At 51.4% G+C, this 57,671-nt stretch carries 55 protein-coding genes (2 of these 55 cut by a window edge); 15 read left to right on the top strand and 40 right to left on the bottom strand.

Translation table 11 applies throughout. From position 1 onward, the window contains the following. From I8J30_RS13315 to I8J30_RS13290, 6 genes are all read right to left on the bottom strand, one after another. Nucleotides 1–1,186, bottom strand: partial view of a stalk domain-containing protein gene (locus I8J30_RS13315; RefSeq protein WP_210655206.1) — the 5' portion only. It extends 206 nt beyond the left edge of the window; only the first 1,186 of its 1,392 coding nucleotides appear in the window; its start codon is at nucleotides 1,184–1,186; its stop codon lies off the left edge, out of view. A gap of 284 nt (nucleotides 1,187–1,470) precedes the next feature. Continuing rightward, nucleotides 1,471–2,319: a hypothetical protein gene (locus I8J30_RS13310; protein ID WP_210655207.1), complete on the bottom strand. Its 849-nt coding sequence runs from the start codon at nucleotides 2,317–2,319 to the stop codon at nucleotides 1,471–1,473. 100 nt (nucleotides 2,320–2,419) lie between these two features. Beyond that, on the bottom strand, nucleotides 2,420–2,854 hold the full coding sequence (locus tag I8J30_RS13305) for a hypothetical protein (protein ID WP_210655209.1): 435 nt from the start codon (nucleotides 2,852–2,854) through the stop codon (nucleotides 2,420–2,422). A gap of 137 nt (nucleotides 2,855–2,991) precedes the next feature. Then, on the bottom strand, nucleotides 2,992–4,533 hold the full coding sequence (locus I8J30_RS13300) for an MDR family MFS transporter (RefSeq protein WP_210655211.1): 1,542 nt from the start codon (nucleotides 4,531–4,533) through the stop codon (nucleotides 2,992–2,994). Between the two features lie 55 nt (nucleotides 4,534–4,588). Further along, nucleotides 4,589–5,215, bottom strand: coding sequence for a PadR family transcriptional regulator (locus I8J30_RS13295; RefSeq protein ID WP_210655213.1), 627 nt, complete (start codon nucleotides 5,213–5,215; stop codon nucleotides 4,589–4,591). Between the two features lie 158 nt (nucleotides 5,216–5,373). After that, nucleotides 5,374–6,219, bottom strand: a complete 846-nt coding sequence (locus tag I8J30_RS13290; RefSeq protein WP_240547749.1) for an amidohydrolase family protein — start codon at nucleotides 6,217–6,219, stop codon at nucleotides 5,374–5,376. A gap of 118 nt (nucleotides 6,220–6,337) precedes the next feature. Between I8J30_RS13290 and I8J30_RS13285 the strand changes: the two genes are divergently transcribed. Then, nucleotides 6,338–7,108, top strand: coding sequence for an endonuclease/exonuclease/phosphatase family protein (locus tag I8J30_RS13285; protein WP_210655215.1), 771 nt, complete (start codon nucleotides 6,338–6,340; stop codon nucleotides 7,106–7,108). Between the two features lie 30 nt (nucleotides 7,109–7,138). On the opposite strand, the gene I8J30_RS13280 is transcribed toward I8J30_RS13285, so the two are convergent. The 4 genes from I8J30_RS13280 to I8J30_RS13265 form a co-directional block, all read right to left on the bottom strand. Beyond that, nucleotides 7,139–8,047 carry a fumarylacetoacetate hydrolase family protein gene (locus I8J30_RS13280; protein ID WP_210655217.1) on the bottom strand — a complete coding sequence of 303 codons (909 nt, stop codon included), beginning with the start codon at nucleotides 8,045–8,047 and terminating at the stop codon, nucleotides 7,139–7,141. Between the two features lie 77 nt (nucleotides 8,048–8,124). Continuing rightward, complete coding sequence (locus I8J30_RS13275) at nucleotides 8,125–8,898, bottom strand: SDR family NAD(P)-dependent oxidoreductase (RefSeq protein ID WP_210655219.1); 774 nt, start codon at nucleotides 8,896–8,898, stop codon at nucleotides 8,125–8,127. A 13-nt stretch (nucleotides 8,899–8,911) separates the two neighbouring features. Next, a complete protein-coding gene (locus I8J30_RS13270) occupies nucleotides 8,912–9,679 on the bottom strand; it encodes an IclR family transcriptional regulator (RefSeq protein WP_338044783.1) in 768 nt (255 codons plus the stop codon). A 547-nt stretch (nucleotides 9,680–10,226) separates the two neighbouring features. Then, the gene (locus I8J30_RS13265) at nucleotides 10,227–10,928 is read right to left on the bottom strand and encodes a copper amine oxidase N-terminal domain-containing protein (RefSeq protein ID WP_210655223.1); all 702 of its coding nucleotides are present in this window, start codon (nucleotides 10,926–10,928) and stop codon (nucleotides 10,227–10,229) included. A 201-nt stretch (nucleotides 10,929–11,129) separates the two neighbouring features. Here I8J30_RS13265 and I8J30_RS13260 point away from each other — a divergent pair, with 201 nt between their 5' ends. Together I8J30_RS13260 and I8J30_RS13255 are read left to right on the top strand one after the other, a co-directional pair. Then, nucleotides 11,130–12,029 carry an AraC family transcriptional regulator gene (locus I8J30_RS13260; RefSeq protein ID WP_210655225.1) on the top strand — a complete coding sequence of 300 codons (900 nt, stop codon included), beginning with the start codon at nucleotides 11,130–11,132 and terminating at the stop codon, nucleotides 12,027–12,029. A 92-nt stretch (nucleotides 12,030–12,121) separates the two neighbouring features. Next, on the top strand, nucleotides 12,122–13,108 hold the full coding sequence (locus tag I8J30_RS13255) for a phytanoyl-CoA dioxygenase family protein (protein WP_210655227.1): 987 nt from the start codon (nucleotides 12,122–12,124) through the stop codon (nucleotides 13,106–13,108). 49 nt (nucleotides 13,109–13,157) lie between these two features. Here the strand turns inward: I8J30_RS13255 and I8J30_RS33985 are convergent, their stop codons facing one another. Continuing rightward, the gene (locus tag I8J30_RS33985) at nucleotides 13,158–13,961 is read right to left on the bottom strand and encodes a VOC family protein (protein ID WP_210655229.1); all 804 of its coding nucleotides are present in this window, start codon (nucleotides 13,959–13,961) and stop codon (nucleotides 13,158–13,160) included. 232 nt (nucleotides 13,962–14,193) lie between these two features. On the opposite strand from I8J30_RS33985, the gene fabV reads away from it, so the two are divergent. After that, nucleotides 14,194–15,384, top strand: coding sequence for an enoyl-ACP reductase FabV (fabV, locus tag I8J30_RS13245; RefSeq protein WP_210655230.1), 1,191 nt, complete (start codon nucleotides 14,194–14,196; stop codon nucleotides 15,382–15,384). A gap of 63 nt (nucleotides 15,385–15,447) precedes the next feature. On the opposite strand, the gene I8J30_RS13240 is transcribed toward fabV, so the two are convergent. The 6 genes from I8J30_RS13240 to I8J30_RS13215 form a co-directional block, all read right to left on the bottom strand. Then, on the bottom strand, nucleotides 15,448–18,027 hold the full coding sequence (locus tag I8J30_RS13240) for a discoidin domain-containing protein (protein ID WP_210655231.1): 2,580 nt from the start codon (nucleotides 18,025–18,027) through the stop codon (nucleotides 15,448–15,450). 156 nt (nucleotides 18,028–18,183) lie between these two features. Further along, nucleotides 18,184–19,299, bottom strand: coding sequence for a Ger(x)C family spore germination protein (locus tag I8J30_RS13235; RefSeq protein WP_210655232.1), 1,116 nt, complete (start codon nucleotides 19,297–19,299; stop codon nucleotides 18,184–18,186). After that, nucleotides 19,296–20,381, bottom strand: coding sequence for a GerAB/ArcD/ProY family transporter (locus tag I8J30_RS13230; RefSeq protein WP_210655233.1), 1,086 nt, complete (start codon nucleotides 20,379–20,381; stop codon nucleotides 19,296–19,298). The genes I8J30_RS13235 and I8J30_RS13230 overlap by 4 nt, the downstream gene beginning before the upstream one ends. A gap of 7 nt (nucleotides 20,382–20,388) precedes the next feature. After that, nucleotides 20,389–21,813 carry a spore germination protein gene (locus I8J30_RS13225; protein WP_240547750.1) on the bottom strand — a complete coding sequence of 475 codons (1,425 nt, stop codon included), beginning with the start codon at nucleotides 21,811–21,813 and terminating at the stop codon, nucleotides 20,389–20,391. Nucleotides 21,814–21,941: 128 nt separating this feature from the next. After that, nucleotides 21,942–22,955 (bottom strand): Gfo/Idh/MocA family protein, encoded by a 1,014-nt coding sequence (locus tag I8J30_RS13220; RefSeq protein ID WP_210655235.1) that lies wholly within the window; start codon nucleotides 22,953–22,955, stop codon nucleotides 21,942–21,944. A gap of 17 nt (nucleotides 22,956–22,972) precedes the next feature. Continuing rightward, nucleotides 22,973–23,866 carry a sugar phosphate isomerase/epimerase family protein gene (locus tag I8J30_RS13215; protein WP_210656051.1) on the bottom strand — a complete coding sequence of 298 codons (894 nt, stop codon included), beginning with the start codon at nucleotides 23,864–23,866 and terminating at the stop codon, nucleotides 22,973–22,975. 187 nt (nucleotides 23,867–24,053) lie between these two features. Here I8J30_RS13215 and I8J30_RS13210 point away from each other — a divergent pair, with 187 nt between their 5' ends. Together I8J30_RS13210 and I8J30_RS13205 are read left to right on the top strand one after the other, a co-directional pair. Next, complete coding sequence (locus I8J30_RS13210) at nucleotides 24,054–24,914, top strand: AraC family transcriptional regulator (RefSeq protein WP_210655236.1); 861 nt, start codon at nucleotides 24,054–24,056, stop codon at nucleotides 24,912–24,914. A 15-nt stretch (nucleotides 24,915–24,929) separates the two neighbouring features. Further along, on the top strand, nucleotides 24,930–25,472 hold the full coding sequence (locus tag I8J30_RS13205) for a GNAT family N-acetyltransferase (RefSeq protein WP_210656052.1): 543 nt from the start codon (nucleotides 24,930–24,932) through the stop codon (nucleotides 25,470–25,472). A gap of 354 nt (nucleotides 25,473–25,826) precedes the next feature. On the opposite strand, the gene I8J30_RS13200 is transcribed toward I8J30_RS13205, so the two are convergent. From I8J30_RS13200 to I8J30_RS13185, 4 genes are all read right to left on the bottom strand, one after another. Continuing rightward, the gene (locus I8J30_RS13200; protein WP_210655238.1) at nucleotides 25,827–26,825 is read right to left on the bottom strand and encodes an aldose 1-epimerase; all 999 of its coding nucleotides are present in this window, start codon (nucleotides 26,823–26,825) and stop codon (nucleotides 25,827–25,829) included. Between the two features lie 173 nt (nucleotides 26,826–26,998). Beyond that, nucleotides 26,999–27,802 carry an alpha/beta hydrolase gene (locus I8J30_RS13195; protein ID WP_210655240.1) on the bottom strand — a complete coding sequence of 268 codons (804 nt, stop codon included), beginning with the start codon at nucleotides 27,800–27,802 and terminating at the stop codon, nucleotides 26,999–27,001. Then, the gene (locus I8J30_RS13190) at nucleotides 27,778–28,710 is read right to left on the bottom strand and encodes an aldo/keto reductase (RefSeq protein ID WP_210655242.1); all 933 of its coding nucleotides are present in this window, start codon (nucleotides 28,708–28,710) and stop codon (nucleotides 27,778–27,780) included. The genes I8J30_RS13195 and I8J30_RS13190 overlap by 25 nt, the downstream gene beginning before the upstream one ends. Before the next feature lie 24 nt (nucleotides 28,711–28,734). Continuing rightward, nucleotides 28,735–29,721: a Gfo/Idh/MocA family protein gene (locus I8J30_RS13185; RefSeq protein WP_240547751.1), complete on the bottom strand. Its 987-nt coding sequence runs from the start codon at nucleotides 29,719–29,721 to the stop codon at nucleotides 28,735–28,737. A gap of 157 nt (nucleotides 29,722–29,878) precedes the next feature. Here I8J30_RS13185 and I8J30_RS13180 point away from each other — a divergent pair, with 157 nt between their 5' ends. Further along, nucleotides 29,879–30,484 (top strand): DedA family protein, encoded by a 606-nt coding sequence (locus I8J30_RS13180; protein WP_210655244.1) that lies wholly within the window; start codon nucleotides 29,879–29,881, stop codon nucleotides 30,482–30,484. 67 nt (nucleotides 30,485–30,551) lie between these two features. Here I8J30_RS13180 and I8J30_RS13175 read toward each other — a convergent pair whose 3' ends face one another. Continuing rightward, nucleotides 30,552–31,337, bottom strand: a complete 786-nt coding sequence (locus tag I8J30_RS13175; protein ID WP_210655246.1) for an arylamine N-acetyltransferase family protein — start codon at nucleotides 31,335–31,337, stop codon at nucleotides 30,552–30,554. 165 nt (nucleotides 31,338–31,502) lie between these two features. On the opposite strand from I8J30_RS13175, the gene I8J30_RS13170 reads away from it, so the two are divergent. The 3 genes from I8J30_RS13170 to I8J30_RS13160 all read left to right on the top strand — a co-directional run bounded on the left by I8J30_RS13170 (nucleotide 31,503) and on the right by I8J30_RS13160 (nucleotide 33,997). Then, a complete protein-coding gene (locus tag I8J30_RS13170; RefSeq protein ID WP_240547752.1) occupies nucleotides 31,503–32,453 on the top strand; it encodes a nucleoside hydrolase in 951 nt (316 codons plus the stop codon). 118 nt (nucleotides 32,454–32,571) lie between these two features. Beyond that, on the top strand, nucleotides 32,572–33,066 hold the full coding sequence (locus I8J30_RS13165; RefSeq protein ID WP_338044787.1) for an effector binding domain-containing protein: 495 nt from the start codon (nucleotides 32,572–32,574) through the stop codon (nucleotides 33,064–33,066). 37 nt (nucleotides 33,067–33,103) lie between these two features. After that, a complete protein-coding gene (locus tag I8J30_RS13160; RefSeq protein WP_210655248.1) occupies nucleotides 33,104–33,997 on the top strand; it encodes an AraC family transcriptional regulator in 894 nt (297 codons plus the stop codon). Nucleotides 33,998–34,418: 421 nt separating this feature from the next. On the opposite strand, the gene I8J30_RS13155 is transcribed toward I8J30_RS13160, so the two are convergent. The 9 genes from I8J30_RS13155 to I8J30_RS13115 all read right to left on the bottom strand — a co-directional run bounded on the left by I8J30_RS13155 (nucleotide 34,419) and on the right by I8J30_RS13115 (nucleotide 46,018). Continuing rightward, nucleotides 34,419–36,179, bottom strand: coding sequence for an ABC transporter substrate-binding protein (locus I8J30_RS13155; protein WP_210655250.1), 1,761 nt, complete (start codon nucleotides 36,177–36,179; stop codon nucleotides 34,419–34,421). Nucleotides 36,180–36,265: 86 nt separating this feature from the next. Next, nucleotides 36,266–37,171, bottom strand: coding sequence for a carbohydrate ABC transporter permease (locus tag I8J30_RS13150; protein WP_210655252.1), 906 nt, complete (start codon nucleotides 37,169–37,171; stop codon nucleotides 36,266–36,268). An 11-nt stretch (nucleotides 37,172–37,182) separates the two neighbouring features. Continuing rightward, on the bottom strand, nucleotides 37,183–38,106 hold the full coding sequence (locus I8J30_RS13145) for an ABC transporter permease (protein ID WP_210655254.1): 924 nt from the start codon (nucleotides 38,104–38,106) through the stop codon (nucleotides 37,183–37,185). Nucleotides 38,107–38,197: 91 nt separating this feature from the next. Next, nucleotides 38,198–39,760, bottom strand: coding sequence for a response regulator transcription factor (locus I8J30_RS13140; protein ID WP_210655256.1), 1,563 nt, complete (start codon nucleotides 39,758–39,760; stop codon nucleotides 38,198–38,200). Next, the gene (locus I8J30_RS13135) at nucleotides 39,753–41,513 is read right to left on the bottom strand and encodes a sensor histidine kinase (protein ID WP_240547753.1); all 1,761 of its coding nucleotides are present in this window, start codon (nucleotides 41,511–41,513) and stop codon (nucleotides 39,753–39,755) included. Before I8J30_RS13135 ends, I8J30_RS13140 begins: the two co-directional genes overlap by 8 nt. 255 nt (nucleotides 41,514–41,768) lie before the next feature. Further along, nucleotides 41,769–42,536 (bottom strand): GTP pyrophosphokinase, encoded by a 768-nt coding sequence (locus tag I8J30_RS33665; RefSeq protein ID WP_276316066.1) that lies wholly within the window; start codon nucleotides 42,534–42,536, stop codon nucleotides 41,769–41,771. Nucleotides 42,537–42,575: 39 nt separating this feature from the next. Beyond that, nucleotides 42,576–44,030, bottom strand: coding sequence for a cardiolipin synthase (gene cls, locus I8J30_RS13125; RefSeq protein WP_420831196.1), 1,455 nt, complete (start codon nucleotides 44,028–44,030; stop codon nucleotides 42,576–42,578). A gap of 724 nt (nucleotides 44,031–44,754) precedes the next feature. Continuing rightward, complete coding sequence (locus I8J30_RS13120) at nucleotides 44,755–45,477, bottom strand: DNA-binding response regulator (RefSeq protein ID WP_210655261.1); 723 nt, start codon at nucleotides 45,475–45,477, stop codon at nucleotides 44,755–44,757. A 268-nt stretch (nucleotides 45,478–45,745) separates the two neighbouring features. Continuing rightward, complete coding sequence (locus I8J30_RS13115) at nucleotides 45,746–46,018, bottom strand: DUF2277 domain-containing protein (RefSeq protein ID WP_210655263.1); 273 nt, start codon at nucleotides 46,016–46,018, stop codon at nucleotides 45,746–45,748. A gap of 146 nt (nucleotides 46,019–46,164) precedes the next feature. On the opposite strand from I8J30_RS13115, the gene I8J30_RS13110 reads away from it, so the two are divergent. Next, nucleotides 46,165–47,064 carry an SDR family oxidoreductase gene (locus I8J30_RS13110; RefSeq protein WP_210655265.1) on the top strand — a complete coding sequence of 300 codons (900 nt, stop codon included), beginning with the start codon at nucleotides 46,165–46,167 and terminating at the stop codon, nucleotides 47,062–47,064. Nucleotides 47,065–47,129: 65 nt separating this feature from the next. Here I8J30_RS13110 and I8J30_RS13105 read toward each other — a convergent pair whose 3' ends face one another. From I8J30_RS13105 to I8J30_RS13090, 4 genes are read right to left on the bottom strand one after another with little or no spacing between them, the layout of a single operon-like run. After that, a complete protein-coding gene (locus I8J30_RS13105) occupies nucleotides 47,130–47,837 on the bottom strand; it encodes a FadR/GntR family transcriptional regulator (RefSeq protein WP_210655267.1) in 708 nt (235 codons plus the stop codon). 18 nt (nucleotides 47,838–47,855) lie between these two features. Beyond that, nucleotides 47,856–48,590, bottom strand: coding sequence for a LutC/YkgG family protein (locus tag I8J30_RS13100; RefSeq protein WP_210655269.1), 735 nt, complete (start codon nucleotides 48,588–48,590; stop codon nucleotides 47,856–47,858). After that, nucleotides 48,580–50,109, bottom strand: a complete 1,530-nt coding sequence (locus tag I8J30_RS13095) for a LutB/LldF family L-lactate oxidation iron-sulfur protein (RefSeq protein ID WP_210655270.1) — start codon at nucleotides 50,107–50,109, stop codon at nucleotides 48,580–48,582. Before I8J30_RS13095 ends, I8J30_RS13100 begins: the two co-directional genes overlap by 11 nt. Further along, nucleotides 50,106–50,834, bottom strand: a complete 729-nt coding sequence (locus I8J30_RS13090) for a (Fe-S)-binding protein (RefSeq protein ID WP_210656061.1) — start codon at nucleotides 50,832–50,834, stop codon at nucleotides 50,106–50,108. The genes I8J30_RS13095 and I8J30_RS13090 overlap by 4 nt, the downstream gene beginning before the upstream one ends. A gap of 172 nt (nucleotides 50,835–51,006) precedes the next feature. On the opposite strand from I8J30_RS13090, the gene I8J30_RS13085 reads away from it, so the two are divergent. From I8J30_RS13085 to I8J30_RS13070, 4 genes are read left to right on the top strand one after another with little or no spacing between them, the layout of a single operon-like run. After that, complete coding sequence (locus I8J30_RS13085) at nucleotides 51,007–51,336, top strand: PadR family transcriptional regulator (RefSeq protein WP_210655272.1); 330 nt, start codon at nucleotides 51,007–51,009, stop codon at nucleotides 51,334–51,336. Then, nucleotides 51,329–51,682: a DUF1048 domain-containing protein gene (locus I8J30_RS13080; RefSeq protein WP_210655274.1), complete on the top strand. Its 354-nt coding sequence runs from the start codon at nucleotides 51,329–51,331 to the stop codon at nucleotides 51,680–51,682. The genes I8J30_RS13085 and I8J30_RS13080 overlap by 8 nt, the downstream gene beginning before the upstream one ends. A gap of 11 nt (nucleotides 51,683–51,693) precedes the next feature. Then, nucleotides 51,694–52,644, top strand: a complete 951-nt coding sequence (locus I8J30_RS13075) for an ATP-binding cassette domain-containing protein (protein ID WP_210655276.1) — start codon at nucleotides 51,694–51,696, stop codon at nucleotides 52,642–52,644. Next, nucleotides 52,641–53,405, top strand: a complete 765-nt coding sequence (locus I8J30_RS13070) for an ABC transporter permease (protein ID WP_210655278.1) — start codon at nucleotides 52,641–52,643, stop codon at nucleotides 53,403–53,405. Before I8J30_RS13075 ends, I8J30_RS13070 begins: the two co-directional genes overlap by 4 nt. 47 nt (nucleotides 53,406–53,452) lie before the next feature. Here the strand turns inward: I8J30_RS13070 and I8J30_RS13065 are convergent, their stop codons facing one another. The 5 genes in view from I8J30_RS13065 to I8J30_RS13045 are tightly spaced (at most 39 nt apart) and all read right to left on the bottom strand, a layout consistent with a single transcriptional unit that may run on beyond the window. After that, nucleotides 53,453–54,223, bottom strand: a complete 771-nt coding sequence (locus tag I8J30_RS13065; RefSeq protein ID WP_210655280.1) for a DeoR/GlpR family DNA-binding transcription regulator — start codon at nucleotides 54,221–54,223, stop codon at nucleotides 53,453–53,455. A gap of 39 nt (nucleotides 54,224–54,262) precedes the next feature. Beyond that, nucleotides 54,263–55,738, bottom strand: a complete 1,476-nt coding sequence (locus I8J30_RS13060; RefSeq protein WP_210655281.1) for a rhamnulokinase — start codon at nucleotides 55,736–55,738, stop codon at nucleotides 54,263–54,265. An 11-nt stretch (nucleotides 55,739–55,749) separates the two neighbouring features. Beyond that, nucleotides 55,750–57,042: an L-rhamnose isomerase gene (rhaA, locus tag I8J30_RS13055; protein WP_210655283.1), complete on the bottom strand. Its 1,293-nt coding sequence runs from the start codon at nucleotides 57,040–57,042 to the stop codon at nucleotides 55,750–55,752. A gap of 20 nt (nucleotides 57,043–57,062) precedes the next feature. Beyond that, complete coding sequence (locus tag I8J30_RS13050) at nucleotides 57,063–57,434, bottom strand: sensory rhodopsin transducer (protein WP_091214085.1); 372 nt, start codon at nucleotides 57,432–57,434, stop codon at nucleotides 57,063–57,065. 17 nt (nucleotides 57,435–57,451) lie between these two features. Continuing rightward, nucleotides 57,452–57,671, bottom strand: the 3' end of a protein-coding gene (locus I8J30_RS13045) for a bifunctional aldolase/short-chain dehydrogenase (protein WP_210655285.1). It continues 1,850 nt past the right edge of the window; only the last 220 of its 2,070 coding nucleotides appear in the window; its start codon lies beyond the right edge, outside the window; its stop codon occupies nucleotides 57,452–57,454.

Below are 57,671 nucleotides of genomic sequence, written 5' to 3'. Positions count from 1 at the left end.
CGACTACGATAGCTTGCAATACATCTTTATCGCCGATCAGCTTCGTTACTGTTTTGTCCAGTGCCACGGCTACGAGCGAAGATGGCTTGTTGTCTTCAACGCTTACGTAGAACGCTTTGCTGCCGTCTGCCGCTCCGCCTACGAACACTTTGTCATCTGTTGTCGTCGTCAGTTTTACAGGCTTGCTGTCTTTCACCGAGAAATCAAAGCTGTACAGCTGCGGCTCCGTACCCGTGTTGTCGATTGCCACATCGTCATCATCAACCGGTTTGTTGGCATCGGCAGTTACGGCGCCCGGCTTGATAACCGTGTAGAAGAACTTCTTGCCGTCAGCGGAAACAGCCAGTCCGGATTTATAATCCACTTTGTCGTCCAAAACTTTCGTAATTACGCCATCGGCAACGTTCAACTTCGCGATGACGGAGCCTTTATCACCTTGGAGGAAGTAGATCGCGGAGCTGTCAGCCGACCAGACAAGCTCTGGTTTAATGGAGTTGTCTGTCGATACCGCTTTGGCAGCCGGAACCTTGCTGGTCAGATCGATGACATTTACGATGCCATCCCCATCTGTGTAAACAGCCAGCTTGCCATTAGGAGCTACAGTCAGGTCGGAAGCCGCTGTGGAAACCAGCAATTGCGTATATGCACCTGTGTGAGCGTTAACGATATAGTCGATACGGCCTTCTTCAGTCAATTGGGATGCCAGCAAACGATCTGCATCTATCCAACGAATGTCATCCGCGTGGACTTTAGCTACTGCATCAATTGCGATCAAGCCGGAAGCATCAGTCGAGGAATCAACACCAAACGCGCTTACAAAATCTTCGAGCGCTACATAATAGCTGCCGTTTACGCTTTGTACCGCTTGCTCTAAACTTATTGCCTCTCCGTCAACCAATGCAGCATTCGAACCTGCATGAAGCTCGATCGCGTGGTTGTTGAAATATGCCGTTACGCCCGATTTAACATTGACCATGAATTGCACGCCTGCCGCCGTTCCCAAATCTCTCAGTGCGTAAAGCACGGTATTGTTTGCTTGGATGGAACGGACATGGAATGCCGTGTCATTGATTGTGATATTTACCGTCGTTGCGTTTGTTACGGATGCGGCGGAGACTGCACTCACTGCCGAAGTACTCAGTGCTGCGGCAAGCGCGGAAATCATTAGCGTTTTTTTCATAGACATTTAGCTCGTATCACCCTTCTGGAATGGTTTATTGTCGTTTTCGTTATGTACAATTCTGATTATAAGTACCCATTGTAAAACGGCAGTTAATGGTGAGGCTGGTATTGTAAAGCAGCGGTTAATGTATTGTGAAGGATTTGTTAAGATGTGCCATTTGGCCTAATTGACCGGTTTAGACCATCGAAAGATTGGGTAAACGGCTTTCAACTTTCGACCGCACCAAAAAAGCCGCCTCTCCCGCCTGTCGGCATTGGAGAAACGGCTCTGTACTACGTGATGGAACCTTAAGTTGGCGTCGACTTGGTAAAGTTAATAATCTTGCTGGTCAGATAGCCCCCGTTGCTGATTCCGATTAGCCCAATAAGCTCCTCCGGCAATGCAGGGAAACTTTCAATCGCATCTAGGCCTTGCGTCATCAGAGTCGAGTAGATCGTAACGGAGTAAATCATTAACGCCATCATGGTAAAGAGGAACATCTGCACCTTGGCTATGTCGATGTAGGCATGGTTCTGCATTTCTTCCCCTTCAAAAATATCGCTGAACTGCGCGTCCTTGTAAGATGGGTTCGCATAGAGCGTCCCCTGCATGCTTGTTTCGATTTCCTGCGCACTCATGTTGTAGGCTTCCGCGGCACTTTGCACGAGCTGATTCTTAAGCGAGTCATCAATCGCACGGTTTTTCTTCGCTCCGTTAATCATGGGACTAAATATAGCCGACACGCTGCTGATGCCCATGAGGGCGAGCACAGTGGAGTCAAACTTGAGCTGCAGCGGATGTTCCGGATGGAGGGCGAGATTTCCTACAAGGATGGTAAAATAAGTCGATGTGAAGAGCACCGTCCACAGCGTAATCTGCAGCCTGGACAGACTCATGAGGTTTCGTTCATTAATCAGGATGCCTAGCGGATGGTTCAGCTTGCCCTTGCCAATGGCGATGATCATATAGAGCTCGCATAGAATGACAGCCGATAGATTATAGCCTTGAGACAGATACCAGGCACTGAGGAACGCAAGTACCAGCGCAACCGTGATATGTACCGTTACTTTAGTAGAATTCCATTGGGGCGGCGAGTTCGGCAGCGGATGAAGTCCATTTATTGCGGCCCTCGTGCGCGGACCTGCTTGGCTGGGCATATCTCTCCCTCCTCCTTTAGTCCCAATTTACCAGAAGGAGGGCGAGTATACTGTCAGTCGGTGAAGTCGAATTTTATTCATTTCGGAGAACTCGAGTCGGCTAATCGGTTTGATCAATCAGCCATTTGTTGTTCTCTTGCTTCAAGACGTACATGATCGTCGTAATCATCGGTTTCTTCTCTAATTTACTGTCCAGGTCTACATAAGCCACATATTCGCCGTATTGATTTTTGCCCACGTTGCGCAATTTGGCTTCGGATACTCGGAATCCGGGCGTAAACTCGCTAATTCTGGTTTTATAGCCGGATGTCAGGATCGCCTTATTGGCGGCATTATCCTCTTCGTTCATATAATTGATATTCCTGTTAATGAGCTTCACGCATTGTAAAATCTCACCTTCGTAGTCGCTCTCATCGATGTAGGTGACTTGCTTGCTATCCGAAGACGCACTCGGCTCCGCTTGAGCACGTTGTCCGAAAATAGCTGCAATGAGGATGAAAGCCAGCAGCGCGGGCGTTATTCGATTGCCGTTCATAGGTAAAAGCCTCCCTTTGTTATTCAATATGAACAAGAAGAGGCGATCTTAATCCAGTTCGATTCCTCCGCATATGCAAAATAAAAAAAGCTGTCTCGAACGTCGCGAGTTGCGCGTTCGGTGACAGCTCTTGTTCATTAATGCGAGGATGTGCCGTATTCGCTGCTTTCCGCCATGGCGTCGAGTTTCTGGCGTCCCATGAAGAAGGCGAATGCCAGCGCAAGCACGGATGGAATGATCGCCCACATGAAGGTGTAAGTGATCGAAGATGAAAGCGCGGCGACGATCTTATCCAGTACGTCAGCTGGGATCTGTTCTCTCGTTTCCGGTGTCAGAATGGCACGCGGATCGCTGAGATCCAGACCCGGCGGCAATGCCGCTGCGTCCCCTCCCGCACCGGCGAAGGAGTCTTTCAATTTATTCGTCATCACGTGACTTTGGACGATACCGAATACGGTAATGCCGATGGTCATCCCGAGCGAGCGAAGGAAGTTAAGCGTTGCGCTCGCAGCGCCGCGTTCCCTTGGGGAGAAGGAGTAGATGGCGGCGTTGCTAAGTACCGAGAACGATGCTCCGATACCAAGACCGACCAAAATCATAAACAACGTTACGATAAACCGCGTCGAATCGACGCCAAGCGTCGTAAGAAGCACGTTGCCCGCAACCAAGATCCCGAGTGTGGGAATCATGATGGAACGGAAGGTCATCTTCGTCATCAAGAAACCGCCGCCCGTCGCCGTAACGACCGTACCGAGCATCATCGGCAGCAGAACCATGCCGGCATTCGTTGCTTTTCCGCCGAGCACGCCTTGAATGAAGATCGGAATGTAAACGGAAGCCGTAATGAACGCCGCGCCGCTGAACATCGCAATCGCATTACTGCTCCAATACAGCCGTTTACGGAACATGTTGAACGAAATGATCGGCTCCGACACTTTACGTTCAATCATGATGAAGGCGATAAGCAATACGGCGAAGCCGGCGAACAAACCAAGAATCATGGAAGAATCCCATGCATACTTCTTGCCGCCCAGCTCAAGGGCGAACATAAGGCACACGATGCCCCCGACAAGCGTGAAAGCGCCGCCCCAGTCGATGCGCTGCTTGGCATGCTCGACCGATTCTTTATAGAAGATGGCAATCATAAGGAAAGCAATCAGTCCAAGCGGCAGGTTGATGTAGAAAATCCATTCCCATGCGATATAGTCTGTAATATACGCACCGAGAAGCGGTCCGAAGATACTCGACATACCGAACACGGCGCCGAATAGACCGCCAAGCTTACCGCGGCTCTCAAGAGGCACGGCATCGAACATAATGGTAAAAGCAATTGGAACGAGCGCTCCGCCGCCGATCCCTTGAATCGCGCGGTAAATACTAAGCTCGATAATGGAATGCGCGGTACCGCAAAGAATGGAACCGAGCATAAAGGTTAATATTCCGAAGATAAAGAACCGTTTGCGTCCATACATATCGGACAGTTTGCCGAAGATCGGCATGCCCGCCATCTCAGCAACCATATAAGCGGATGTGACCCATACAAATTTGTCCATGCCGCCGAGGTCATGAACGATCGTACCCATCGCCGTAGCTACGATGGTGTTGTCCATGGATGCCATAAGAATGCCGAGCAGCAAACCTGCGACAACGATGCCTACGTTACTTCGTTTTGCCATCATTTTGGTAGTTCCCCTCCATTATGTGCATCTTTGTTCTGTCCAGACGGTTCATCCGTCATGCATCGGAGTCTTCGTCATCCAAAGGTGTCGAATTAATCCACACCCGCTCCCCATCCTCCAGCCTCGTCAAGCCGCCATCCTTAATCTCCTGGATAAACGATCGCAGCCAAGCGAGCTCTGCCTCCAACTGGTTGACGATAAACTCCTGCTCAATAATGAAAATCCGTGCAAGTCCTTGCGAAACCGCATAATCGTTCCCCGCACGTCGCTGCACGATATCTTTCTGCACGAAGTTCATTCGCTGCTCCAGCAGAGCAGCCGTTTCCTTCGGTGAAATATGGCCGATAAACGATAATGCCACAGGTAAATGAGGATATTCTTTCACTGGGGCATAAATCAGCTCTCGGATCCAATCGTGAAACTCCGCAACGCCGGCATCCGTCGGCGCATAAATCGTCCGCTCCGGATGTTTCCCTTCCCGCTGGGTTTCCAGCGGCACGATCCACGCTTGCTTCAGCAGCGAATCCACGACCGAATAAAGCGACCCGTTGTTGAGCTTGATCACATCCGGTATTCCGCGCTGCTTCATCGTGGCGGCGATTTCATACGGATGCATCGGTCGTTCATTAAGCAGCGATAAGACGGCTAGAGCCAGCATGTTACTTACTTTTCGTTTGGCCATCCTTCACAGACTCCCTTAAGAATACGATTCGAACCCGTATAGTCCATTTCGACTATACGAAATAGAATGCTTACTGTCAACCGCCTACAGCACGAGAAAATAAAAAAAACCTCGGGCTTATGAGCTATAGGATTAAGCTCCCCCAAGGTTTACATGTACTATAAAGACAGTTTATAGAAGGCTGCCGCATTGCCGCCGTATAATGCCTCCCGCTCGCTCTCGCTAAGCGTTGCGGGCAGTGCTTCATCAAGCACATCGCATACATCCTTATAGCTTCCGGCGAGCAGACAAACCGGCCAGTCGCTGCCGAACATGATGCGTTCCGTACCGAACACCTGCGCAATATGTCTGACATAGCTCGTAAATTGCTCCGGCTTCCAGTCATCATGTGCCGCTTCCGTAATCATGCCCGACAGCTTGCAGTATACGCCCGGATATTGCGCAGCTATCTCGCTCATTTGAGCCGCCCATGGCTCGACGATTCCCTCACGGATTTGCGGTTTGCCAATATGATCGATTACGGCATGCAGACCGGGCACTTGCTTAAGCAAGGCAAGCGTCGCAGGCAATTGATGCGAAACAATGAGCAGATCGACCGGAAGCTTGATTTCCGCCAAGTAACGAAGCGCCTCCAGCGATTGCGGATTCAGCGCCTCGAATGGATCGCTCATATCTTGAATCATCACGCGGATACCGACGAATTTCGGGTGCCGTCGGAAGCCGTCCAAGACGCTGCGCCAGTTCGGATCCCGGAAATCCAGCCAACCTACGACGCCGGCAATGGATTCCGCAGCATCACTGAGCGATAGCATATAGGCTGTTTCTTCGTGCGTCGCCGCCGCTTGGACGACAATCGTGCGCGTAACCCCGGCAGCCTCAAGCGCCGGCTCCAAATCCGCAGGACCGTAATCGCGAAATAAAATGGGTCCCGCTGCCGGTGTCAGCCAGCCGTAGTCACCGCGGTCTAATTTCCAATAATGCTGGTGGGCATCAATTCTTATCATCGTTATTGGGCTCCTTTAAGAATCAATTAGTGGTTGTGAGGTGAAACGCTTCCATGGTATATTTTGGCTTCACGAGTCCTTATTGCTTTGAATTGATATTGATTGGAGGAACACGAACATGAAGATCATGACGTTTAATCTGCGTGTCCATGTTGAATCAGACGGCAACAACGCGTGGCCCAACCGAATTCAAGAAGCAGCCGAAGCGATTAAGCAAGCGGATGCGGATGTCGTTGGCACGCAGGAAGGCACTGCTGCCATGCTGCAGGATCTACAGGCGCTGCTGCCTGACTATCGCTGGCTTGGCATCAGCCGCACCGGCCAGCTGGAAGGCGAATATTGCGCGATATTCTATCGGCATGCATCGCTTGAGCCCGTAGAAAGCGGGCATTTCGGGCTATCTGAAATTCCGGAGCAGCTGGGCTATTCAAGCTGGGACTCCGCATATCCCCGCATGTGCAGCTGGACTAAGCTCCGTCAACAAGGCGGCGCGGAATGGGTCGTGTTCAATACCCACTTGGACCATATCAGTGCTGAGGCTCGTACGAATGGGGTCAAACTGATCGTAGAGCGAATGAAACAGTCATCAGCCCTTGCAGGTGATATCCCCGCTGTTCTTACGGGAGACTTCAATTGCGGACCTGACAGTGATGTGATTGAAGCCTTAAACGAGCTCGAACTCGTAAATGCCTACACATCGCTTGCCGGAGAACCAATCGGCCTCACCTTCCACGACTATCGCGGGGGAGATGAAGGCGTTCCGATTGATTATATTTTTGTGACGCCTAATGCCCAAGTCCTTAACGTCCATATTGACCGAAACCAGTATAACGGCCGCTATCCTTCGGATCATTATCCGGTCGTTGCAACGGTCGAACGTCGATCCTAAAAAAAGGAGTGCCTAGGCACTCCTTTCTCTTTATTCGGTGTCTGCTACGAAACGGTTCGTCAGCGCGCCCAGCTTCTCGATTTCAATCGTTACTTCGTCGCCGGGCTTCAAGTACACTTGCTGCTCAACCGGAAGTCCAAGCACAACCCCTTCAGGCGTACCCGTCAAAATAACATCGCCAGGCACAAGCGTCATATGCTGCGACACATAGCTGACAATCTCATCGCAGCCGAAAATCATATCCGACGTATTGGAGTTCTGGCGTACTTCACCGTTTACGGTGGACTTGATCCACAGATCATTCGGATTGCCAACTTCATCGGCAGTTACAAGGTAAGGACCGAGCGGGCTGAAATCGTCGCAGGATTTGCCAAGCAGCCATTGCTGAGTACGAAGCTGCAGGTCGCGCGCGGACAGATCGTTTACAGCGCAGTAGCCGAATACGTGAGAGAGCGCGTTTTCTTTTGCCACATACTTGGTTTTCTTGCCGATAACGATAACAAGCTCGGCTTCATAGTCCAGCTTCTCCGTAACTTTCGGAACGGCGATGTCTTTCAAATGTCCGGTCAATGTGTTGTTGAATTTATTGAACAGAATCGGATATGCCGGAATCGGAGCATTCGTTTCTTCTGCATGCTTTCGGTAGTTGAGCCCGATGCAAATGATTTTGTTCGGATGCGTGACGCAAGGTCCCCATTCGATTTCGCTTTCTTGACGAACGTAGGCTTCGCCGCCGGCCACTTGAAGGGACTCGATGTAGTTTCTTAGGGAAGCTGTTGCAGCCTCTCCGCCTTCAATGACAGCCATTACCGTCGATGGTACTTCGGCGCTTGCGCTTCCCGCAGATGCCTGAAGGGCTGCTTCTACGTCTACGACACCGTTCTCTGTCACTACGCCAAGTGCATTGCGACCTTGTTTGGAAATGCTAATAAGTTTCATACGTGAATGGGCCTCCGATCTCATAGTAGAAATGAATGAATAGCATTAGAGCGATAGCTGGGATTAGCTGGTTACAATTAAGCGTTCTTGCCGAATACAACGCCGCCGTCCACGTAGAACGGGGAGCCCATTACGAAGGAAGACTCATCGGATGCCAGGAACAACGCTGCTTTGGCAACATCCTCCGGCAAACCAAGCTCTTCGCTCAGCTGACGTTTCTTCAAGCCTGCAATCGCCTGTTCCGGATCGGCGTAAGAGGTTTTCAAGTAGTTTTCTACGAATGGAGTCATGATTGTACCCGGCAGCAGGGCATTAACACGAATATTGTATGGCGCGTAGTCTACTTGCATGGATTTCGTAAGCGCTAGGACTGCACCTTTAGTTGCAGCATATGAAGCACGGCGAGCCAGTCCGATCTCGGCGATACACGATGACATGTTGATGATCGAACCTGCACGGCGCTCCATCATGTGAGGGATCACATATTTGGAAGGCAGGTAGACGCCGCGAATGTTCACGTTAATGACGCGATCCCAAGCTTCCGGCTCGATCTCATGCAGAAGGCCGACGCCGCTGATGCCTGCGTTGTTGAACAATACGTCGATGACGCCATAGTGAGCGATAATTTGATCCACCATGGCAGATACTTCAGCCGGATTGGTGACATCCGCACGGATAAAGATGGCTTCCCCGCCCGCTTCTTGAATCTCCTTCACCGTAGCCGTTCCGTTCTGCTCAGACAGATCGTTGATGACGAGCTTCGCGCCTTCACGCGCAAACAATAGCGCAGTGCTCTTGCCGATGCCGGAACCCGAGCCTGTAATGAGAATTACTTTATTGTGCAACCGCATTCTCTCATCTCCCTTATAGGTTGTGGTTGGGTAGCGATAATCGCTGTGCAAGCCCCGTCATTTCTTCGATGGCTTGGTTCGATTTAACCTCCCATTGGTGAAGCAGCATGGAGCAGCTTACCGCTGCAGCTTGGTTCGCGTTCGTGCCTGCCATAATAGGAGCCGCCACGCAACGGAAGCCCATGACCGACTCTTGGTCGTCTAGCGCATAACCTTGCTTGCGAATGACATCCAGCTGAGCAAACAGCTCATCGCGATTGTCAATCGTAAGAGGCGTTAGCTTCGGCAGCTCCGGCTGCGGGTACAGTGCAAGCCGTTCTTGCTCGCTCAGTTGCGAGAGCATGGCTTTGCCGAGTGCCGTTGCATGAGCGGGAAGCCGCATCCCCGGCTCGGATTGCAGCCGGACCGGCGAAATCGCTTCCACTTTGCCCATGTACAGCACCTGGTCGTCTATCCGCTTCGCGAGCTGAATGGTCTCCTGCAGCCGATCTCGAACCGAAACCGCCTCGTCCAAGAAATATTGATGCAAATCATACTGCTTCAAATACGAGGAGCCGAACTCGGCAAACGTATGACCAAGCGCATACGTATCGCCTGCCGCCCGCTTCACCCAGCCGAGAATTTCCATCGTGCTCAGCAAGGAGAACATCGAGCTCTTGTTGATTTCAAGCTTCTTCGATAAGTCGATCAGCTTATGCTTGGCTGGTTCCTGTGCGATGACGGCCAGCACTTTATCCGCTTTCTCCAGCGCAGGCACCCAGTACTTGCGTTCCTCAGACACGCCAATCGCCTCATCCATTGTTGATGAGTTGGTTTCGTATATAAAACCAACTTCTTTATAGTAAACCGAACTGATACTTTCACTATAGCTCGCCCAGTATGGAATTTCAATAAGAAAATTGGAGATTTTTGAATGGGTTGATTGAGGTCAGGTCGCGGGAATGGGAGGCAGCCAAAGTGATGCTCTCCAAGCAACACATCTGCAGAAGAGCGCCATTATAATCAACACAGGTCGGTTCCGGTCCATCGGTAAGGAACCAGTTACCTCACATTAAACAAAACAGAGCATTCCAGCTTAAAGAGCGGTAACCCGTACCGCACATTCAGCGATATGCCCCATTTTCGACTAAAGAGCGGTTACCGTTACCTCACTTTCAGACACCGAACTCGCCAAACTAAAGCGGGCTACCTTCTATCTTCCATCACCTTCCAATCACCCGGACTAGGGCAGTCTCACCTATGTTCGCCTTTTCATGCGCAACGCAAAAAAGCGAGAGCGGACAATTCGCTCTCGCTGCCAACTTATCACATAAACGGACTTGGCCGCGTCATTTAAACGGACTCGGCTCCTGATTCAGCTTAACGGTGCTGAGGAGGCGTTCCTGATCGATTTTGTAAAACAGCTGGTTGTTTATCACTTCCGTGATTACGGTGTATGCCTTCGTTACTTGCTTGTACGTGCTGTCATCCCCGGGGTTGATGACATTGTAGCGCACGGCGACTTCATAGATCGGCCGGTTCGCGGCATCCTTGCCAACTGTCCTGCCGTCGATTATCTTATAGCTCGAAATGCTCCGCATCGATGAGCCTACCATCCCCGAGAACGGATGCCACACCCGCACATCATCCTGAATCGCCTGCGCGGAGAGCACGAGTTTGAAATCTTCATCCGCATCATACGAGCTGGAGAAAGCACCTTGAAGCGCGGCCATGTAGCGGTTCACTACATTAATGACGCTGTTGTACTGGATATAGCCGGGAAAGGAATCATCCTTCCATATATCAACCGCACCGCTTCCTCCACCCGTGATGCTGACTTCCTTCTTCGCCGAATTCCAAGCCACTTCCCCGCCTAACTGTTCCGACACAATACGAAGCGGCACATATACGCGATCATCACGCAAATACGCCCCACTATCTTTGACAGCTACCCCATTTATTTTCAGCGACAATTGGCCGGCGGCGTATACAGCCGTTCCGGTTGCAAGCGAACAAACGACGCACAATATAGCAATCCATTTCTTCTTCATCCAGACAACTCCTCGCATCCCTTATAATCGGACCTATCTACTATGGACGCTTATAAGCACCAAACAGTTGCGAGCCCAGCCCCTTCGCAGCAAATCTATTGCACCAAGTGCCGCACCTCAGCAATAATATACCCAAAGGGCACCGTATCCCCTACGCACTACGCACCTAATCGAAACCACCGCAGAAAGGAAGTCCGCCGTATGCTGCCTAATCAGAACGGTTCCCCAATCATCAACAGTATTGGAGATATTATCGTACAAGCAGGCGGTCACCATATTGGACCACGCACAATTATCGACTATGAACTGGTCTATTTTCCCGAAGGATCAGGTACGCTGTATGACATCCAAGGGATCCAGCATCGGCTAAGCGCTCCTTGTTTCGTGTTCACGCAGCCGGATACTGTACATCGGTATTTGTTTGACCGCGACCGCAATGTCCGGCATCTATTCGTCCACTTCGACTACGACCTCCTGCGAGAGAAGGATCCGCGATTCAGCGCGCTTCTCAGCACCATTCATGTCGTTCCGGCCGCACCCGGCAGCTTGATCGGCGCCATTATGAATCAAATCGTAGTGGTCGCCAATCATCAATCCCACCACTGGCGGCGCAGGCTCTCCTCCCTGTTAACGACGGCAATCGAAGAATTGGCAGCTTTCGCCGATAAAACGCCGGAATTCGCAATGAGCAGCTACCCTGTGCAAATCGCCAACAGCATCGCCTACATGGAGGAACATCTGACAGAGCCCATTACGATCGAAAATATTGCTCATCAGTCCGGCTGGTCCCATGCGCATTTTACGCGCATGTTCGTCGAAGCTGTCGGCATGTCGCCCAAACGCATGCTGCTCGAACGCAGGCTGCATCGTGCGGAGGAGTTGATGATGAAAGGTGCGGGTACGGTCAAGCAAATTTCCTACCTGGCCGGATTCGGCGATGAGCACCATTTCTCAAAAATGTACAAACGCATCCGCGGCATTACCGCTACCGAATATATCGAGCGCTGCAAAGGTCCGATTTTTCGCCATACGGCAATTGGCGCCGATCCGGACCGCACTTTCGTCAACCGGCACATTGTTGTTAATCCGGATATCAAATAAACACATCGAAAATCGTTTTCCTTCCATTGAAACCGCTCTCTTAATATTGCACAATAAAAGCATATCATCTCGTTACTGGAGGAATAGAATCGATGGCAACTTACTATACGCCTAAGTCCCGTGAACGGGTTGACCGTTATTTGGTCAGTGTGGAGGAATATGCGCATTATCATCGCAACGGTTACCTCATCGTAAGAGGCTTGGTGTCAAAAGAAGACATCGCCGAACTCTACGAGCTCGCCGAGAAGACGAGAACGAAGAATAAGAAACCCGCTCGCGAGTCCGGCGGCAGCGACCCGTTACACGAAGAATTTCTGGATGCGACACGCGTGCACATGCTATCTCGCATCGAGCCATCCGCTGAACGCGGCATGCTGAACCCTCGCATTCTGGATGTGACCGAGGCGCTCATCGGGCCGGATGTATATGCCGTACAATCCATGATGTTCCTGAATCCACCCGGCCGCGGCGGCCAAGGCTGGCATCAGGACGCTTGTTATATCAAGACGCATCCCGACACGCTCATCGGCGCATGGATCGCGCTCGAAGAAGTCGACGAGGAGAATGGCTGCCTGTGGGTCGCACCCGGCTCTAACCATGAACCGATCTATCCGCCTGCCGAAATCGGCGGCGGCAACGTGCATGCCCTGGATGCCTTCTCGAATTTGAACGGCGTGCAGAATGTAAGCCACCTCGACGATGAAGTGAATACGTTATCGAAGGTGGTAGCCAAGTACCCGCCTCCGATCTCGGTGCCGATGCAGCCTGGCGACGTTTTGTTCTTCCACTCGCATCTGTTCCACCGGTCTTATCCGAATAAGACAACGGACCGCTTCCGTCGCTCTTACGTCTGTCACTATTGCAATGCCCGCTCCTGGATACCGTGGGATCATGACGGCTACGAAGGCGATTCCGGCAACTACCGCCAAATTCTCGCCCGCGGCCGCACGCATCTTCCTTATGCCGAGCCGGCTTTCGGCACTGAAGTGTACCTGTACGAAGGCGATGACACGGACGGCAGCGTAAGCATGATGGGCATGGACAACGGCATGATGATGCCGATTGGCCAGAAGAAATAAACCAAGAACGGCTTCTCCTCGCAGTTCATGTGAAGAGAAGCCGTTCTTTCTATTCCGAACAGACCATAATGACGTTATCATCCGGATCCTTCACCGTGAAGAAAGCCAGACGATCGCCATGCCGTTCAATATCGGTAAACACAGGCACACCTTGTGAGGCCAAATAAGCGCGTGCCCCCTCAATATCATTCGTTACCAACATAAACAACGTCTCATAGGTATCGCCATGCCGATAACGGTTGTTATCAAGTAGAATATCGCTGCCGCTCCTCATCCGCAGGCTATAGATGGAGTCTTCCGGCCCAATCTCTTCTAGGCTGTATGCCAGACCCAGCGCCTCGCTATGAAACCTCACAGCCCGCTTCATATCCGTAACATTCAGAAAAACACTGCCGATCTGATTCATGATCGGACTCTCCGTGCCTGCTTCGCGTTCCACGACCTCCGACTCATAATCCGATTGCGTAACCATAACCGAATTGCGATCCGGATCCTCAAAGCGGAAGAACGAGAGTCCCGGATGCGGCCGATCAATTTCGCTGATGCTGCTTATTCCTCTCTCCTCCAGGAATCGGCGAGCCGCTTCTATATCTTCGGTTTTATACATGAATTTGACATGCGGCATGTCAGTCGGCGTGTTGCTCTTGTTATCATCCAGTATGAGGCCTGTCCCTCCTCGTAAGGCCAACCAATAAACATTGCCTCCGTTTAGACGCTCCTGCAATACGGGAAGCCCCATCACCATGCTGTACCACGCTGCGGATCGGCGGAGGTCCGAGACATGGACAAACACGCTTCCCACAACTTGTTGAATCGGGCTGATAACGTTAACCGTCTGAATCCACTCCCCCACATACGTTCGTTAGGTTACGCTCTTCGTCCCAGCCTGTTCCGCGTCTTGCTCCGGCAACTTAACGTTAGTTCTATTATAGCAAAGGAAAATGTTTCCACTCTACATGAAATCGGCGGAAATCGCTTCAAATGTTGCGGATTTGCTTCAATAAAGGTACTATCAGAACATTGAGTATTGCCTTGCCCCTATTCATTATGCGAGACAACGTATGAGAGGAATTGAACAGACACACATGATTATCAAACCAAGAACACGCGGGTTTATCTGCACGACCGCTCACCCAACGGGCTGTGCCCTTCAAGTGCAGGAACAGATTGATTATGTCAAAGAACGCGCGGCCATCAATGGGCCTCGCAATGTACTCGTCATCGGAGCGTCCGCGGGTTATGGCCTCGCAGCTCGTATCGTAGCGGCATTCGGTGCCGGCGCCAATACCGTCGGCGTCTACCGCCAAAGCGAAAGCAAAGCAAACCGCACGGCATCGGCAGGCTGGTACAATTCCGCTGCATTCGAACAGGCTGCGCAGCAGGCAGGCCTGAAGTCGTTCAGCGTGACAGGCGATGCTTTCACGGATGAGACCAAGCAGAAAGCGGTTGACCTGATCAAGCAGGAACTGGGTCAAGTCGATCTGGTCGTATACAGCGTCGCTTCCGCGCGCAGAACGGATCCGAAGACAGGCGAAACGGCAAACTCCGTGTTGAAGCCAATCGGCACCACTTACACGAACAAAACCGTCAACTTCCACAGCGGCGAAGTGACGTCGATTTCGATCGAGCCTGCGACGGAGCAGGAAATTCAAGATACGGTAACGGTGATGGGCGGCGACGACTGGCAAATGTGGGTGGACGCCTTGCAGCAAGGCGGCGTACTTGCCGAAGGAGCTACTACCATCTCCTACTCCTATATCGGATCGCAGATTACGCAAGCGATCTACCGTGAGGGCAGCATCGGCCAAGCCAAAGATCATTTGGAAGCTACCGCGAAGAAGCTCAGTGAGCAGCTAAGCACAATCGGCGGACGTGCCTTCGTTACCGTCAGCAAAGCGCTTGTAACGCAGTCCAGCTCCGCGATCCCTGTTGTACCGCTCTACATCTCCGCCCTCTATAAAGTGATGAAGGAGAAAGGGCTGCACGAAGGCTGCATCGAGCAAACCTACCGTTTGTTCACCGAACGCCTATATGCGGGCGGCGAGGTTCCGGTAGACGCGGAAGGACGCATTCGCATTGACGATTGGGAGCTTCGCGAAGATGTTCAAGAAGAAGTGGCGAAGATCTGGGATGCCATTACGACGGAAAACATTGAGCAGCTTTCGGATCTCGAAGGCTACCGCAAAGAGTTCTTCCAGCTCTTCGGTTTCGAAACCGAAGGCGTCGATTATGAAGCAGATACCGATCCGAACGTGGATGCACCTAACATCCTTTAATCCAACAATAGAAAGGCCGGACACCTCGCTGCTAGCGATGTGCCCGGCCTTTCCTGCTTTCTTTTACTGATTATAAACCTCAAACTCATAAATAATAGGCGCATAGCTGGTTCCCGACGTGTAATAGATGCGGGCTTTACTGCCCGTTACCGCACTGAACGTAATGACCTTCGGCACACCGCTTGCTCCGATGGATGTTCCCGTGTAAGCCGTCACCCACGAGGAGCCGTTCCAATACTCGATGCGGTATCCCGTCGTTCGGCTGTCATACTCGGTGAGCACTACCTTGTTGAAGGTGGTGTTCGCGCCGAAGTTGACCTCCAGCCACTGACCGCTCCAGCAGCCGCTGCATGCTTGCCAGTTGGTCGCGGTCGTGCCGTCGAAGGCTTTAGGCGCCTGTTGGTTGGCATCCCAAGAGGAGGAGCTGGAATATGTCTTGCCAAGTGCCAGGTTCGGGACATCGTAATAAATTTCAAATTCATAAATAATCGGAGCATTCGCCGTACCTGAAGTGAAATAAATTCTCGCTTTGCTGCCGGTTACTGCACTAAACGTAATCGTCTTCGGCACGAAGCTTGCGCCGATACTCGTACCGGTATAGGCCGTCTGCCACGCGGAGCCGTTCCAATATTCGATCCGGTACCCGGTTGTCCGGCTGTCATACTCGGTGAGCACCACTTTGTTGAATGTGGTGTTGGCACCGAAATTCACTTCCAGCCACTGACCGTTCCAGCAGGTATTGCAGGCCTGCCAGTTCGTCGCCGTTGTGCCATCGAATGCTTTAGGCGCTTGCTGATTCGCATCCCACGAGGAGGAGCTGGAGTAAGTTTTGCCGAGGGCCATATTCGTTAAGTTAGGCGCTGGCGTCGAAGTCTTCTGAACAAGCAGCACCCAGTCGTTCGAATCCGGCTTGGCCGGTATGTTCCACTGTCCGGATGAAGCTTGCGCACTGCTGCTAATCGCGGTGTAGCCGCCGGTTCTCGGATTGAACCAACGGGCATTGTACAAGAACGCATTATCCATCTGCTTTAATGTACCGGTGCTGGTTGTACCGTTAAAGAAGAATACCGAATACACCGAATTTCCGTCGGAGGAAAGCAGCGACCTCGAAGTATCGCTGAATGCGCCCCAGCTCGCATCATCGAATCGAGGAACGAGCTTCCACCACTCCAGCGACGTATAGTAGTTTTTGAAATAAGTCAATTGGTCGCCCGTGACATAGTTCGCCCCATCATACCACCAGGTATATCGCGCCGGAAGCTCGTAGCCGGTGCCGAAATCTTCTGCTGCGCCCGACACGGAATACACATCGTTCCACGTGCCCGAAGCTCCATACCCGTACCCGTATATCCCGTACTGGAATGACTTATACGCGGCACCCAAAGCACCGCGAGAATCCGTCCAGAAGCCATCGTATGCGCTTTCATACATGACCGAAGGTTTGGCCGTCGCAAAGTTCCAGAAGTCCTTCGCCGTACTCATGCCGGTCATATCCCCTTGCCACTGAACCGCCCAGCCATCATGATAAGCCTTGCTCGCCCAAGTGGAATTCGATGCGACCGATGTGCCGGTATTCTCCATATGCGGCATGAGCGGCTGGTTATACGCATCATTGTCGGAAATGCTCTGACCGACGGCATACCATTTGCTCATCGTCGTGGTGTTGTAGTTGTTGTACATGTTGCGGTCGATCTCCTGCGCGATCGTCCAGATCACCGGATAGGAGCCGTATCTAGCAACCCAATATTTCGCAACTCGCGCCATATAGGCATCCGTATACACGCCGCTATAACTAGCCGGATCAAGTGCCCAAGTTACTTGCGCATTGGCATGGACAAGCCCTTGATCGGCAATATACTTGAATTTCCGATCCAAGTTATCAAAGCCGGGCAAGTCAGTGCTCGAGAAGCCGTCACTAAGGTTCGCTACCGCTTCTTCATCCGCTCCGGTATGCGTGCCCCCGCCATGCGGCTGCCAGATCGGCTCGGATTGATAGACCGTGAAGCCTTGGCCTACGCGTTTATCCACCACATATTTGAATTGTGAGGCCACTCCTGCCTTATTCGAGGTCGAGAACCGTTCATGCGGCAAAATCCAATGCGTATCGCCTAAGTAAAAGAACGGTGTGCCGTCATTGTACGTGAGATAACGGCCATTGCTGCTTACCTTCAGGAAACCCTTCTGATAGATCGCCTGGCTTCCGGTATAGGCATCGGCTTGAATCGTTTTCGTGACATTGTGCAATCCGGTATCCGTCGTATCGTTTGCGGCTGTCGTCATCGTCCAAGCACCGGTCACCGTCGGGGCAAATCGAACCTTCCAAACGGCTCCGCCGTTCCAGAAAGCCGGACGGGTAATCGTAACTCCGCCTGGCCCGCTGAAAGTCGCGGTCACATCCACATCTTGAAACGGGTTTGTGTACGTCTTGGAGCTGGTTAATGAAATCTCGACAGTCTGCCATTTCTGCACGGTGTAATCTGCTGCGGATGCTTGCTGCGGAATGACAAGTGCCCCCATCATGATGGCAAAGGCCAGCAGTAACGAGCTGAACCGCCGCTTTCTCAAACCTACGCGCAAACCGGTTAACATATCATACACTTCCTCTCGGATCATATGGTAATGCTTCGGTTTCCAGCCGCTCACTTGCGGTCGCCGCTTCCCTCCTTTCCTGCATGCCGACCAGCCTGCTTTCTTATCTCCATAGCAGGCACTCCCCTCCTATTCTCAGTATAGAAAATCGTCGGCCGCCGGAACATTGCTGCATTTTTCTATTTGTTTGCTTGATTCTGTTTCTTCTCCTTACGCCGACTTCCCGGTATTATTAATCACCACCGTGAAGCTGCATGTTGCCTTTATTGAGGGATAAACCTCAGGCCAGTTCAATTTCTCCCAAGCGGCATAGCTCATATGATTACGAACCGGAATGCCCATTCCAATGCTGTCGACACGGTTTTTCTGCATAAAGGCAATCAGCTTCTGGCCCCGCTCAGTCAGTTTCTTCGCAACCTGCTGCTCGATTCGTTTCTGGTCCCCGGGCTCAGTGAGGGAGAGCTTGCCGGTGTATTCAAGAACCGATCCCTTGATCTTGATGTGAATGTGAACCGAAGGCACTCCGGATGAATCGCGGCCGACCTTCACCCGCCAGCGGCTTATGAGAGAGCTGAACAAGATAATATCTCCCATACTCTGATGGCCATTCAATTGGACTGCGACCTCGCCCTGCTTGAAGGAACCTCTAAGAAAAGCAAAAATGATCCCTTCTTTGGCAGGAATCATCGTGATGTAGCGGTCATCCCGAAACAAGCCCACACCATCGATATTAATATGCTCACCGGAATCTCTGAGAACAGGCATAACAGGATCAATTCCATCATCATACAGATCTCGTGTGAACGAGTAGAGCGACGTTAAGGGGATCGTCCTGCCCATTGCTTCCTTATCCAGAATCCCATCGATGTATTTACCGGTAATGGGATGCTGCTTGTAGTCCTTCTGCAGCATTTGTTTGGCATTCCCGTTCACGACGGATAGTTTGAGCCGCGGAGAAATAGAAGGATCACGCAGTAAGGTGTCCAAATGCTTGATCATTCCGCTTCTCGCAATTGACATGCTGAATAACGCATTGCGGAGTTGACCACTGACCAGCAGCAGATTGGTCTGTTTCGCGAGCTTGGTTCTGGCCTCTTTCCCACTCGCTGCGACCGCGCTCAGCACCTCGCGCTGCGTGCGTGCTTGCGGATCCGCCTTCGGCATGGAAACGGCAATCTCAAGCCTATTGTCATCCACCAAATCATAGCTGCTCGTTTGGGAGAAACCGAGCTTCTCGAGAATCCGCTGATCGCCGCAGCCCGTTAAGGTCATTGCAACAGTCAGTGTAACCAGCAGCAGCATTATTTTTCTCATGTTCAGCTTCATGCGGACGCCACTTTCTCCCGCGTGAGTGCCAACACTATAATGAGCAGCAGCGGCAAGGTAAACGCAATGATGCACTCCACGGCACTGAACACCTTGAACCATGTCTGCACATCGCTTATCGTGTCAGGGACATAGGCGACAATATAGCACAGCAGCACAATGATGCCGGCAAGCACATTTTCTTTCATTTTCGGAAATATTCTGCGGCCCGTCTCCTTTGCCGACCATAAATACATGACGACTGTAAACACAGTTGTGAATAGGAAGAACCCGCAGAATAAACTCTCCAGCCGCTCGACGAATGGGAATTTTATATACGCCATGAGGTCCAGCAGTGGATACAGCATTCGGTTCAATTGTTTCGGGCTTAAGAAGCCGAATGCGACAAAGCAAATATAGGTATAGATTATCGTTGTCAGCAGACTGCCGAGGATGCTTGAGCGGAGAAATTTAGTCTTGGCATCGGTCGAAGGAAAGGTAAGCATCACTAGCTCATAGCCGAGATAAGCCGAATATATGCCGACAAAGTCCGCCAAAGAGCCTGTTCCACCTTTAAGAAAGAACGGCGTTAACCTCGCAAAGCTGAATTCGCCATAGAAGAAAAACACCAGCAGCAGCATCCACACTGAGAACCAGAAGAACATCGTGGCGGCTTTTGAAATATTGTACAGCCCCTTGATCATTAACCAGAATATCAGCACATCCATGACAAGCTTGAACAACATCGGATTAGTCGTAGGAAAGGCCAGCATTTGAAAAATAAGCACGTATTCCTTGCCAACCAAACAACCCAGCATAGCCCACACGCCGACAAGAAACAAATAAAGCGGCATCAACAGCATTCTGGGAATCACATGTTCCAAAATATCGAAGATCGATTTACCCTTGCCGAGCTTATAAACAGCCCCGATCAGCAGCAAATTGATGATGACAATCAGCCCATAGCCGGGCAGTACAATCCACCCATTCGTACCGAAGGTTTTGCTCAGCATCTGCGGAAGCATGAAGATAACGACTCCAAACTGCATCATGTAGACAAGTATGGTCATATGAAATGCAGACAGCTTCTCTGACCCATTCATAGGCAGCTCACCTCTTCATCTTGTTTCTGATCTTATTCTTCGTGCGCGTCTGAGAAGGACGGTAGTACAGTTTGTTGAATGGAGCCCGGAAGAGCACATCACGCCACTCGCTGGGCTGAGAAGGTGCGATCGGAGTCAAGTAAGAAGAACCGAAGCTGGTCATACCGCTCAGGTGAATCATGACAGCAGCCAGGCCCAATGCCAGTCCGAGATTCCCCCAGAATCCGGCCAACAAGATCAGACCGAATCGGATGAGACGTATCGAAGCGCTCATGGTATAGTTCGGGATAACGAATGAAGCAATGGTCGAGGAAGCAACTGCAATAATGAGAATATTACTGGTTAAACCTGCTTGCACACCGGCTTGACCGATAACGATACCGCCGACGATACCGATGGTTTGCCCGATTTTTGTCGGCAATCTGGCGCCGGCTTCTCGGAGCAGCTCGATTGTAAGCTCCATCAGCAACGCCTCGTACACGGGAGGGAAAGGCACCCTGCTGCGGGATTCCGCCAGAGTCAAAATGAGGTTTTGCGGTATCATTTCGTAATGATAGGTTGTGACCGACACATAGAGCGCTGTGAAGATCATCGTGATGAAGAGGGCAATAAACCTTAAAATTCGCGTCGCCGAGCCGAGCATCCAGCGCATGTAATAATCGTCGGAAGAGGAGAAGAATTCCGCGAATGAAGCCGGGATGCTAAACGCAGTCGGACTCCCGTCCATGAAGCCGACCACTCTTCCGGCTACAAGCTTAGAAGCGATGGCATCAGGCCGCTCCGAGGTCAATATTTGCGGAAAAAGCGCATAAGGACTGTCATCGATAAGCTGAATCAGCATGTTCGAATCGAGCACCGCATCTATTTCAATGTCCTGTATTCGTTTCTTCAGTTCGTTCACATACTCCATATTGGCAATGTCTTTGATGTAGAGTACATAGACATCCGACTTCGTAACTTCCCCTACAGAGAGTCGGATTACTTTAAGGTGGGAGCTCTTAATTCGCTTTCTCAGCAAGCCGAGACCGACACCGGCATCCTCTGTGAACGCATCATGGGGGCCGGTAATGGTTGTTTCCTGTTCCGACTGCGAAACGGAGCGTCCCTCGTTGCCGGAAACATCAACTGCATATGCCATATTTTCATAAAAAAAGGCTGCATGTCCGGACAATATATTGATAACGAGCTTCTTGCTATCCGTCACAGGAACAAACTGCGACTGCGTTACGAGCTGCAGCAGCTGCTCTGGATCCGTATTCTCGATCAGGTTCAGCAAATCTCTGTAAAGTTTGTCCCCTGAAATCAGGTTGCCTATAAAGAGTATATCGACACCTAAACTAGGAATCGATCGGTGAATGAGATCACTACAGTCCTGAAACTCATGAAGGGTATGTGCAAGCGTAGGTAGATTATGCTCTTGTGATGAAGTCATACACATGCCTCCGCTGGATGGGATTTCCGTTATTATGTATCGAATGGAAACTCTCTAACCGCATAACAAAAAGAGAGCCGCCACTTTGGCCGACCCTCTCTTCCTTACAGCTTCCAATCCACTACAGCTTATAGTTTAATCTTCTGTCCCAAACGCGCGCTTTCTACGGCGCCAAACACCATCGCAACGCTCTTAATATTATCATGACAGTTCGTTTCGGCCGGACGATTCTCCTCCAGCGCTGCGAACATTTCATCCATACAGCCGAAGTGACCTTCACGCCCGTTCCATTCTTGACTGCCTTCCACCCGCTTCATTTCACGGATAAAGCCCTCCGCTTTCGAACGGTCTACGCTTTCGCCGTACGGCATCGTTGCTCCGTCCCAGCGTGCGCCACCCTCGCTGCCGGTAACCCGCCAGTTTGCTTCCCAGGAAGTGTTCAGACCATCTGCGCACCAGGAACCGTTATACGTAAACACGGAACCATCGCTCATTTCAAATATACAAACCGCAGATGCATTTCCTTTGTACCAGGAGCCCGGAGGGTTATATTCATGGCAATAGACCGATACCGGATCAGCACCGCTTAGGAAGCGGGCTTGGTCAAAGGTGTGAATGGCCATATCCACGATCAGCGGGTTATCCATCAAATCGCGGAAGCCGCCGAAATGCGGCCCGAGGAAGAAATCCGCATGAATCGAGCCAACCGTTCCAATCGCACCCGACTTGATGACATCCAGGAAAGATCGAATTTGTTTGTTATAGCGGCGATTTTGCATAACGGCATAGCTTTTGCCTGTTTCCACGCTCACGGCAACGATCTCTTCCGCGTCTGCGTACGACTCTGCCATCGGCTTCTCGCCTAATACGTTACAACCTGCGCGCATTGCGGTTGTCACGATCTGCTTATGGCTGGCCGGAATGGTCACGTCAAATACCAGATTCGCATCCGTCTCAGCCAGCGCTGATGCAAGATCTGTAAAGGTCGGTACTTGCAAGCCTCGTTTCGCTGCCTGCGCTTTGGCACTCTCTTCATAGATGTCGACTAACCCGACAATCTCAGCATTTTCCCGTTCCATCGCGTAATCGATCCATGTATTGGACATGCCGCCGCAACCTGCTACCACAATGCGATGCTTCATCGTTTATCGAACTCCTTCTATACCGGATTAGGAACAAAGTCGCCGCCGCGGCAGCGTTTCAAATAGTTGAGACCGTGCACTTGACCTGTCATCTCGAGCTCATCCCTGTAGACCGGATCATGCCAGCCCTCGATATCGATGCTGCCTTTGTAGCCGGCTTGACGCAGAATGGAGATTATATCGGTCCAGTTGGAATCGCCAAACCCCGGCGTCCGGTGCCAGACAAATTCGCGCGGACCGTGAATGCCATATTCCTTCACGACATCCCATGCGATTGTAGCATCTTTGCCATGAACGTTGAATATCTTGGATGTCCATTTGCGAAGCTGCGGAATCGGATCGATCAGGCTCACCATCTGATGGCAAGGCTCCCATTGCAGGCCGATGTTGTCTGCTTTCACCGTATTGAACATCATTTCCCATGCCGTCGGGTTATGCGCTATATTCCATTCGCCGCGCCCCCATGTGCCGCCCATATCGCAATTCTCGAACGCAATCCGAACGCCGCGCGACTCTGCCCGTTTGCTCAACTCACCGAAGACTTCACCAAATCTCGTCAAGGACTCGTCGATGCTGCCGGGCATTCTTCCCGTAAATCCGGTGACAAGGTCCGTGCCAAAAGCATCTGCAGCATCTATTAACCGCTCCCAGCTGGCTAATGTATCATAGTTGTCGCCTGCGCCGGTGAGAGGATTGCCGAATACGCCTAAAGTCGAGATCACAATATCGCGCTCTGCCAGCTGCTCTCTTACTCGAAGAGCAAGCTCCTTTAAATCTGTGCCTTGCGTGGTTTGCCAGAACGTTAAGCCAAATGATTCGAAACCATGAGGAATAATTTGCGGGATGACCGATGCTGCAGTGCTGCCGTTAACAAGTGTTCCAATTCGAATATTGTTCACGATTTGTTTCATCACCTTTCCGATCGATTCCAGATGCTGTATCTGCTCCTATCGTACCGAAAGTAGGAGGTTGAAACTAGAAACAAAATTGCGAATTATTCATACAATCTTACGATCATTTAGACAATTAAAGCGATTCCAATTGAGATTTAACCTGCTTATGACGTAAAATCGTACGTATAGACAGGAGGCTGTCCCTATGACCGTAAGTCCGTTTAAAGAGAATACCTGGATTCCCGACCGTACGTTTCCCATCAATGTGTTCATTGTGAAGGACGTGCATTTGCATTGGCATGATCATATGGAGTGGGTGTATGTCAAAGAAGGACGCGCCCGTGTGCAAGTCGATGCTTCGTTTATGCCGCTGCATAAGGGCGAATTAGCTTTTATTAATACGAAGCAGCTTCATGGCGTGGTGACCCTCGAGCCGGATACAGAGCTTATTTGCATCGTGTTTAACGAGGCATTGGTGCGGGGAAGCGGGCTTGATATTACGGAACATCATTATTTTGTGCCCTATTTGCAGCAGCAGGTGAAGTGGCCAAGCTTGATGCAGGCGACAGCCCCCTGCATCGATGAGATGAATCGTTCCTTCGCGAGACTGGTAGAGGAATTCCAAGGGAAGCAGCCGGGGTACGAGCTGCTCGTGAAGGCGGAGCTGCTGCGAATCTTCGGGCTTTATTTTCGCTATGCCCAGCAGCACACCGACTTATCGCTGCCGCGCGCACAGAAGTCCTATGATTTCTCCCATCTGCTCCAGACGCTGCGCGAGCGTTACCGGGAATCGATCAGCGTAAACGATGCTGCACGTATGGTGAATCTGAGTCCGACGCATTTCTGCAAAATCTTCAAGCAGGTGACCGGGAAGACGTTAATAGAATACATCCATATGCTGCGCGTGCAGGAAGCCGAGCGGATGCTGCTCGATACCGATTATCCTGTCGCGGAAATTGCCGAGCGTGCGGGCTTCTCCAACATGACTTATTTTGGCAGAGTGTTTAAAAAGGTCCGCAATTTGACGCCGTCAGCGATTCGCAAGGGGCATCTGTCGCAGCTATGATTAGGAGGGACTTATCTGTTTCCGACATTAGAAACCGAAAGACTGATATTACGAGAGTTAACTGAAGAGGATGCGGCCGACATATTTGCTTGTTTCTCAAACGCGGACGTCACGCGTTATTACGGGCAAGAAACGCTTGAACGGCTGGAGCAAGCAGCTGCTTTTGTAGAACTCTTCGCACGGAATTATGAGGAGAAACGCGGCATTCGGTGGGGAATCCAGCTTAAAGACAGCCCGGATAACCGGATTATGGGCACGATCGGATTTAATGCGTGGATGCCCAAGCATCGGAGAGCCGAGATCGGCTACGAGCTCCATCCGGATCATTGGCACAGAGGCTATGCGACGGAGGCTGTTTCAAGGATCGTTGCCTACGGCTTTGATCAGCTTGAGCTGGCAAGAATCGGTGCAGTTGTTTTTCGGGAAAATCAGGCTTCTCAAACCGTATTAACGAAGCTCGGCTTTCAGCAGGAAGGAATACTGCGCGATTACATCGTGCAAGACGGTAAGTCTTATGACACGCATGTCTACAGTATTCTTCGTTATTCTTCCAAGTAAAAAAGTCCGCATCTGCAGTCTGCGCACTCTTCTAGTCAAATATTGCCCATTATGCAGCATTTTTGAACCTTCCGGTCCTCTTGAGGGGAAATGTTGCATGGAATGCAATATTTCCCCCTACGACTGCCACTTTGAAGCGTTTTCCCCGCCAATTGTTGCATTTCGAGCAGCATTGTCGAGTATGTGAGCTGCCAATGAATGAAATGTTGCTTATTTCGCAACATTTCCACTTCCCGCGGTCCGTTAGAATCGGCAACGAATAACTGCAGTACGAACCCAGAAGCCCTTAGTTCCCCGAAAAAAACATCCCCTCGGTCTGACGAACCGAGGGGATGCTTTTAAAGAGGCTGCCAGTTAAGCTTTCTTCACGTAAAGGCGTCCCGTCTCTTCCCAGATCTCGCCCGGAGCGAGGCTGTACAAGCCGATTTCATCAGCAGGCAAGTCCACATGCGGCGCGTTCACGAGGTTGATTTGCGGCTCTGGGCAGAAGAAACCTTCTGTAGCGCCGTTGTTCCAAATCATCCATTGCTTATATGAAGTACCGACATCATAAACGAGCGTGATGCCATGTTTCGTATCGGTCAGTTCCATCCGGTTGCGGCCATTCTGTGCCACTGCCGTGTAATGGTTGTCAAGCGATTCGAAGAAAGGATACACACCGTCGCCTTTCATCAGCTCTTCGTTGGTTGATAGCGGCTGATGTTTGCCTGTCGGAAGCATGCGCTCGCTCATTTCCCAGCGCTCGCCGATCGTCAGCTTCAAGCGGTAATCTTGCGCAGAACCGCCCGGAACGAACGGCGCATTCACCGAGGTGTGGAACGCGAACAGACATGGCATTACATCGTCGCCTTCATTGCGGACCATGACATGCTGGTGCAAACCGTCGACGCTGATCGCATAACGCAGCTTGATTGTAAATTTGTGAGGCAGGTACGTGTACACGGCGCTTTGCTCGTCCACAGCTAACGAAACAACAACGTAGCTTTCGCCGGCTGTCGTGCCGAACTCTTCAACTGCCCAAGTCTCGCTATGTACAAAGCCATGCAGATGGTTGCCCGTCGCAGGCTCATTAACCGGGAATTGGTACGTGCGTCCGTTCCAAGGAAACTTGCCATCCTCGAAGCGATTCGGAGGAAACAATACCGGAATGCCATGTATAAATGGTCTCGCTTTGAATGATTCCATTTCGTCAAGCGTTGGCTCATGCAAATATGGTGTACCGCTTTCCACATCGCGGAAAGCGATCAGATTCCCTCCAACCTCGGGCAGAATTGCCGCCTCGTAGCGGTCATATTTCAACCAAACAGCCTTTTCTCCCTGATAAGTGCCTACAAAAGCTCGATTCTCGCTCATCGTCATTTCTACTCTCCTTTAGCTTCTTGGATCGCTCAGACTACCTCACTAGATTAACATAGCCTATAGGGGATAATCACCCGTATTTTTCAAAAAAACCTCCCTTGCAAGGAACGTCCACATTCATGTGGACAGCTCGCTTTCACAAGAGAGGCCTTGTTCCATTCCCTATCCTAATAGCCGTTTCGCTTCAGCCAAAGTCCGCAAACCGTCGTCCAGTTGGCCACGTGAGGGTCTGCTTCCGCAAGTCCCATACCGTGCGCGCCCTGCTCATACACATGAAGGTCAAACGGGACTCCCGCACGGCGCAGCGCCATCGCAAACAATAAGCTGTTCTCGACCGGAACCGCACCATCATCGGACGTGTGCCAGAGGAATGTTGGCGGTGTGTCAGGCGTGACCTGCAGTTCGTTGCTCAGCAGCTCAACCAGCTCGGCCGACGGATTCGCGCCAAGCAGATTCATACGGGAGCCCTCGTGTGTAAACGGAGACTGCATCGTAATCACCGGGTAGCATAGAATCGCAAGATCGGGTCGGCAAGACATCCGTTCAATCGGATCATCCGCTTCCGGATTTCCGGCATCGTAGTGAGTACCGGCCGTAGAGACCAGATGTCCGCCGGCCGAGAAACCCAATATGCCGATCTTCCCGGCGTCTGCGCCAAGCTCTTCCGCATGAAGCCGAACATATCGAATGGCCCGCTGCACATCGTACAACGCACTAGGGTATTGATAAGGCGCTACCCGGTAACGGAGCACGAAGGCCGAAATGCCAAGCCCATTAAGCCAAAGCGCAATCGGCTCCCCTTCATGGTCGGCACGCATGCCGTACCCGCCGCCCGGACAGACGATCACGACACTCTTGCTGCCTTCTGCCAAATAAGGCGTCAGCGCAGGACGGTCCTCGTCAGTCGTTCCTGTCGCCAGCGGTGCGCCTTCCGGCCATAGCTCAATTAGCGTGTCCGCAGATCCAGCCATTTAACTTCCTCCGGCGTCAGTGTAATCGTTGTCGCTTCCAAACAAGATTTCATTTCCGCTTCATTCCGTGGTCCGATAATGGCAGCCGTTTGGAAGGATTGGCTCAGCACGTAAGCAAGAGCGATCTGGATCGTAGAGAAGCCTTTCTCTTTGCCCAGCTGCTCCGCACGGCGATAACGCTCCCAGTTATCGTCATTGTAGAACACCCGCACCAAATCAGCATCCGTGCGATCTTCGGCCGTAAACCGGCCCGTGAAGAAACCTCGTGCTTGCGCCGACCAAGACAACAGCGGCAGCTCTGTGCGCTCATGCCAGCCCAGAATCTCTTCATCGACGCTAATGCAATCCGCCCAATAGGGTTCTTGGGCTTTCGCCAGACTCAAGTTAGGGCTGCTGAATTCAAAGCCGCGCAGACCATGAGCAGCTGCATACTCATTCGCCTCTTGCAGACGAGCCGTCGTCCAGTTGGAACCGCCAAACGTACGTATTCGGCCGGCTTCGATATGCTCATTGAGAATCTCAACGATTTCGCCGACAGGCACATTCGTATCATCGCGGTGAAGAGCATACAAGTCGATGTAGTCCGTGCGCAGACGCTCCAGGCTGATCATCAACTCGTTGTAAATGGATTGTTTGTTCACTTGCGGACCCAGGTGATTCGGGTGACCGCCTTTCGTCCATACATTGATGGATTCGCGGTTTTTGCGCTCCTCCATCCACATGCCGATTGCTTGCTCGCTTTTACCGCCGGCATATATGAAAGCCGAATCGATAGTGTTTCCTCCGATTGCCGTAAACGCGTCTAAATTTGCACACACCAATTCATAAACTTCCGGTGCAAAATAATCCGATCCCATGATAAGCTGAGAGATGCCCTGCTTAACGCCGGGTAGTTTGATTTGTTTCATCGTATGATAAACCTCCTGCTTCAATTAGATGCTAACCCGAGTACGTGAGTAAGCCGATTTCAAACAAGCATCGATAACTTTCATATTGGCCACGGCATCGGCAGGTGTGAAGGCCGCTTCTTTCTCGCCCCATACTACACGGGCAAACTCATCTGCTTGCAGTGCATATTGATTCAGCTGCGGCTGCGTCACTTCGCGCTTGCCGTCTTTGGAATGAACGTAGAAAGTAGGATTGCCGATATACGCTTCAGGCACTTCGATACGGCCGTTAGTTCCGATGATTTCCAGCGTGTTGCGGAAAGCCGCCCACATGCCGCAATCGAATGTCAGTGCTACGCTGTTCGGGAATTCCAAAATACCCGATGCCATCATATCGACATTGTCGTGCTCGGGGGAAATCAATGCATGTACGGTTGCCGCCTCAGGCTCAGCACCGAGCAGCAATCTTGCTGCGCTGATTGGATAGCAGCCTACGTCATAGATCGAACCGCCGCCCCAGTCTCTGCGGTATCGTACGTTCTTGGAATCGCCTGCGTTATTGAATGTAAACGTGCCGTGAATCCCGCGCAGCTCGCCGATTTCGCCGGAAGCGATAATCGCTTGAATCTCTTCATAGCGCGGGTGCTGGCGGTACATGAACGCTTCTGCCAGGTGAACGCCGTTCTTCGCAGCGGCATCGGCCATGCGAGCGGCCTCTTCCGCATTAAGCGCAATCGGTTTCTCACATAGGACATGCTTGCCTGCTTCCATCGCACGGATGGACCATTCCATATGCAAATGATTCGGCAGTGGAATATAGATAGCATCGATATCCGCATCATTCAAAATTTCTTCATAGCTTCCATAAGCTTTGGCAATGCCGAGCTTCGCTGCGGTTTCTTCTGCCTTTGCCAAATCGCGGCTTGCAATCGCTGTCACTTCCCCGGTTTCGGATTGTTTCGTACCCGGAATAACGGAGTGTACGGCGATTCCGGCACAGCCGATAACGCCCCAACGCAATTTACGTGTCAATGTGATGGCCACCTTTTTCGATAAATTGGATTCGACCCTAGTATAGTCCATAATGAGAAGGGAAGAAATATAAAACAACTTCATTTTCATATAACAAAAGCGTACTCAAGCGACACCAAATAGTCTTGAACCCGCATAAGAAAGTAGGCTGCACCGCTTGGAATATCTATTAGAACTGCTTATCTTCCGCTATGGATATATCGGATTAACGTTCGCACTCGCGCTAGGTATAGTCGGTGTGCCCGTCCCGGACGAAGTGCTGCTCACGTACTCCGGCTATCTTGCCGGCAACGGAACGCTGCATCCACTGCTTGTCGTGTTATGCGCCTTTCTGGGCTCGGCTCTGGGCATTACCTTGAGCTACTTGATCGGCATCCGATTCGGTCTCCCTTTCCTGCTCAAATATGGTCCCAAAATTCACATCTCCGCTGCCAAGATTGAACGTGCGCAAGGGTGGATGAATAAATACGGAAATGTGCTGCTTATCCTGGGCTTCTTTGTACCGGGCCTTCGCCACATAACGGCTTATATGGCAGGGATGTCGAGGCTGAAATTCAGTACGTTTATGCTATATGCTTACACGGGTGCGCTGTCTTGGAGCGTTCTCTTTATTTATATCGGCTTCCTGCTGGGGGATCGCTGGCTGCATGTCAAATATTACGTCCATCATTATGGACTCGCTTTCTTGCTCTGCGGGGGAATTGCGATATTCGCCGTGCTCAGCTTCCGCATGCTGCTGGCGATGAGGAAAGTGAAGGCGTAAACAAACCGAAGAAGGCTCTACTGCAATCATTCGACTGCGAGTGAAGCCTTGCCGGACCGCGATTCAATTAAAGCTTGATGCCAAAATATTTCTCCAGCGCTGCATCAAACTCTGTTTTCGTTGCCGCATTAAATACAACAGGCGCACCTTCACCTGCGAAAATACGGAACTCCTCGCCGGATACCGTATTGCGTCCTTCCTTCGTTCGAATGGCGAGAATCGGAGCTTTTCTAAACACCGAATCCGGCGCATTCTCGCACCAGAACGTGGCAAATTCATAATCTCCCGCAAGCTGAGGTTCTTCTGTAAAGGAATAGATACGGCTCCATTCCCCGCGCTTCAACTCGCACAGGAACCACCCAAACTCACGGTCTCGTTCCATCCGGTAGACTTCCTCGCCTTGTGCCTGCTCCAGCTTCTCAATCAGCTCGATCGGCCGCCTCGGTACGATGCCCCCAACACCGACATCGACTAAATAGGTACGGCCCTCTGCCTCCACCTTTAACACGTGGTGACGTCGTTTTGGCGGCAATGTATCGACATCACGCCAGAAACGGGCTACGAGATCCGTAACCGGATACCCCAGCTCCCGCAGCAGCCAGCCGAACAATGCATTCAGCTCGAAGCAGTAACCGCCGCGGCGGCGGTGAATGATTTTGTCCTTGAGGGAGTCGATTTGCAGGGACAGCGGGATGCCGTTCATAATATCCAAATTCTCATAAGGCACTGTGTGAAGATGACATTCTTGCAGGTCGGCGAGCGCTGCTGCACTGCCGTCAAGCGGTCCTTCATAGCCGATCCTCTCGAGATAGGCTGCAACTTCAGGTTTTACGCGCGTGCGATCATTCGGCATCTTACGTCTACTCCTTTGCCCTTACTTCGTAAGGCATGAATACTATTAAGTTTAATTTTCATCGTCGAAATGTTCAACACTTTTCACCCTAATATTGGTGCTGCGGCGCCGGGAAGGTTATACTGGACTATAGCATGATTTAACAATTGGATAAGGAGTTACATAATGAAACAGCTGAAAATGATCATCGATGCCGATACGGGAATTGACGACGCACTGGCCATCCTCTATGGAATCAAGTCAGGAAAGGCGGATATCGTAGGGATTACAACGACTTTTGGCAATATTCCCGTCGATCAAGCCACCGAGAATACATTGCGAATTTTAAAGCTAGCCGGACGAGAGAACGAAATTCCCGTCAGTCAAGGTGCTTCACAGCCCCTTACACGCATCGTGAAAGTATTCCCTACGCATGTTCATGGCGTTAACGGGATCGGCGATGTGGAGCTTCCCGCTTCTACGCAGCGTCCAATTTCGGAACCCGCTGACGATTTCATCGTTCGCAAGGCGGATGAGCTGGAGAACGAACTGGTTATCGTTGCGCTTGGCAGACTTACGAATATCGCGCATGCGCTGAAGAAGGACCCTGAGCTTCCTTCGAAGGTTAAGCATCTCTATTTAATGGGCGGAGCCGTTCATGTTGCCGGCAATGTGACACCGACTTCCGAAGCGAACATTTGGGGTGATCCGGAAGCAGCCGACTTCGTCTTCCAATCCGGCTTGAAGATCACGATGGTCGGTTTGGACGTCACCTATCAAACACGGCTTCGCCAATCGCATCTGGATCTGCTGGAGCAATCCTGCAAGCCGGAGAATCGCGAGATTGTCAGCTTCCTGAATCGGTCCATGTCCTACTATTTCAATTTCTACCGCCAGTCGGATGCCTTGCAGCAATGTGCGCCTATGCATGACCCACTTGCCGTGCTGGTTGCACTGGAGCCCGGCATCGTGCAGACGCAGCAAATGCATCTTTCGGTGGAATGCAAAGGCGAGCTAACCCTGGGTATGACCGTTGCTGACCTGCGGAGAAAGCCGGTCGCCGGCTCCCCGGTTGACGTGTGCATTAACGTTGATGCGGACCGCGCGATCGATCTTATGCTGGAAGTGTTTGTATAGTGGGAATCAAGGGACAGGGCAGAATTGGCTGCGCTGTCCCTTTCGATTTTGTTGCATTGACTAAGAACGAACGTTCCCTTATCATGAACTTGTATGAATCTTCCTTAGAGGTGATTGGGTGAGACAGCTGAATATTTCAGTTTTGCCGGAGAAGAGGGCTCAACTTGTTGATCATGCGGAAATGAAATTGATCGGCATCCCTTGTATTGGTCTTCAGGACATGGGGAGCAAATTCCGTCACGCGAAAGAAAGCTTGCTTGGACTTGCCGCACATATGCCTCAGATCATTGATGCTTCCGTCCAGTATGGGATGTGGCCGCAGGCTGCTGAACAGGATGTCCCGAATACGCATGCTTATCTGTTATCCGTAGAAGTGACTACGTTTGAAGGAATACCGGAATGGTTTGCGCGCATGACCGTCCCCGCTCAGAGCTGTGTCGTTGCCGCCAGCCAAGATGGTGATTTTGAAGGCGCCGGAGAAATTATCGAAGCATTTATTGAGACGAACGCTTTGCAGCCTGATCCGCAGCCGCGAGATTATATCATCTGCGAGCGCTATCGCTATAATGCCGAAGGTTTCGCTCGATATTCTTTTCCAATTCTATTGTCCTAATCATTGTTGATATAGAAGTCCCCTCCAGGAGGAGCCCATGACCGTATTCCGAGGTGAAAATTACTTCCATCAGGAAAATTTCCCCTTCCATATTGATCGCTACACGATCCAGAAGGGGGAGCATATCCCTTCGCATACGCATGACTTTGTGGAGCTTGTCTTCGTCGTGGAAGGCAGCGCGCTTCATGAAATGTCCGGCCATACCTACCAGCTTGTTGCCGGGGACGTATTTGTGCTGGAGCCCAACGTCTATCACAGCTATACCTGTTCATCGGAGAAGGAAACGATCGTGTACAATGTTCTCTTCGAAGCATCCTTTCTTCAGCGCGAGATGGAAGTGCTGCAGCAAATGCCTTCGTTCGTCAACTTCTTCTACCTGGTTCCCTTTCTGCGCAAAACGCAATCCTTCGTTCCCTATCACTCCCTTCAGCCCGGTCAGAAACTCCAGATCCAATCGCATCTGCAAACCATCTACGACGAATTCCGCCAGCGGCGGGAGGGCTATCAGCTCATCATCAAGACAAGGTGGATTGAATGTCTCGTCTGGCTCAGCCGCTTCCATCACGAGAACCGCAAAACGCTGCAGCCCGTCGCCGTCAGCGATAAAGAATGGATGGAATCCATCGTCAACTTCGTGGAGCTGCATTACTATCAGCCGCTCACCTTGCAGCAGCTAAGCCAATTATGCGGCATGAGCGTCTCTTCCTTCACCGCCAAGTTCAAGGAAACAACCGGTCTCAGCCTGCTCGACTATAAGCACGCCGTCCAAATCCGGCATGCCGTAACTCTGCTTGAGACCACCGACAACAAGGTGCTCAACATTGCCCTGGACGTCGGCTTCAACGACGTCAGCTTCTTCAACCGCATGTTCCGCAAGCACACCGGCCAGACGCCGGGCGAATACCGCCGGCGGTTGAATGCGCGAACCTAGCGGGAACGTCCCAAGGTATAGGTCGGTTTATTGCATTGTCGGGAGGCTGATTCAATAGGCGGCGCTCCCCGCGCGGCAAAGTGGCGTTCGCTATTTGATGAGCGGTACCTGGTACCTCTCTTTTGATGACAACCGGCTCTTATTGTTCTTTGTACGGTATCTGATACCTCTCTTTTACTGGAGTGCAGGTAAATTGCCCCCAGAGCAACTCTTCCGCATGTGGTTGCTACCTTTTTCGCTGTTCCGCGTTAGCACTCCCTCTCTGAATACTACTCACCTTCCAGCCACTTAGCACCAGCCCGCCCCCCATGCGCCATTCGACTGCAAGCCATTCGGCACAACAAAAAAACCTCCTACACACAAAGGTGTAAGAGGCATTTTGTCTTGCATGTCTTGCATGTCTTGCATGTCTAGCTAATCCTTACTTCACGCTCCAAAGCTCAACGCGGTCTTGCACGTATTTAGTGTAGCCTTCTTCCATTTTCTTCACGCCGGCTTTGTCGAGGTCTGCCATGTATGCATCCCATACTTTGTCGAAGTCAGCTGGTTTAGCCAGGATCGCTTCAGGGATACGTTTCCATGTGATGTCTCTCATCTTCGTGCCAAGAATGGATACTTCATCTTCGCCCGGAATCGAGATGTTCCATGCAGCGCCGTATGCCTTAACTTTGAACTCGTCCTCTTTCGGGAACAGGTCTTTCCATGTAGTTGCTTTGTAAGCGGCAAGCGTTTCTTTCTCTACATCGCTGTAGCCAAGAACGAGCTGCTCAGGGAAGTTCTTCGTGTAGTAGTTGCCGGATGGATCTTTGGCGCCATCGCCGTAGTGAACCATCATGTTCCAGTAGAAGCCGATACCTGTTTCTTTCGTGAATGCCGTATTGTCGTTGTTGATGCGATCTTGTACTTCTTGCGGTACAACGCGCTTGCCGTCTACTACATTGTAATGCTTGCCTTCGATACCCCAGTTGTTAAGCACTTGGAATTCATCGGAAGCCAGGTAATCCAAGAATTTAATCGTACGAACGGGATCCGGATTCGTGCTGGAGATGGAGATGCCGTAGCCGCCCATGAAACCGGTTGGCCAGAACGATGCTTCTTTAATGTCTTTGGACATGGTAACCGGATAGTGACCATACGTTTGATCGAACTTGCCGGCTGTTTTCAATGCTTGTTGGCCATCATTGTAATCCCAGTCTTGGTCGATCAGACCAAGGACGCGGCCTGTTGCTACTTTCGCTTTGTATTGATCGTATTTTTGAACGAAGCTTTCTTTGTCGAGCAAGCCGATATCGTTCATATGGTTCAACCAGCGGAAGTATTCTTTCTCTTCCGGACGACGGAAGTGGTAGATCGCTTCATGCGTATCTTGGTTGATGAAATACTCACCGTCATCGGAACCCCCTGTTGTTGCTACAGCCGGGTTCGTTACGGAAATATACATATGCCAGTCATCGGCATTCAAGGATACACCGATGTTTTTGTTGCCGTTCTCGTCCGTCGGGTGCTTCTCCAGGTACGATTTGATTACATTCTCATAGTCTTGAACCGTACGGATCTCAGGGTAACCCGCTTCTTTTACTACGCGGTGCTGAAGCTCGAAGCCGCCGCCGGCAACGAAACGCTGCTCATCTGCTGCTGCCCAAGTCGGGATTGCATAGATCGCTTGATCTTCATTCGTATATTTAGCGCGCACCAGGTAGTCGCCCAGTACTTTCTTAATGTTCGGAGCATATTTATCGATCAGATCAGTCAGGTCGATTACAGCGCCGGCATCAACCAGTTTGCCGATATCGCCTTTAGCCGAAATGATATCCGGATATTCGCCGCTTGTTGCAATTAGCGCTACCTTCTGCGCCGGATCGCCGACCGCGAATTCCGCATCCAGCGTTACGCCGGTTTTCTTCGTAAGTTCTTTACTGACTTCATCTTGCATGTTATTCCAGTTCGGATTCGGGTCTTCAGCAAACATGGAGAACGTGATTGGAGACGTATCTTCCGCTGCAGCGTCCTTGTTAGCATCAGCATTTGCGGCATTCGAATTGGCATTGCCTTCCGTTGTTACGGCAGAATTGCTTGTTTCGTTGTTTTTCTCATTGTTGTTGCCACCGCAGCCAGCAAGTAATCCAGCAAGCATGGTGAGCGACATTAGAATCGAAGCTGTTTTGGCTGTCTTTCTTTGCATGTTGCAAACCCTCCCATTATGTGAAAATTATATTGTATAAACAGGAAACCTGCTAATACCAAAGTCTGGCGAATCGAAGCGAGCCGTTAGCTTTTTACCGCACCAAGCGTCATCCCTTTGACAAAATAGCTCTGCAAGAACGGATATACGATCAGGATCGGTACCGTAACGATAATCGTAATGGCCATCTTTACGGATTCCGGCGAAATCTGCGCCATCACCTCGACCATGTTGCGGCCGCGGAAATTATCGACGTTCGTTGTCGTGCTCTGAATGACCTTCATGAGCTCGTATTGCAGCGTTGTCAGATGATCCTTCGAGCCGTTGTACAGATAAGTATCAAACCAAGAGTTCCACTGACCGACTGCAAGGAACAGGGCAATCGTGGCGAGTGCCGGCTTCGTCAGCGGCAGAATGACGCGCCAGTAAATGGTGAAATCATTGGCACCGTCGAGCTTAGCGGATTCTTGCAATGCATAAGGAATCCCATCGATAAAGGACCGAATAACGAAGACGTTGAATGCGCTAACAAGTCCTGGCAGCACATAGACGGCGAAGGTGCCCATCATGTGAAGATCCTTGATCAGGATGTAGAACGGAATCAAGCCGCCGGATACATACATCGTGAGAGCCAAGAACGTGGATACGAATTTCCGTCCCTGGAAGTCGACCCGGCTCAGCGTGAACGCCAGCATGGAAGCGCTGATGAGACCAAGAATCGTGCCGACAATCGTCCGGAGAATGGATATTTTGAGTCCGGTCATTAACCCGGAGAAGGCAAATATGGTTTCGTAGTTCTTCAGTGTGAATTGCCGCGGGAAGATGGTGATGCCGCCGCGCACACTGTCTGTTGAATCGTTAAGCGAGATCGCCAGAACATTTAGAAACGGATAGAGCGTGGCGACAGTAACAATGATAATGGCCGTATAGACAACGATATCGAAGATGCGGTCGGACCAAGGCGTACCGCTGGATAGTGAGCGAGTTTCCATTTGGCAGCCTCCTATATAATGCTTTCTTTCGTAATTTTCTTGAAAATGCCGTTAGCCGTGAAGAGCAAGAGAACACTGACGACAGAGTTGAAGATGTTAATCGCGGTACCGAAGGAATATCGTCCCATCCCTAACCCGTAGTTAAGCGCATACAAATCGAGCGTTTGTGAATAATCGCGGACTAGATTGTTGCCAAGCAAGAACTGTTTCTCAAACCCGATGCTGATCAAGTGACCAATCGAGATAATAACGAGAATGATGATCGTGGAGCGAATACCCGGCAGCGTAATGTTCCAAACCTGCTGCAGCCTGCTCGCGCCGTCCACTCTTGCAGCTTCGTAGAGCTCCGGTCCAATGCCGGCAATTGCGGCCAGATAGATGATCGTGTTCCATCCGGTTTCTTTCCATACATCCGAGGCGGTTACGATCCCCCAGAACAAATTGCCTTTGGCCGAAAACTGAATCGGTTCGCTGATGATGTGAAGACCGACTAGCAGGTCGTTCACCGCACCGTTATCGGTGGAGAGCATTTTCGTTACGATGCCCGCTGCCACGACCCATGAGACGAAATGCGGCAGGTACGAAATCGTTTGAACGAAACGCTTGAACACTTGAATGCGAACTTCATTGAGCAAGATGGCGAAGATAATCGGAATCGTAAATCCGGCAATCAAACCCATCACACTCATCGCAAGCGTATTACGCAGCGCTTGGAAGAACGAATCGTCTTGGAACAGTTCCTTGAAATACTGCAATCCTACCCAGTCTTGTTCGAAAAATGATTTGGCGGGCTTGAACTTCTGAAACGCCATCGTCCATCCCCAGAGCGGCAAATAGCTGAATACGAACACCCAAGCTATAAAGGGAAGAGACATGAGATACAAATATTTTTGCTGCATAAATGTGTGCCAGAAACGCGGCTTCCGGTAGTTCATAAGCAATTCCTCCTTGCTGTATGATCTAATGATAAGGAAAATAAAGCGTTTTCAATACCCTAACAATTTTGCTCAAAATCATATAAAAATCTCACATTTTCCGATAAGAGGACGGTGAAGTTCCGACGTATTTTCTAAATTTGCTATGAAAATAATCGACATTGGAGTACCCGACCTTCTCGGCAACCAGATACACTTTCATCCCTTGAGTGAGCAGTTCTTTCGCTTTCTCGACCCGAACTTTATCCAGATAAGTGTTGAAATATTCGCCTGTTTCGTTCTTGAACAGCTTGCCGAGATAGGCGCTGTTGTAGTTAAATACAGCCGCCAGCGCATCCAGCTTCAAATTCTCCACATAATTGCGCTGAATCAAATCAAGCATCTTCTTGATTTGTTTGCCCGTGCCAACGGTTGCCGATTCGGGCTTTAAGCCTTGCAAAAAAGCAATGACATGCAGCTCCATCTCGTTGTAGTGCGTTTGCTCGAATATGGCATGGATGCTGGCAGAGAGCTGCCCTCCCCTTGTCTGCATGTCAGGATCATGCTGCGACAGCTTGCTGATCACGCAGGTAACAATTTCGGCAAGCGTAGCTTTTATCGTTTGCTCCGAGCTGCCGCACGCCAACAGAAATTTGCCCTTCTCCGCAACCAATTCCGCTATCGCTTTCGCATTCCCGATATCGATGGCAAAAAACAACTTTGCAGCCGTTTCGCCGCAATCGAACACGGTTTCTTCAGCCGCTGCGTCGATTATTGGAGCAGTCTTTGCAATTGGTGCCGTTTCTGCTGTTATTAGCTGACCACCCGCATAGAAGAATCGCATGCTGACGAACTTCGCCGCTTCCTCGTATGAGCTGCCGATATCTTCTAATCGATTCACGCTTGATCCTGCCGCTGCAGTAAATGCCAGGTCCTCTTGGGACAATAGGGCGGCCATGTCTTTGAATAATGCCTGCCGCTTCTGCTCCAAGCTCAGATCCTTCTTCGCGAGCAGCCCGATAAAGGAATCCATGGTAAACACAACGCCTGTACCCGTCTCCTCAAATGCTTGAACGAACAGCCCCTTCAGCCTCATCAGCTGTCCATGCTCGATCTCATGCCCCTTGCCTTGCATTTTCAGGAGCACGACGGTATAGCTGTCCCAATTAAGGTCCGCATCCGTCAATTCGTTCTCCTGCAGTGCAGCTGGCACCTGACTGCCCGGAATCAGATAAGACTGCACGATTCGCTCGCGATTCCACACTTCCTTCAACTCGCTCTTGAGCTTCTGCGCCGATTCTCGCATCAGTGTGGCGTGCAGCTTGACCAAATAATCGACCAACTCGTCCTCGTCGACCGGCTTGAGCAGATAGCCGTCCGTATCCAGCGCAATCGCCTTCTTGGCATAGTCGAAGTCCGCATAGCCGCTCAGGATTAGCACATGAACGGACTGTTCGTTCTTGCGCAGCTGATCTATCAGCTCAAGCCCGCTCATTCCCGGCATTCGAATGTCCACGATCATCAGATCCGGCTTATGCCGATCATATTTCGCAAGCGCATCCTTCCCGTTTGCTGCGGTGTCCACCACTTCATAACCAAGTTCGTTCCAGTCAATTAGCGTTCGCAAGCCTTCGCGGATCGTAGGTTCATCATCTGTAATGAGCACTTTATACATAAGCAGAATCGCCTCCAATAGGAATCGTAAATTGCACTCTGGTTCCAATGCCCGGCTCGCTCCAAATATCGAGTCCGTACTCGCTGCCATAGAGAAGCTTCAGCCGCATATGAACATTTCGAAGCCCGATGCGGTTGCCTTCCCCATCCTCTTGATCGCCAAACGTTTGCAGGACTTCTTCCAGCCTCTCCCGCACCATGCCTTCGCCATTATCAATGACTTCGACGTGAATCATATCCCCCAGCAATTCGGCTTTCACGCGAACGAGACCGCCTTCTTCCCTGTTCTCAAGTCCATGAATAACGGCATTCTCCACCAGAGGCTGAATGATAAGCGGAAGAATCGGTGCCATATCCGCGGCGGGATCAACCAGCAGTTCATACATGAGCCGATCTTCATATCTGAATTTCTGGATGTCCAAATAACAGCGAACCATATCGATTTCATTGCGCAGCATGACGGTTCGATTGCCGGCTTCGAGATTTTTGCGCATCATTTTGCCCAGCAGCCTAACGACATTCGAAATCTCTTTCTCCCCCTTCAAATGGGCCTTCATCCGAATCGATTCGAGCGCATTGAATAAGAAATGGGGATTGATTTGACTGGCCATCATTTTGAATTTGATTTCATTTTGCTTCGACTGAATTTGCACCTTCTGCTTGTTTGATTCCTGTACTTCGATGAGGAGCTCGTTAATGCTGACCACCATGGCGTTGAACTGCCTGGACAGCTGTCCAATCTCGTCCTTCCCGTCAATTTCGAGCGCAATATCGAGGTTACCGGTCGCAACCTTCGTGATGTGCTTGCTTAGACGCAGCAGTCGATTCGAGAGAAACGTCGCAAAACCATAGATTAAGCCGATTGCCACTACGAGACTGATCGCAACAACCGACAGCGCCAGCACAATAATTTGATTGGCTTCCTTCACGATGCTGTCGATGGAAAAGACCGAAATAATCCGAATCCCGTTCAAGCTTGAAGCCGGGACGAGCTGTTCGATTTGAATTTGAGAGGATTTGCCGTCCACGACCGCTTGGAATCTCCCGCTTTGCTTATCGACGACGTTCGGATCAAATGAAATATCGGCAAGCGTCTTTCCTACCCGATTCGGACGGTTCGCGGACACGATATGATTATCTTCATCCACGATCATCGTCTCGAAGGTTTCTTGATTGAGAATCGAATCCAGCATTCGCCCGTTCACATTGATGACGAGTATGCCGATGTTATGCTGATTCAGAAAATCGATTTTGCGGATTAAGCTCAAATAGGGCAGATGATCGCGTTCATCCTCGATATAGTTCCAGCCGATCAGCCCGCTGCTGTTGATCGCCGTTTGATACCATTTCGACCGAATAATGGCGCTTGTCGGCTGAATGAACTCCCAGTTGTTAAGCAGCGTCTTATTATTGATGTAGAAACGGATGTTGGTAATCTCTTTATACAAGCGAATGTATTCTTTAATATCCGGGTAATCCTTGTACGCCTTCACGACGTCGTAAACGGTTTCATATTGACCATTCGCGAGTCCGGCGAGCCGGCTGTCATTGGACATCCGATAAGAAATATCATTCGAGACATTGATCACCTCGGCCGTCCGTTTCTTTACCCGCTCCACGTTTGCAGCAGTCTGTTCAAGCGCGTTTTCCAGCGCCATATGCCGCAGCTCGCTCGTCAGGAAGACCCCGACCATCATGACCGGTACGAAAACAACGACGATACAGGATAAAATAAGCTTTGTTCTCAGTTTCATGTCATTCATGCTGCGGATTAGGAATCGGAACATCGCTGAAGCCTTCCCTTCTGTACGTGAGCTATCTATTTACTGGAAGCGTTTTCAAAACAAACGGTTATTTCTGATGCTCAAAAGCATATTCTCCATTCTAATCAATTGAAACTCGAAAGAACAGGTAAAATTTGTTCCATTTTTCATGTAATAATTAGTGATTTTGGTTAAAAAACAAAAAAAACGATACCGGTTGGTATCGTTCTTTCGGTTCGGATACTTCTAAAGCGGCGACTGCGCAGGTGCTGGTTTGGGTGAAAGTGCAGCCACAGGCGCTGGTTTTGGTGCCGGTTTAGGCGTCGGTACCGCTGATTGCGCGGGTGGTGCCGGCGGAGACAACGCAAGCGAGGATGTCGTGGTATGCAGCGCATCTTCACTGAAGCGCTGTACTTCCTCCTTTAAACCCAGCATCCGCTTGTCCAGCGCACCGATCATATCGGCTGTTTCCTTCAATTGATCGCGAATGGAATCGGGCATGTCATCGTGAAATTGATAATAGATCTTGTGCTCCAAGCTGGCCCAGAAATCCATAGCGATGGTCCGCAGCTGGATTTCCACTTTCACATGCTCAATGCGATCCGATAGGAATACCGGAATTTCAATGATCATATGCAAGCTTTGATACCCGTTTGGCTTCGGATCCTTTATGTAATCCTTGACCTCGATGACCTTCACATCACCTTGTCTGAGAATCATCTCGTAAACGCGGTAGACGTCAGTTGTGAACGAGCAAATCACGCGTACCCCGGCGATATCCCGGATATGCGCGGCCGCATTTTCTTTGGACACTTCCACGCCTTTGCGCTGCAGTTTCTCCACGATGCTCTCCGGCGATTTTATCCGTGTTTTCACATGCTCGATGGGGTTGTAATGCTGAACGAATTGCAGTTCTTCGTTGAGAATCGTCAGTTTCGTGCTTATTTCATCCAGTGCAAACTTATAGCTCATCAGCATTTTGGCCCACTCCATGACCATTTGCTTGTCCATCATCTCTCTCACACTCCTTGTTGCTCTCATCTGTATTACCCACTACAAGATCGGTGATAACAGCCGGACGCAGGATTCCCTGAATCTGTGAAACGTCGATCGTTGCGTATAGGCTTCATAAGTCAGCTCCGAGCAGACCTTCATGTCATCCTCGAATATACGTTTCAGCTGTGACGCCGTTTCGGTATCATATAGAATCGCATTGACTTCAAAATTCAATTTGAAGCTGCGAATGTCCACATTGGCCGTCCCCACCGAGGCGACATGGCCATCCACGACGATCGTTTTCGCGTGAAGGAAGCCCTTCTCATAGAGATAACATTTCATCCCTTCGCTGAGTAAATCGCCCAGGTACGAGTACGATGCCCAGTACACCATTTTGTGATCCGGCTTGCTAGGCAGCATCATGCGCACGTCGATTCCGGATAATACGGCCATTTTCAAAGCGGTCAATAAGCTCTCATCGGGAATAAAATAAGGCGTTTGGATAAAGATCGTTTCCTTCGCGGAATTGATCATTTTGATATATGCGTTCTTGATTTGCTCCAGCGTTTGGTCCGGTCCGCTCGATACAATCTGAATGCCCGCGTTTCCCGTATTGGCGGTCGGCGGGAACAGCTCCAGCACATCCCTTGTAATCGGTGACGAGGACGCCATGTTCCAATCCAGCATATAATGCGCCTGCATTTGGAGCACCGCATGGCCGGTAATGCGCAGATGCGAATCCCGCCACGCCCCATAGCGCTCATCCTGCCCTAAATACTCATCGCCAATATTGAAGCCGCCAATGTAGCCGATTTGCCCGTCGATAATCGCGAGCTTGCGATGATTGCGGTAGTTGACGCGAATGTTGAGGTAGGGGATTTTGGAGGGGAAGAAGAAAGCGACCTCTCCGCCCGCCGCACGCAGCCGATCAAAGAAATGACGCGGAAGCAGCGAGCATCCGATGTCATCGACGAGAAATCGGACCTTGACCCCTTGTTTGGCTTTGCTTGCAAGCACATCGAGCAGGCGATTGCCCAGTTTGTCGTTCTGCACAATATAGTACATGAGATGAATGTGACTGCTCGCCCGCTCAATATCATCGAACAGCGCACCAAATTTATCATTGCCGTCGGTATAAATTTCAACCTTGTTGTTCTGCGTGTACAGCGCAAAACCGCTCGTCAAATTCATATAGATCATATCCGCGTAATTCGCCGCTGCCGCGTCGTTAAACACGACCTGATTATCCCGAAACTCCCGCCGCTGATTCTCGATCATCGCGTTCATCGTTTCTTTCGTCCGTTTGTTCAGCTTATAGATCTTCTTCTTGCTCAGGTTCTGCCCCAGTACCAGGTACACCACGAACCCCACCGCAGGCAGAAAGAGAAGCACCATCAACCACGCCCACGTCACGCCCACGTTTCGCCGTTCCATGAATATAACCGCAATCGCGAGCGGTATATTAACAACCATCAAATAAGTAAAAAAGTTCCCAAAATTAAGCATCGGCATGCCTCTCCTCGAATGCTTGCAGCATCTTTGCATTCCTTACCCAGTATAAACCATTTTGAGCCGTAGGCCAAAATGGTGGCAGGGGCCCGGTGACGTGCCCCGTGCGGCCGGGGTCATGTCACGGGCCAGCGGGGCGGCCGGCCGAGGCGGGCGCGCTGCCTCATGTAGATCTCTTGTTGTGCTACATTCGCTCATTACGCCGAAATTACTTCCATGTAGATCTCCTCGTGCATTACATTCACTCATTTTCCCCTATCTAGCTACTATGTAGATTTCCTCGTGCACTTCATGCGCTCATTTCGCCAAACTAACTACTATGTAGATCTCCTCGTGCGCTTCATGCGCTCATTTCGCCAAACTAACTACTATGTAGATCTCCTCGTGCGCTACATTTACTCATTTCCCCCTAACTAGCTACTATGTAGATTTCCTCGTGCACTTCATGCGCTCATTTCGCCAAACTAACTACTATGTAGATCTCCTAGTGCGCTTTATGCGCTCATTTCTCCAAACTAACTACTATGTAGATCTCCTCGTGCACTTCATGCGCTCATTTCGCCAAACTAACTACTATGTAGATCTCCTCGTGCGCTACATTTACTCATTTCCCCCTAACTAGCTACTATGTAGATTTCCTCGTGCACTTCATGCGCTCATTTCGCCAAACTAACTACTATGTAGATCTCCTAGTGCGCTTTATGCGCTCATTTCTCCAAACTAACTACTATGTAGATCTCCTCGTGCGCTTCATGCGCTCATTTCCGACCTCTTTGCTACTCAAATTTGAAGTAGACAGCTTATAGCGCATAATTCTGCCTGTCCCAGATACTTTCGTCACAAGAAGGCCTTTGCTAACAAGTGAACGAAGGTGTTTTGCAGCGGAGCCTCTGGAAATCCCCATCTTCTTCGCCGCAGCAACCGGAGTCAGTTCCCCCCAGCACTCCTGCATCAAATGCAGGAGTGCTCGCTCGTAAACGCTCAGCTCTTCGCCGGCGGGGCGAGCGATGCCGCCCCATTTGGCTAATCCCATGAGCAGCGTTTGTTGGCTTCGGCGGGGTTTCTCCATGACTTCGTCGTAGGCGAAACGCAGCAGTTTCCAGCCTTCGATGAGCAGATGATTTTGACGGCACAAGTCATCAGCGAATTTCCAACGAGAAATGTCCCGCCAGTGCGGCCCAAAGCCGTCAACCTCCAGTAATAGCTGATAAGACAACGGAGGGCAATAAGCGAAGTCTGCGAAGCGCGTCCCGCCTTTCAAATCCACTAGCTCATACTGGGGATGCAAATAGTCTAAGCTCCCGACTGCCGGCCACCACACCTGCTGAAGCAGAGCTTTCTCTGCCTCTCCGTACTCCGACAACCTTCGTTTCCGCTCCTCGCTCCCACTCTCCATCGCTTGTTCCATCATACGCGTATATGCCTGCTCGAACTCTTGCGCCACCATCATGACCCACTCCTCCGACAAATAAAAATAGGCTGCCCGCCCGGAAAAATCTCCGAGAAGAGCAGCCTGTGCTTCAGGACAAATTATGTAACTCATATATGCTTCAATTATAGTGGATTCGACTTCTGCGTGCTAGAGTTTTGGGATAAAAGAGGACATTCGAAGATACCGATTGCCGAATCGCTTAACGGATCGAATGGCCTCCCGTCGCTTCAATTATGACCTACTCAGCCATCATTCGTTGCTACTTCCTCCGGAATCACTTCACCGGCTACTTCGTCCCAAACCGCTTCACGGAACGGATTTTGGCGCGTTCGATCTCGACTTGGCGATTGCGCGGTTCGGCATTGGTTACCAATGAGCTAAGCAGTTTCTGCGCAACTGCGGTAACTTCGTCAATCGCGATGTGGAAGGCAGCCTCATTCGCTTTGGAGGGTGCAGTGAACCCTGAGAGCTTACGGACAAATTGCACCGCGGCTGCATGAACCTCTTCTTCGGTAGCAGGCGGATCAAAGTTGAACAGCGTCTTAATATTACGGCACATAGCGAGTCTCCTTTTGGTCAAGCATTATTCCTTATTTTACTACACCGCGGCCCCAGTCTCTAGTCTCGAACTCCGCACATGTACCCATTCGCCTGCAGATGAATAAAGTACACCATCTGATTATTTTCAGGAGGTAGCCACAGCCAATGATCCCCGTTTACCCGTATTACGGTAAAAAGACGGTCTGCAAAGAAGAGCCGATCGCGTTTCCTCCCCAGCATCAGCCTGTCCAGCCTGGGCTGGAGTATGAGATGGTGCCAAGGCCGATATTTGAAAATCCTTCGTATAAAGGCAGCTGCAAGCTGCAAGATAAGGTGGCCATCATTACCGGCGGCGATAGCGGAATTGGCCGTGCGGTTGCCATTGCTTTTGCGAAAGAAGGCGCTCATGTCGTCATCCCTTATCTATATGAGCACAGGGATGCTAACGAAACCAAACAGAGAATCGAGCAGCTCGGCAGAACCTGCCTGCTCCTACCGGGTGATTTAAGATCGGAGCAGCACTGCCGGGAAGTCGTCAATCTGACGATGAGGACCTACGGCAAGATAGATGTCTTAATCCTTAACCAAGGCGTGCAGTTCCCGCAAACCAGCATTATGCATATTTCCGCGGAGCAGCTGTACGACACGTACAAAACGAACATTTTCCCCATGTTCTATATCACCAGAGCAGCGCTGCCGCACATGAAATCCGGAGCCGCGATCGTCAATACAGCCTCCATTACCGCTTATCAAGGCGCACCTCTGCTCATCGATTATTCTTCTACCAAAGGTGCCGTTGTTTCTTTCACACGTTCCCTTGCCCTCTCTCTGGTGCACCAGGGCATCCGGGTAAATGCGGTTGCTCCGGGACCGATCTGGACGCCGCTTACCGTGTCCAGCTACCCTGCAGAATACGTTTCCACCTTTGGCCTGGATACGCCGATGAGGCGGGCCGGCCAGCCATTCGAGCTGGCACCTGCTTATGTCTACCTCGCATCTGACGATTCGAGCTACGTAACAGGCGAAGTCGTCCATGTCAATGGAGGCGCAATGGTCACAACCTAGCCACATCATATGCAAAACAAAATGCCCGCCAAGATCATAAACCTGATCTCGGCGGGCATCGATCCCTACAAATGCTTCAACAAATTACTCACCACATGCACAAGATGCTGCTTCATCCGCTCGCCCGCGAGATCGGCATCCCGGCTGGAGATCGCCTCGTAGATAGCGAGATGCTCGCGATACAGCCGCTCGGAAACCGAGCGATTCGCGTAAATCTCGACCCGGCGAATCTCGCGGATAGCCATTTCAAGCTGGCTCACGATGGAATCGAACAGCCGCACCATAATGGAATTATGCGTCGCTTGCGCCAGCGTCGCATGAAACTCCACGTCGGTGCGCTCCCCCTCCCGATCATCGCCGATCGATGCTTCCATCTCCTGCATGATCCGATGCAGCTCAGCCAAATCGGCGTCCGTCGCCTTCAAGGCAGCGATGGAGGCGTTCGATACCTCCAAAGACTGCCTTGCTTCAAGAAGCTCGAGCAGCGTCTCGCGGTTCATCCGCAGCGACTGCAATTCGGGCAGCTCCACTTCAGGCGGCGCGCTGTTGATAACGGTACACCCGCCGCCCTGTTTGATCTCGATATAACCCATAGCCTTCAGCGCACTGAGCGCCTCGCGCATGGTCGAGCGTCCGACGCCGAATTGCTCCGACATCTCCTTCGTCGAAGGCAGTTTGTCGCCGACCTTCAGCTTGCCGTCAATAACCAAGCGCTTAAGCTGCTCGGCAATCTCCTCATAATGATTGCGTTTCGATAAACGGGTAACTTCCATCGGTAGAATTCCCTTCTATTAGCCAACAATGATCGCGTAGACGACGCCGGGTCCATGTACGCCAATCGTCAGGTCGTTCTCGATATCGGCAGATCGGCTTGGCCCGGATATAAAATGAATGCCTGCCGGCAAGTTCGCTCGTCCTGCCTGATCAAAGTTTATCAAAACTTGGCCCAAACGTGTATGCAGCCGTTCAATCGGAATAATCGCCATGAGTACCGTCGGCAGCAAACTAACGGAGCGCCCTTTGTCCTTCGATGACGTAACCGTAATCGAAGCCGTATACGCCGCTGCATAATCAGCCACAACAACGCCGAAATCCGCTTCCGCAGCCCGTGCTTTCCAGTATTCCTCCGGATCGCTGTTCCAAACGGATATCTTCGCATCCGGAATGGCCGCTTCCAAGCCCAGCTCGTTCAGCTCCGGTTGATTTTGGCGGATCACATACTTCGCGCTCATCTCGGCCGCCTTGCCCGCAATAAACGACTTCGCTTCTTCCATATCGGCAAGCCGAACGGCATGCCCTCCGACGGCTTTGAAATTGTCCATAAACTTCGCGACGCGCTCCTCGAGCGGCCACTCAAAGTCTTGCCAGAAATCCGGCGCGCCGCGATACGGATGCGCCGGCGGCGCGATCTCGCGCGGACGTCTCAGCTTCGCGGAGATGCCGTCGATGAAACCCGTCTGCTTCGCGCGCGACTCCGCGTCAAGCCCGTCGAGCCATGCTTGATGCTCCTTTGACCTAGCTGCCATGACCATGCCCTCCTCCTTTGCCTGTTCCGCGTTCCTTCACGATCGCTTCCATCCGGCGCTTCATCGCTGGATCCATTTCCTGCAAGCCGCTGCGGATTTCCGCTTCCATCGTAGGCCACTTCTCCCTAAACGATTCCTTCGGCAAGCTCGGCGCAACGCGGTACGTGTTCCAGCCCTTCAACGGACCGACCTTCGTGCGGATTCCGCCATCGCGAACGACCAGCTTTTGACCCAATTGACCGATCTTCAGCACGGCTTTAAATCGCTTCGAATTCTTCATCACCGCAGCGAAGCCCTTCATGCCGAGCGCTTCCAGCTTATCGCCGCGGCCGCTCTCCAGCTTGCGCCGGCGCAAATAAACGAGCATTTCGTGCAGCGGAATCTTCACCGGACAAGCCTCGTAACACGCGCCGCATAAACTCGAAGCATTGGCGATATCGTCCCACTCCGCAACGTTTTTCTTCAGCGCCGGGGTAAGCACCGCTCCAATCGGTCCGCTGTACGTGCCGCCATAGGCATGACCGCCAATGTGGCGATAAACCGGACAAGCATTCAAACAAGCGCCGCAGCGAATGCAGTTCAGCAGTTCTTGGAACTCAGGGTCGCCAAGCTGCAGCGAGCGCCCGTTATCCACGATAATAATATGCATCTCATCCGGGCCGTCCGCATCGACCTCGCGGCGAGGCCCGGAGATAGCCGACATATATACGGTTAGCTTCTGCCCTGTCGCCGAACGCGGCAGCAGCGTCGCCATCACTTCCAGATCGGCGAACGACGGAATAATACGCTCCATCCCCATCAGCGTAATTTGCGTCTTCGGAACGGTCGTCACCATCCGCGCATTGCCCTCATTCTCGAACAAGACCATAGATCCCGTTTCGGCAATGGCGAAATTACAGCCTGTCATGCCAATGTCCGCTTCCAGAAACCGTTCCCGCAGCTTACGGCGCACGAAGCCGGCAAGAATCTGCGTATCCGGCTCAAGCGTCTCTCCGGCATCGGCCGAGAGCAGATCCGCAATTTGATAACGATTCAAGTGAATAGCCGGGATGATAATATGGGATGGCGTTTGGCCGGCCAATTGAATGATATATTCGCCAAGATCGGTCTCAATCGCCTCGACCCCGATCGATTCCAGCGCCGTGTTGAGATGAAGCTCCTCCGTCACCATCGACTTGGACTTCACGACCGACTTAGCCTCAACATGCTTCGCAATATCCAGCGAGATCTTAACCGCATCCGCTGCCGTCTCGGCAAAATGCACATGGACACCGTTCGCTCGCGCATTGTTCACAAACAGATTCAAGTAATAATCGAGATGCGCAATGGTATGCAGACGGATTTGCCGTCCGCGCTCGCGCCAATCGTCCCAGTTGCCATGATCCTCGGCTGCTTTCTCCTTGCCCGTACGCAGACGCTCTGTCGTAAACCGAACCGCTTTACGCAGAAAATCATTGTTCAGCGCAATATCCGCCCGTTCCTTGACCGTGTTGCCGCCAACCGTTCCTGCTCCACTCATGCGCCTTTCACTCCTTCATAGAGAAGCTCCGCCAGATGCATCACGCGCACAGGCTTATCCCGGTATCGCAAATTGCCCGCAATGTTCATCAGGCATGCCATATCTAGGCCAACAAGTACTTCCGCTTCCGTCTCCAGCACATGATCGCTCTTCTCGCTCACCATCGCACCGGAGATATCCGACATTTTTACCGCAAACGTACCCCCGAACCCGCAGCAATCATTGGCAAAAGGAAGCGGAATCAGCTCCATCCCCTGCACCTGCTTCATCAGCATGAGCGGCTCCTCCTTCACGCCCAGCAGGCGACTGCCGTGGCAGGAAGGATGATACGTGACTTTATGCGGGAAGCTAGCGCCAACATCCGTAACCCCTAGCACCTGCACCAGAAATTGCGTAAACTCGTAGGATTTCTCCTGCAGCTTAATCGCTTTCTCCAGCATGACAGGATCGTTCTCGAACAGCTTCGGATAATGATGAATCATGCCGGTACAAGAACCGGATGGAGAAATGACGAAATCGCAATCTTCAAAAGCAGCCAGAATCGTAGCCGCCGTCTCACGCGCTTCCTTCCAGTAGCCGCTGTTGAAAGCAGGCTGGCCGCAGCAGGTTTGCACGGTCGGGAACTCCACGGTTACGCCGTATCTGGCTAACAAACGGATCATCGCCTCACCGACCGGAGGATATAAGGCATCGCTTAAACAAGTAATAAATAAGGAAACTTTCACGTTCATCGGCACCTCGCCTTATGAAATAGTTATGATATCATTTTATCAGGTTGTCAGACATGTTGACAATATAAAAATGCGGAGACTTGGCCTAATTTACTGTTTACAACACAGCTACTTGGTGATACTATGTAGTGGTACTAAGCGATACAAAGTAGCTTGGAGGACGTTTATGGAAAACCTTACGGAAATGCTGAAAGGGGTTCTGGAAGGCTGCGTGCTTGAAATCATCGGCCGGAAAGAAACCTATGGCTACGAAATCGTAAAATCCCTCAATACGCTCGGCTTCCAGGATGTCGTCGAAGGCACCGTCTACACGATTCTGATCCGGCTCGAGAAAAATCAACTCGTCGATATCGAGAAGAAGCCCTCCGATGTCGGGCCACCAAGGAAGTTTTACCGGTTGAATGACGCCGGGCAGCGTGAGCTTAAGTTATTTTGGGACAAATGGGGCTACATCTCGTCAAGACTTGCCCAACTGAAGGAGGATAGCCGTGTTTAAGAAAATCGTTCATGCCATCCAAGAAGGACGTAAGCAGAAAAAAGTGTACAGAGCATGCGTCAAACGTGCAAAGAAGCTCCCCTATGAATACCGCGAAGTATATAAAATCGCCTCACATTATATGCTCACTTTCTCGTCTCAGGATCCCGCAGTCATCAACCTCTTTCCCGAGATGCTCGACATGTTCGAGCTGGCCGCCGCCGAAGGACGAGACGTTCTGGATCTAGTCGGAAACGACGTCATGGCTTTCTGTGACGGATTGCTGGAAGGTGTGTCTTCTCAAACGTGGACAGGACAGATGCGTGCCAAAATGAACGCATCCATTCATAAAAAACTGGGGAAATAGGAGGCATCATCATGCCGACGACGACGAACAATCTTGCCATTGAGGTAAAAGGCCTCAAGAAGGCTTACAAAAATGTGGAAGTTCTGCGGGGAGTCGACTTCGCCGTGCAGAAAGGTTCGACCTTTGCCCTGCTCGGCTCCAACGGTGCCGGCAAAACCACGATCATCAAAACCCTTGCCACCTTGCTCCAGCCTGACAGCGGGAATGCGAAGATTAACGGCTATGATGTATCTGTGCAGCCGGAGCAGGTACGAAACGAAATCAGCCTGACAGGACAAAGCGTCACCGTAGACTATATTTTGTCCGGACGCGAGAATCTTCGCATGATGGCCAAACTGCGCCATTTGCCGAACCCCGACAACCAAGCCGACGAGCTCCTGCGTCGCTTCGACCTGCTCGATGCCGCCGATCGCCGCATCGCGACTTACTCCGGCGGCATGTGCCGACGTTTGGATTTGGCCATGAGTTTGCTGGGCAATCCGCGCGTTATTTTTCTGGACGAGCCGACTACCGGTCTTGACCCGCAATCCCGTATTGCCATGTGGGAGATCATCAAGGATCTTGCAAAATCGGGTGTCACCGTCTTCCTCACGACGCAATATTTAGAAGAGGCCGACCACCTTGCCGATCAAATCGCGATCTTGCATGAAGGCACAATCGTTGCAAACGGCAGCCCTGCGGAGCTGAAAAACCTGCTGCCGCGCGGACATCTGGAGCTCCGTTTCGATCATGAAGCTGCGCTGTCAAAAGCACGCGACCTGTTTATCGAATACAACGCGACGGCAGATGAGAACAATCTCACGCTCTCCGTCATCACCGACGGAACTACGAAGCAAATGCTCAAGCTCCTGACTAAAGCAGCGGACGCGGAAATCGAGATTGCCGAGTTTGCGCAGAAGCTGCCTACATTGGAAGATGTATTTCTGACATTCGTCTCAAACGAAAAGGAGCGGTCCCTATGAAGCTGATGCATGTTCTAAGCGATACTGCCGTTATGAGCGGACGTGTCATACGCTATTCCACGCGCAGCATCGATACCATTATTACCGTGCTTGCCATGCCGATCATGATGATGCTGCTCTTCGTTTATGTCTTCGGCGGGGCGATGGACACCGGCGATCTAAGCTATATCAATTACATTGTGCCCGGCATCTTACTCTTTTGTATTGCCAGCGGTGTTGCCTACTCTTCGCTCCGTATCAATAATGATCTCACCAAAGGTGTTTTCGAGCGCTTCCACTCCATGCCTATCGCAAAAGCATCCATTCTAGGCGGTCATGTGATCGCGTCCTTAGTGTTTAACGTCATTTCGCTCATTGCTATCTTTCTCGCGGCTTTCTTAATGGGATTTCGCCCTCAAGCTGATGCGCTCGGTTGGGTATTGGCTATTCTCATTCTATTGCTCAGCATTCTCGCATTCACGTGGATTGCCGTCACCTTTGGCCTACTTGCCAAAACCTTCGAAGGCGCCGGGGTATTCGCTTACATTCTGATGCTGCTCTTATTTGTCAGCTCGGCATTTGCCCCTACCGACAGCATGCCGAGAGCCGTTCGCGTTTTCGCCGAATACCAGCCTATGACGCCGCTCATCGAAAGCATCCGTTCTCTCTTACTCGGAGGAACAGCGGACCAAACAACACTTTCGGCGCTGATATGGAGTTCGGCGATCCTGGTGGTCTTCTGTTACTCCGCGATGAAGGTGTATAAGCGGCGCATGAAATAACAATAAAAAAGATGACTTCCGATTCGATCGGAAGTCATCTTTGCTGCTTACACGGTCAAAACCGAAATCGAAGTACGATCCGCAAGCTGCAGCCGCGTATCCTGCGGAAGCCGCTGATCCGTAATGATCCGATTGATCTCGCTGATGTCCGCGACATGCGTAAACGCCTGTACTCCGAACTTGCTGGCATCGGCCAGCAATACTACTTCGTCCGCCATACCGATCATTTTCTGCTTGATGCGCGCTTGCAGTTCATTCGACTCGCTAATGCCGCGGTCCAAATGAACCCCTTTGCAAGAGAGAAATACTTTATCGACATGGTAAAGGTCGAGCGACCGCTCTGCAAGCGGACCGACAAAAGATAACGAGCGCTGCGCCAGCAAGCCGCCTGTCGAAATGACTTCAATGCGCTCCTTGCTGCTCAGCTCGGTCGCTACTTTGATCGAATTGGTCAGCACCGTCAGCGGAAAATCCGGCAAATACGAAGCCATATACCACGCGGTAGAGCTCGCGTCCAGCAGGATACGGTCTTTCGGGCGAATGAGCTTGACCGCCTCCTGCGCGATACGCTTCTTCTCCTCCGCGTGCGTAATTTCACGCTCCGCATACGGAATTTCCGGCTGCTGCTGCGGCAGATCCTTCACGCTGACCGCACCGCCATGCGAACGGCGAAGCCTTCCCGCTTGCTCAAGCCGATCCAGATCGCGTCGGATCGTCTCCTCCGTCACCTGGCACAGCTCGCTGAGCTCCGTTACCCGGATGCTGCCCCGTTCATTTACCAGTCCCACTATTTTCTCATAACGCTCTGCAACCAGCATAGTCATCCTCTTCTCGCGAACTGCTCATATTGCCATCTTCTATTGGATAAGTCCCGTTAACGCACGGAATTTCCCGTATGCATCATCCCATAACTGGCGTTCCTGCGGCTCGTACACCACGACAGGGAACGACTCCCGGATCACCTTGCGCGCTTCCCAAATATCGGAGAGCTCGTCTTGCGCAATCCACTGCACGACTAAGTTGCCAAGTGCGCTGCCTTCAACCGGCCCGGCCCAAACCGGCTTGCCGATCGCATTCGCCGACCACTGGCACAGCAGCACATTTTGAATGCCGCCGCCTACCATATGCAGACCGCTGAACGTTTTGCCTGACAGCCGCTCTGTTAATTCAAGCACATAACGGTATTTCAGTGCAAGACTTTCCAGAATGCAGCGGACGATTTCGCCCGGCGTTGCCGGCGCTGTCTGCCCCGTCGACACGCAATATTGACGAATTCGCGCTGGCATATCGCCTGCATGCAGGAACATCGGATCATCCGGTTCGATGAGCGCACCGAATGCCGGCGCTTTCTCCGCCAAAGCAATCAGCTCAGGGAAAGTGTACGATTGACCGGCACGTTCCCAAGCTCTGCGGCTTTCCTGCAAAATCCACAGCCCCATAATATTCTTGAGCAAACGGTAGGTGCCGTAAACGCCGCCTTCATTCGTGAAATTCAGCTCCTGCGCGAGTTCGTTGATGATTGGACGATCGATCTCCGTCCCCATCAGCGACCAAGTGCCACAGCTTAAGTAAGCAAAATCTCGCTCCAGCGCCGGAACCGCCGCAACCGCCGAGCCCGTATCGTGCTCGGCTGCCGCATAAACCGGCACTGCACCGATGCCGAGCTCTTCCATAAGGGAAGGCCGCAGTTGACCCACTCGTGCCCCCGGCTGAACAACGTCGCCGAACAGCGATGGCGAGATCCCGATCGCTTCTAGCAGCGGCTGGTCCCAGCGTGCTTCGAGCGGATTGTACAGCTGCGTCGTTGTCGCATTCGAGAACTCGTTATGCATCTCGCCGGTCAGGAAGTACCGAAGCAGATCCGGAATCATGAGAAACCGTTCTGCCCCCTCAAGCAGCGGAGAATTTGCTTCCTTCAGCGCCGCAAGCTGGTAAATCGTATTAAACGGCAGAAACTGAATCCCTGTCCGGCCGAAAATCATTTCCGTCGTAAGGCGCGCCTTCGTGCGTTCCATTACTCCGTCGGTATGACGATCCCGATAGTGGTAGGGATTGCCCAGCAGCTCGCCGTCTCGGCCGATGAGTCCGAAATCGACCGCCCAGGAGTCGATGGCAAGGCTTGCCGGCGTTTCGCCGGCATGTTTCGCCTTCAGCAGTCCTTGTTTGATTTCATGAAACAAACGGAGAATATCCCACTGCAAACGGTCGCCGACGCCGACCGGATCATTGCCGAATCGGTGAAGCTCCTCTACCTCGATAACGCGATTATTTAATCGGCCGAGCAGCGCCCTTCCGCTGCTGGCTCCAAGGTCATAAGCCAGAATGCTTGGCAAGCTGCATCCTCCTATACGTTAGATTCTGCTGCTTCGACCGGTTCTTTGCCCCGCTGCAGCAATACCGCTTGCTCGTAAGCTTTCACTTCGGCAAGCCATGCTTCACGCACAGGCACGCCGTTCTTCTCGCAGTAATAATCCCAAACCGCGCCGAACGGGTAAGATTTGAATTCCTCTTGCAGCGCAAGGCGAGTCGTATAGTCGCCATCAAGCTCCGCTTGGCGCAATGCTTCTACCGGATCCAGCATCGCTCTCATCAGCGCTTTGATCGTGTTGCGCGTTCCGATAACCCAAGCGGCTACACGGTTAATGCTGGCATCGAAGAAATCGAGGCCGATATGCGTTTTGCTAAGCAGATCGCCGCGGACAAGCTCACGGCCGATATCGATCAGCTCATCGTCCATCGTCACGACATGATCGCTGTCCCAGCGCATTGGGCGGCTGACATGGAGCAGAATGCCGTCTGTGAACAATGAAATCGCAGACAGCTTATTCGAGATGACCTCCGTCGGGTGGAAATGGCCGGCATCCAGACAGATCAGTTTATTGTTTTGCATCCCATAGCCCATGTAGAATTCATGCGAACCAACAACATAAGCTTCGGAGCCCAAGCCGAACAGTTTGCTCTCCACTGCATCCAGGTTATGAGCAGGGTTCAATTCTTCCTCGAAAACTTCATCGAGCGCATCCTTCAACCGTTTGCGCGGTGCCAAACGATCGACCGGCGTATCTTTGAATCCGTCCGGAATCCATACGTTCGTGACGCAGGTTTGGCCGAGCTGCTCGCCGAAATAAGCGCCGATTTTGCGGGATGCTTTGCAATGGTCGATCCAGAATTGACGAATCTCCGGATCCGGATGGCTCAGCGTGAAGCCGTCCTTCGACTTCTCGTGGGAGAAGCAGGTTGGGTTAAAATCAAGGCCGAGTCCTTGCTCCTTCGCCCAATCGACCCATTTCTGAAAATGTTTCGGTTCGATTTTGTCCAATTCGACTTGCTCGTCCGTATCTACATAAATCGCATGCAGATTCAGCTTGTGCTTGCCGGGAATCAAGGAGAATGCCAGCTCCAAATCCGAGCGAAGCTCCTCCGGCGTACCGGCAGCTCCGGGATAATTACCGGTAACCGAAATGCCTCCTGTCAGCGCTTGGCCTTTGTTCAGGAAGCCTCGTACATCGTCTCCTTGCCAGCAATGCATCGATATTTTAATTTGAGCCAGCTGCTCCAATGCCGCATCCACGTCAATACCATGGCGTGCATACAGCGCTTTGGCTGCCTCATAATTGGCTTGAATTGTTTGGTCCATCTCACATGCTCCTTTTATCGTTATTTTAGAGGATGAGCTATGACTGACATTAATGCATTCTCCGCTTGCGTTGCATCCAAACGGCTGTATTGCACGATAATCGGAATATCGCTCAATACCTCAATCGCATAAGGAACGCCGACCGGAATGAACTCTCCGCCTGACGAAAGGGAAGAGGTACGGATATGTTTGGTTCGTCTGCCCGGTACGACAACAAGAATGTTTTCAATCGGATTGCGATCCTCGAAGAAAATGGTCATCCGGATCAGTGCGTCTTCCGATGCACAGTTGAGTACACACACCGATTCGTGGCTTTCAAGTGAACCTTTGCTCGTTGGAGGAATGTAGCCGTCCGGTATAATCCAGTGCTTCTCGCCTCTTGCTTGATACATGCCCGCACCAACCTCTCTTATCGTGTGAATGCTGCCGGCACGCCGCCGTCAATCGTCAACATGCAGCCAGTCGTCTTATCGGCCTTGGATGATGCAAAGAATGCAACGCCTTCAGCGATATCGCGCGGATAGATGTTAACGAGCAGCGTCGTCCGTTTACGGTAGTACTCTTCCAGCTGATCCGGCTCGATGCCGTAAGCGGCTGCCCGCTCGTTGCGCCAGCTGCCGTTCCAGATC

This window comes from Paenibacillus lignilyticus (assembly GCF_017942085.1).
GTDB classification, from domain to species: domain Bacteria; phylum Bacillota; class Bacilli; order Paenibacillales; family Paenibacillaceae; genus Paenibacillus_Z; species Paenibacillus_Z lignilyticus.
Note: the sequence above shows the minus strand (reverse complement) of the source record. Positions and strands in the feature narration are given on the sequence as shown.

Bases quoted from the DNA above. Each gene is read 5' to 3' on its own strand.
- I8J30_RS13310 (WP_210655207.1), bottom strand. From the start codon at position 2,319: ATGCCCAGCCAAGCAGGTCCGCGCACGAGGGCCGCAATAAATGGACTT.
- I8J30_RS13305 (WP_210655209.1), bottom strand. From the start codon at position 2,854: ATGAACGGCAATCGAATAACGCCCGCGCTGCTGGCTTTCATCCTCATT.
- I8J30_RS13300 (WP_210655211.1), bottom strand. From the start codon at position 4,533: ATGATGGCAAAACGAAGTAACGTAGGCATCGTTGTCGCAGGTTTGCTG.
- I8J30_RS13295 (WP_210655213.1), bottom strand. From the start codon at position 5,215: ATGGCCAAACGAAAAGTAAGTAACATGCTGGCTCTAGCCGTCTTATCG.
- I8J30_RS13290 (WP_240547749.1), bottom strand. From the start codon at position 6,219: ATGATAAGAATTGATGCCCACCAGCATTATTGGAAATTAGACCGCGGT.
- I8J30_RS13285 (WP_210655215.1), top strand. From the start codon at position 6,338: ATGAAGATCATGACGTTTAATCTGCGTGTCCATGTTGAATCAGACGGC.
- I8J30_RS13280 (WP_210655217.1), bottom strand. From the start codon at position 8,047: ATGAAACTTATTAGCATTTCCAAACAAGGTCGCAATGCACTTGGCGTA.
- I8J30_RS13275 (WP_210655219.1), bottom strand. From the start codon at position 8,898: ATGCGGTTGCACAATAAAGTAATTCTCATTACAGGCTCGGGTTCCGGC.
- I8J30_RS13265 (WP_210655223.1), bottom strand. From the start codon at position 10,928: ATGAAGAAGAAATGGATTGCTATATTGTGCGTCGTTTGTTCGCTTGCA.
- I8J30_RS13260 (WP_210655225.1), top strand. From the start codon at position 11,130: ATGCTGCCTAATCAGAACGGTTCCCCAATCATCAACAGTATTGGAGAT.
- I8J30_RS13255 (WP_210655227.1), top strand. From the start codon at position 12,122: ATGGCAACTTACTATACGCCTAAGTCCCGTGAACGGGTTGACCGTTAT.
- fabV (WP_210655230.1), top strand. From the start codon at position 14,194: ATGATTATCAAACCAAGAACACGCGGGTTTATCTGCACGACCGCTCAC.
- I8J30_RS13235 (WP_210655232.1), bottom strand. From the start codon at position 19,299: ATGAAGCTGAACATGAGAAAAATAATGCTGCTGCTGGTTACACTGACT.
- I8J30_RS13230 (WP_210655233.1), bottom strand. From the start codon at position 20,381: ATGAATGGGTCAGAGAAGCTGTCTGCATTTCATATGACCATACTTGTC.
- I8J30_RS13225 (WP_240547750.1), bottom strand. From the start codon at position 21,813: ATGACTTCATCACAAGAGCATAATCTACCTACGCTTGCACATACCCTT.
- I8J30_RS13220 (WP_210655235.1), bottom strand. From the start codon at position 22,955: ATGAAGCATCGCATTGTGGTAGCAGGTTGCGGCGGCATGTCCAATACA.
- I8J30_RS13215 (WP_210656051.1), bottom strand. From the start codon at position 23,866: ATGAAACAAATCGTGAACAATATTCGAATTGGAACACTTGTTAACGGC.
- I8J30_RS13210 (WP_210655236.1), top strand. From the start codon at position 24,054: ATGACCGTAAGTCCGTTTAAAGAGAATACCTGGATTCCCGACCGTACG.
- I8J30_RS13200 (WP_210655238.1), bottom strand. From the start codon at position 26,825: ATGAGCGAGAATCGAGCTTTTGTAGGCACTTATCAGGGAGAAAAGGCT.
- I8J30_RS13195 (WP_210655240.1), bottom strand. From the start codon at position 27,802: ATGGCTGGATCTGCGGACACGCTAATTGAGCTATGGCCGGAAGGCGCA.
- I8J30_RS13190 (WP_210655242.1), bottom strand. From the start codon at position 28,710: ATGAAACAAATCAAACTACCCGGCGTTAAGCAGGGCATCTCTCAGCTT.
- I8J30_RS13175 (WP_210655246.1), bottom strand. From the start codon at position 31,337: ATGCCGAATGATCGCACGCGCGTAAAACCTGAAGTTGCAGCCTATCTC.
- I8J30_RS13170 (WP_240547752.1), top strand. From the start codon at position 31,503: ATGAAACAGCTGAAAATGATCATCGATGCCGATACGGGAATTGACGAC.
- I8J30_RS13160 (WP_210655248.1), top strand. From the start codon at position 33,104: ATGACCGTATTCCGAGGTGAAAATTACTTCCATCAGGAAAATTTCCCC.
- I8J30_RS13155 (WP_210655250.1), bottom strand. From the start codon at position 36,179: ATGCAAAGAAAGACAGCCAAAACAGCTTCGATTCTAATGTCGCTCACC.
- I8J30_RS13150 (WP_210655252.1), bottom strand. From the start codon at position 37,171: ATGGAAACTCGCTCACTATCCAGCGGTACGCCTTGGTCCGACCGCATC.
- I8J30_RS13145 (WP_210655254.1), bottom strand. From the start codon at position 38,106: ATGAACTACCGGAAGCCGCGTTTCTGGCACACATTTATGCAGCAAAAA.
- I8J30_RS13140 (WP_210655256.1), bottom strand. From the start codon at position 39,760: ATGTATAAAGTGCTCATTACAGATGATGAACCTACGATCCGCGAAGGC.
- I8J30_RS13135 (WP_240547753.1), bottom strand. From the start codon at position 41,513: ATGAAACTGAGAACAAAGCTTATTTTATCCTGTATCGTCGTTGTTTTC.
- I8J30_RS33665 (WP_276316066.1), bottom strand. From the start codon at position 42,536: ATGATGGACAAGCAAATGGTCATGGAGTGGGCCAAAATGCTGATGAGC.
- cls (WP_420831196.1), bottom strand. From the start codon at position 44,030: ATGCCGATGCTTAATTTTGGGAACTTTTTTACTTATTTGATGGTTGTT.
- I8J30_RS13120 (WP_210655261.1), bottom strand. From the start codon at position 45,477: ATGATGGTGGCGCAAGAGTTCGAGCAGGCATATACGCGTATGATGGAA.
- I8J30_RS13115 (WP_210655263.1), bottom strand. From the start codon at position 46,018: ATGTGCCGTAATATTAAGACGCTGTTCAACTTTGATCCGCCTGCTACC.
- I8J30_RS13110 (WP_210655265.1), top strand. From the start codon at position 46,165: ATGATCCCCGTTTACCCGTATTACGGTAAAAAGACGGTCTGCAAAGAA.
- I8J30_RS13105 (WP_210655267.1), bottom strand. From the start codon at position 47,837: ATGGAAGTTACCCGTTTATCGAAACGCAATCATTATGAGGAGATTGCC.
- I8J30_RS13100 (WP_210655269.1), bottom strand. From the start codon at position 48,590: ATGGCAGCTAGGTCAAAGGAGCATCAAGCATGGCTCGACGGGCTTGAC.
- I8J30_RS13095 (WP_210655270.1), bottom strand. From the start codon at position 50,109: ATGAGTGGAGCAGGAACGGTTGGCGGCAACACGGTCAAGGAACGGGCG.
- I8J30_RS13085 (WP_210655272.1), top strand. From the start codon at position 51,007: ATGGAAAACCTTACGGAAATGCTGAAAGGGGTTCTGGAAGGCTGCGTG.
- I8J30_RS13075 (WP_210655276.1), top strand. From the start codon at position 51,694: ATGCCGACGACGACGAACAATCTTGCCATTGAGGTAAAAGGCCTCAAG.
- I8J30_RS13070 (WP_210655278.1), top strand. From the start codon at position 52,641: ATGAAGCTGATGCATGTTCTAAGCGATACTGCCGTTATGAGCGGACGT.
- I8J30_RS13065 (WP_210655280.1), bottom strand. From the start codon at position 54,223: ATGCTGGTTGCAGAGCGTTATGAGAAAATAGTGGGACTGGTAAATGAA.
- rhaA (WP_210655283.1), bottom strand. From the start codon at position 57,042: ATGGACCAAACAATTCAAGCCAATTATGAGGCAGCCAAAGCGCTGTAT.
- I8J30_RS13050 (WP_091214085.1), bottom strand. From the start codon at position 57,434: ATGTATCAAGCAAGAGGCGAGAAGCACTGGATTATACCGGACGGCTAC.